We start from the raw sequence: 57,325 nt of genomic DNA, 5'->3' as shown, positions 1-57,325 counted from the left end.
TTAACGCTTTATATGTTCCTGAAATGGTCCCTTTTTCATCTCGTTTGATGATGAGCATGCCATCGAGTGATTCATCTTTGACTTGCTTTGTGACCTCATCCTCCGATTGCTTCGACAGCTTCACATCAAGATCGCCGTCAGTATCCACCGCTTTCAGCTGCTTTGAAAAAACCGGATATAATTCGTTTGTTTCATCAACAACGGCGATTTTTTCTTTCGCATCGTCACCTTGAAACAAAGAAATGATCGACTCCAGATTCGTTACAACTAAAACAAGCAGCACCGTGATGACAGTAGAAATAATAAAGGATTTTGCCATAATCTTATTTTTGTATGTATGAGAAAGCATGATCCAAAATTTATTCATAGACGGCCCCCACCTTTTCTATAAAAATATCATGCAGTGACGGCTCTTCAAGCTCAAACTTTCTGATAAACCCTTTTCCTTGGAGCATCGCAAAAATCTCTTGAGAAATGTCTTCATTGGCAATCTGCAGCTTGACGCCGTCGGCCGTTTCCTTCCATTGTAGAATGCCTTCATGAGACTGCAAAAAGCTTAGATCGTCATCGGAGTGAATGGTGACGTTCTTTTTGCCAAAGGAGCGCTTGATCTCCTTCAGTTTGCCTTGCACGACCGGTCTTCCTTTCTGCAATATGCAAAGGTTCTCACAAAGCTCCTCCACATGTTCCATCCGATGGCTTGAAAATAAAATAGAAACACCGCTGTTTTTCAGCGAGATCACAGCCTCTTTTAACAGCTCAACATTGACAGGGTCCAAGCCGCTGAATGGTTCATCAAGAATCAGGAGCTCCGGCTTATGCAAAACTGCCGAAATGAATTGGATTTTCTGCTGATTCCCCTTCGAAAGCTCTTCCACCTTCTTATTCTCATAATCTGTTATATTGAAGCGTTCAAGCCATGTACCGAGCTCTTTTACAGCCTCTCGCTTCTCCATCCCTTTTAATCTGGCGAGATAGACGAGCTGATCCTTTACCTTCATTTTCGGATAAAGGCCCCGCTCTTCCGGCAAATAACCGATTTTGTTGCTGATATGATAATTCACAGGACGGCCCTTCCAACTGATTGAGCCCTCCGTAATGCTTAATAATCCTAGGATCATGCGAAACGTCGTCGTTTTTCCCGCTCCATTTGCGCCTAACAGACCGAACATTTGCTGTTCCGGAATATCTAAGTCCAATCCGTCAACGGCTTTATAATCTCCAAATGTCTTCGTTACGTGATCAATTGTAAGCACTGAATCTCCTCCTTCCCTGACCCATTATATACTAATTTTGGATAAAGCATAATAAAGGATTTTGATTTCCTTTTTAGAATATAAATGAAGAAAGACTGATAAACCTTAAAATGGAGGAGAAACCTGATGGCTGATTATTTCCTTACCGTATTTGATCCTTCGGGGAACACGCTGGTAAACGAGCGATTCGAGGCAGAACATGAAGAAGCGGCAAAAACGCATGGTGAAGCCCTCTTAAAAGAAAAAGAGCTTCATAGTCATACTCATCGTTTAGTCAATGCAGCCGGAAAACTGATTTTGTTTCACAGATGATCAGCTTTCCGGCTGATCTGTTACGCTTGAAACTTCGGCTCCCGTTTTTCTAAAAAGGCACGGATTCCTTCTTGGTGATCCTTGGTCCTTCTCATTCTCTCTTGGGCGCTGCGCTCAAGGGATAGCACTTTTTTCAGTTCTTCAATCTGGAGGCTTTGAAAAATAGCTTTCGTTTCGATCATCGCCAAAAGAGGGGAGGCCAACAGGGTTTCGATAATGGATCTTGCGCCTTCGGCAGGGTCTCCGGCAAATGTCCCATCAAGAAGCCCCATATCGGCAGCTTCTGAGGCAGATAGTTTTTTTCCGCTCCAAATCAGTTTTTTCGCTTTTGCTTCACCGATTCTTTTCTTCAGCAAATAATGTCCTCCGCCGTCCGGAACAAGCCCAATGCCGATAAAATTCATCGCGAGGACGGCGTTTTTTTCAGCGAGCACAATGTCCGCACAAAGCGCCAAACTCAGGCCCAGTCCCGCAGCAGCGCCATGAATGGCTGCAATTGTCACTTTCTTCATCTGATATAAATTCAGGGTGACAGCCTCAATCGTATCCATCAGCCGTTTAAATTGGTCAGGGTCATGCTCTGACGTCATCATCCTGATATCACCGCCGGCCGAAAAGCCTTTCCCGCTTCCTCTCAGGAGAACGATGAGCGCCTCGCTTGCAACCGCCATTTCGACTGCCTCCTTCAATTCAGACAGCATCTGTTCATTCAGGGCGTGATGGGCATCAGGCCGATTCAGGATAATCTCTGCAACGGCCCCATTACATGCATATTGAACAAACTCCATTAAAAGCACCTCCATGTATGCGCTTACTTTTTTTCTTTCTCCTATACATTCCCCGCCATCCCCAAATAAACCTTTTTATTTTTCAAGGTCAATAGATACTGAAAAATGCATATTGTTTGAATGGAAACATAAAGTTTTATATAGTGAAAAAGAAGGGATATCTTGATGAGAAGGGAGGAAAGGAACATGGATAAATTGCTGATCAGTTTTCTGTTAAGTTTATTTATGGTGTACTTTCCCCCTTCGGACGTGGTTCTGCCTTCCCAGTTTGAAGCAAGCACTGACAGCTATGTGCCTATGTCCTCATATCCGCAGGAAACACAATCGGCAAAAACGCCGTCGCCGGGCAGCATTCACCCGGCTGAGCTGATCAAAGAGTACAGCCCGCTGGCACAGTCTGTCAGGCATCTCTCTGTCAAACCACTTGACGAACCGCTGATAAACAGGCTGGAAAAGGCTTGTGCCGTCCCTGTCAAATACCAGTCTAATTACCTCCGAATATAATTTGCTCAAGTTTTATTTGTAACTCACCCCATACTGCCAACACTACATTCGGAGGGATTTTCATTGAATATTAAAGAAAACGATCTGCCGGGCATCGGCAAAAAGTTTGAAATCGAAACAAGAAGCCACGAAAAAATGACGATTATCATTCATGATGACGGAAGAAGGGAAATTTACCGGTTTAATGACCGGGACCCGGATGAGCTTCTTTCAAATATTTCATTGGATGATTCTGAAGCAAGGCAAATTGCAGCTATTCTCGGGGGCATGGTCTATAAACCGCAAGCTCTGGAGTCCATCGAAATGGCCTTCAGCGATCTTATTATTGAATGGTTTAAGGTCGAAAAAGGCGCCAAATCGATCGGACGCACACTCGGTGAGCTTGATGTTCGCCAGAATTACGATGTCACTGTTATTGCGATTATCAAACACAACCAGGAAAAGCTCCTAAATCCCGGAGCGGATTCGATTATTGAAGAAAATGACACCCTTGTCCTCTCAGGTGAGAGAAAGCATCTGAAGAAACTGATTCACGATTTTCTTTCTGGAGAGGGCGTGTGAGCCCCGATGGACCATCTTGTATTTGAAGTCGGAACTGCACTTGTGCTTGTGGCAATCGCCAGTGTGATCGCCAATAAAATTAAATTTTCGATTATTCCGTTTCTGATTGTGCTGGGAATGCTTGTTGGACCGCACGCGCCGAAAATGGGGATTATTGATCTAACATTTATTCAAAGCAGTGAAATCATCGAGTTTTTCGGGCGAATGGGCGTACTGTTCCTCCTCTTCTATCTCGGACTCGAATTCTCTGTCGGGAAGTTAATCAAATCAGGAAAATCAATCGCGGTCGGCGGGACGATTTATATTTTGATTAACTTCAGCCTCGGACTGCTTTACGGGTTTATCACCGGATTTTCCTTTCTGGAAGTCCTCATCCTCGCAGGCGTCATCACAATCTCGTCAAGTGCGATTGTCGCAAAAGTGCTCGTTGATTTAAAAAGAACCGCCAACCCGGAAACCGAATTGATTCTCGGCATCATCATGTTTGAAGATATTTTCCTTGCCGTATATCTGTCCGTTGTTTCCGGGCTTGTGCTAGGTGATGCGACATCCGTAGGGAGTGCACTCTTGTCCATTTTGATCGCCTTCGGTTATATGCTGCTGTTTTTTATCGCAGCAAGAAAACTCCCGCCGCTGTTGAACAAACTGTTGGACATTCGCTCAAACGAAGTGTTTATTATCGTCATTTTCGCAGCACTCTTTTTTATCGCCGGGTTTTCAGAGACGATTCATGTAGCAGAAGCAATCGGCGCGCTGCTGCTCGGTTTGGTCTTTTCAGAAACAGAGCATTCCGATAGGATTGAACACCTCGTTGTTCCGTTTCGCGACTTCTTCGGTGCGATGTTCTTTTTCAGCTTCGGCCTCAGCATCGATCCGTTTTCGCTTGGTGAAGCGGTTTGGCTTGCGTTGGGTGCAGTGATTTTGACCATTCTGGGAAATTTTATCGCCGGAATGGTGGCAGGACGACGCGCAGGGCTTTCTCATAAGGCTTCATCGAATATCGGGCTGACGATCGTATCGCGGGGAGAATTTTCGATTATCGTTGCGAATCTCGGGATAGCCGGCGGACTGTCGGCCACATTAAAGCCGTTTGCCGCATTATATGTCCTCATTCTGGCGATTTTGGGACCGCTTGTCACAAAGGAATCAAAACGAATTTACCGCTTGCTGAACAAGGTATTTAAATGGAAGCCTGAGGTTCAGCCCGCAAAAAAACAGGGATAAAAAAAGCAGCACTGTAATCAGTGCTGCTTTGTCGTTTTTTCAAAAATCTGCTCTAAATATTTGATTTTTTCGTCCGTGTAGTGCTCGAAGCGCTCATTGTACGATTTCGGATCTTTCGGATTCGCAAAATGCGTAATTTTCCCTGTATCCCGATCAATAAATTTACTAGCAGCGCCGCAGCCGATGCCAATAATCGTCTGCACCTCTTCCATAATCATAATGTTGTAGATGCTTTCTTGTCCCGGCAAAGAGTATCCGACGTTTTCAAGGTTTCCAAGAATGTTTTTCTGGCGGTATAAATAATAAGGCACGTACCCATGCTCTTTCGTCCAGGCTACCGCGTCTTCCATCATTTGAGAAACCTCTTCCCTGCCGGCAACTTTGTACTTATGCTTGTTTCTCGTCATTTCTGACGCCCGTTTAAATGAAAGAGTATGAACGGTAAGGGATTCCGGCATCAGTTTTTCTGTTTCTGAAAGACTGTGCCTGAACTCCTTCACGCCTTCCCCAGGCAAACCAATAATCAAGTCCATGTTAATATTATTCATGCCGTGCTGGCGTGACAGATGATATTTCTCAATGGTCTCTTCAACCGTATGGTGCCGCCCGATCGCCTTTAGCGTTTCGTTTTCGTAGGATTGCGGATTGATGCTGATCCGATCAATGTCATATTTGTTTAAAACGGCGAGTTTTTCTTCTGTAATCGTGTCAGGACGACCGGCCTCCACCGTAATCTCACGAATGTTTTTCACATCCGGGAAGGAGCGGACCATTTCTTCATACAGCAGATCCATCTCCTCCGCTGTAATGCTTGTCGGCGTCCCGCCGCCAAAGTAAATGGTTGTAACCTTAACATCATGCTCCTTCAGCCATTCACCGATTTTCTGCATTTCGTAATGCAGTCCCCATAGGAATGAGCCGACTCTGCCCGCCTGTCCTTGGATAGCGTACGCAGGGAATGTGCAATACGCGCATTTTGTCGGGCAGAACGGAATGCCGATATAAATGCTGACTTCATCCTTTACTCGGTACAAATCCGGCACTGCCGCCAGCTGACGGTCAACAATTTCCTGCATTAGCATGATTTTTTCATCATGAATTAAATAGTCTTTTTTCAACTCAGCATGCGCTTGCTCCTTGGACATTCCGCTTTGCAGTTTTTTATGAAGCAGCTTTGTGGGCCGGATTCCTGTGAGGATTCCCCACTTCTGCGTAATGCCCGTATGCGCCTGAAGAAGATTGAGATACACATAAGAAATTGTGTTTTTCACTTGCTTAAAAGCTTCTTTTTCATTCATGCCGGGAGAAAAGAATTTTGTATGCTGTTCCTTTATGCCAGTTCCCTTCACTTCTCCCGAAACCGTCACATGCTCATCCGTTTGTGACAACGCTAAAGAAATGACAAAATCTGCGGGCTCCTCTCCGCCATACGCAAGCTCGCACTCTTCATAAAACAAATTTGCAATATTTTGCAGAGGCCGATGCAGGCGGTCATCATGTATGCCTTCTATTTTAATTTGCAACTTCATCACCTAATTTATCAGATTCAAAACTTTCTTTAGTGTACAGAAATAAACTGCTAAAATCAATCCGGCAAAAAAGCCGCCGCACCTGTCAGGGTGCGAGCGGCTTTTTTACACACGTTTCATGTGGAACTTATCAAGAAATCCTTTTCGCTGCTGCATTCGGAAATATTCCTTCATCATATAAGCGACACCTTGCTCGTCATTGGACCTTGTAACCCAATCTGCCTTTCTCTTAATTTCCGGAACGGCATTCCCCATCGCTACCCCAAGACCGGCAAGTTCGATCATCGGCAGATCGTCATACTGATGCCCAATGGCCACGACATCATCCATACTCAGGCCCAGCTCTGAAGCGACGAGGGCCAAACCCGCTTCCTTCGAGACACCTTTCGGGACGATATTCAGCTTCTCATCGTTTACGCGAATCACATCCACTGCAGGGAAGGCTTTTGTAATCGTTTCTGTAATGTCATGCTGAATGTCGTGCTCCGTGTACACCTCGATGACGGGTGCACTCACCGGCTCATCCATGAGGAGATCGCTTAATGATTCAACGAACTGGACTGGATAAAAGATCGGGTCAGACGGATGAATGAGTGCTTTACCCAATAAATTCGAATTCACCTTTTTCTTGTTTCCGATGGAATACTTTTCGTGAAGAAGCCGAATATTACATTGATAGCTCTCCAGCACTTGAACAATGTTAAAGGTATGATCATCAGAAATTCTTTTTTCAAAAAACGGGGCGTCAATTTTCTCAGCGATATATGCCCCGCTATGGGTGATCAGCTTGGCATCAAGCTTTAGCGATTTCGCTATTTTCTGTGCTGAGCGAAAATGACGGTTGGTCACAAGTGTGACGTAAATCCCTTTTTTCTTTACATATTCAATCGCGTCTTTCGTTGCCTGATGAATCTTCCCGTTCGACCGAAGCAGCGCTCCATCTATATTTAAGGCAAGCAATTGTTTTGACACAGAGATGTCCCCCTCCTTGATGACTGTACTTGTGTATAGGATATGACCCTGTCTCTGTGTTTAGAACAACCTTTTCTTAAAGCAAAAAAAGCCTGGCTCAGCAGACTTTATGTATGGCTTGTTGATAGGATACGATCGAAGCAGCCATTCTCCCTAATATCGTTATTTCGATTTACGAAAAATCATGTATCAGGAACCCCTTGTTTGACCAATGATGCGCTCCGAACACTTACTCTCTGTTGCTTATCCCCTCTATATAACGGCATGATATGCGACCGTATCCATTTGAAATAGGTAAGTGTAGGCGCTTTCAATGTTATTATCTCAGTTTTCTTTTCCGATGACAAGGGTTTTTTTAACTAAAAAAAGTAACCAACTTTTGTATATCCGTGGTAGGATCAGTTGTTAATTTTTAGGACTATACACTTGATCCAGAACGTACATTCCCATACAATATAAATAATAAACGAAAAAGCGGTGTTTATATGGCTGATTTAAAAGAAATATATAATGAAGAACTGATATCTCAGTTGATCCATCATGTAAGGTCATCCTATCCTGATTTTAACAAAGACAGATTCGAGGATACATTACGGCTGGAGGACTGGCCTGAACTCACTTTAAAAGAGCGGATGCGCCGCGTGACAGTTTCTTTATACGAAACTTTGCCAAAACAATACGTTGAAGCGCTCACAATTTTACGGGATACAGCCCCTCATTTTAAAGGACTCAGCGGAATTTTATTTCCAGATTATGTGGAACAGTACGGGTTAGCGCATTGGGAAGAATCAATAAAGGCATTGGAATACTTTACGCAATATTCGACCTCAGAATTTGCTGTAAGGCCTTTTTTGCTGTTAGATCAAGAAAAGATGGTTGCACAATTGCTTGCATGGTCTGAGCATAAAAATGAACACGTGAGAAGACTTGCGAGCGAAGGCAGCAGGCCCCGCCTGCCATGGGGAAAATCGATACCGGCTTTGAAATCGGACCCTTCCCCCGTATTGCCGATCCTTGAGAAGCTGATGCAGGACGAGTCCTTATATGTAAGAAAAAGCGTGGCCAACAACCTTAATGATATATCAAAAACGCATCCTCATTTACTGAGAAAAGTCGCAGATCAATGGTACGGAACACATCCCCATACAGACTGGATTATCAAACACGCCTATCGGACCTTATTAAAAAAGGGTGATAAACAGGCCTTAGCGCTTTTTGGTTATGAAAATGCTGATTCGATACAACTACATGATTTAACATGCCAGCCCAAACGTATAGTTATTGGCGAAAGCCTTGAATTTTCTTTCTATATTCATTCAGACAGGGATCAAAAAGTAAGAATTGAGTACGCAATTGATTTTGTAAAAGCAAGAGGCCAGCGTCATCAGAAAGTATTTAAAATAACAGAAACAAATATACGAAAAAACGAAACGAAATCATACACAAGAATCCAATCCTTTAAGGATTTAACCACCAGAAAGCATTACAAAGGAATTCATACATTATCAGTGATCATCAATGGAGAGGTAAAGGATTCATTGGATTTCCAAGTTTGCTGAATGAATAAAAAATCCCTTCTTATCCAAGAAGGGATTTTGCTTATTAGCCTTCAACACTGCCGTAAAGCTCTTCTAAAGGCTTCATAATGATTTTGTTCAATTCACCAATCAGCATGCTCATGCGCTGCTCCGCTTCCATCAGCTGAGAAATTTTTTCGTGCTGCTGTACAAGCGCAACTGTTTTTTGAGCCTGCGTCACTTCTTCTTGTGTAATCTCTTCTCCTGCCATTTGTTTTTGCTGGAGTCTAAGCTGTACATCACGGAAGTTTTCGAACATGCGCTTCGCTGATTCATCTGCGTTAACTTCGTCGTAAAGGTTTTTTAAACGGGTGAACTCTTCGCTCCCGCGTAATGCATTTTCCAGATCATACGCTACATCATAAAAATTAACAGCCATTGTAAATAGCTCCTTTCATCATTGCCGTTTGACATACCACTCCACTATAACAGACTATGGAGCTCCTTTCATTAATCAAAAACCATTTCTTCTTAAAAAAGGATGACAAACAATGCTTGAATCGCGCCTATAATTCCGCCGAGAAGGCCCCCCAAATAGGTAATCATTTTAAATTCTTTTTTTGAAATGGACAGCACCATTTCTTCAAGACGCTCCACTGGGAACTGATCCACCTGCTCCTTGACGATTTCCTCAAGACGCAACCGTTTTAAGACACTTTCAAGGTTGGACGAAATCCCTTCAAGCAATTTGTCTAACAGTGCCGGCAGCATTTGCTGGGTCAGCTCAGATTCATAGCGGACGGTAAGCGTGCCAATCGTATTGTCGAAGAAAGGGGCAGTCGAAAATGCTTGCAGCACTCTTCGTTTCAAACTGAAAATGAGCGCCTTTGCATTCCATTTTTCATCTGCTTCATTAAACGTATACTCCCTCAGCTTGCCCCATTCGTTTTTTAAGAGATCAGAAAGCAATTTATTTGTTTCCTCATTGCGCAAGAATTTCAGCAGCTCCGGCAGCACGCGATCCGCAAGGCTTGAATTGCCAAGAAACATTTGCACCATGCTTCCAAGCATGCCGCGCTCTTTTAAAAAGTCATCAATCATATTGCCAAGACGGATTTTTCCTTCATCACTTTCAAAATAACTGACACTCCGTGACAATATATATCCTGAAATCATCGGAATTTTTTCCTCAAGCTTTTCCTGCACCTCTATAGGCACCAGCTCTTTTAACGATTGGTCCCCGTATTGGCGGAAAAGCTCATTCAGCTTATCATCGGTCCAGCTGCTGATCCATGCATCAGCAGCTTTTTCTGGGCGCTTCATCCCGGCTTTTTCAAGCGCTTCTTTTACTGTCACTTCAGAAAGTGACAGCTTTTGAATCAGCTGTTCCCCCACTCGAAGAGCTTGCGTTTTGGCTGCATCAGAGACGAGCCGCTTTTTAATGCCTTCAGGGGTTAAGAGATGATTGACTACCATCAGTCCCATTTGTTTTGCAAGTTCATCTCGCCGTCTTGGAATCAGCCCGGGCGTAAAAGGAACTCGTTTCCCAAACAAATAGTACGCTTTATACGGCCTAAACAGCATTTGAATTGCTAAATGATTGGTCACCGCTCCAATGGCAGCGCCGATCACGATCATAAAAATAAAGGTTCCTGCAATACCCATTCCTATTCATCTTCCTCCATCTGTGCTTCAGCTTTTTCATATAGATTATGTACCTATACGTATTATAGAGGCTCATGCAATCACTTAGCAAACGAGGAGACAAATTCCTGTTCTTAGAAAATCAGCTTGTTCTTTTGGAATAGGGCAAGGTGGAGAATCGTATTCTGTAAAGTAGAATACCGTCAGCTGCGTTCGTCTTACATGTATTTAGTGTAAAGCTGCGGACACCCGCCGGCAGCTTTTGAATAAAAGGGGGAGTCTCACCATGATAACACTCGGTTTTATGTCCTTATCCCGCCAGCATGAAGCGGATTATTCCGCAGAACTGGCCAAAAGAGCACCCGAATTCGGCATACGTTTCATCCGGTTTACACCATTTGATATTTCACCTGACACTTTGCGTGTCAAAGCATCGGTCTATCATTCGGCCAGTAGCACATGGAACGAAACTGAAATGGCGATTCCAGATTATATTTATGATCGCTGTTTTTACGGCAAGGATTCACATTCCCAAAAAGCAAAACCAATCGTTGAGTGGCTCAAAAAATATCCGAAAACGGAATTTATCGGGCGGGGTCTTCCCGATAAGTGGACCGTCCTTCACGATTTGCAGCAGCACTCTGTAATCAATCCCTATATTCCCGAAACGATAAAGGTGAACCGCTACGAACAAATTCACTCCTTTTTATCCAAAGAAAAAGCCTGCATCCTTAAACCGGCATTCGGCGCGGGAGGCAGAGGCGTGATTCTTTTGAAGCTGGGCAAGAAAAACATCACTGCTACTTATCACATCGGAAAGGATAAGCAGACAAAAACGTTTTCCAACCAGACTTCTTTTAAAACCTGGTGCAAAAAAGTGCTTCAGCATCAATATTTGCTTCAGCCTTACTTAAACATTCAAGATAAGGAACAATACCCTTGTGATATTCGTCTGTTTATGGAAAAAAACGAAGCAGGTGAATGGAATACAGTCGGAAAGGCAGTAAGACGCGGATACAAACACGGGCTGCTGGCCAATTTGTCAGGCGGATCTGATGCGCTGACATTTGACTCCTGGTTTGAAGATATACCGAAAAAACAGCAAGTGGTTTTACTAGATGATGTGTTTTCGATTACCCAATCAGTTCCGTATTATCTTGACGAGCGCTACGGGCCGTTGTTTGAACTCGGTCTTGATATATGTCTTGCTAAGGACGGGAGAATTTGGATTTTAGATATCAATTCCAAACCAGGCAGAAAGTCAATCCTGCGTGTCTCTCCCGAGCAAAAAGAACAGCTGTACACTTGTCCCCTAAAGCGCTGCCAATATCTGTTTTCTGAGCAAAGCCAGAAAGGAGTTCTTCCGCGTGAATCCTAAACGGTTTTTGATCGGCATAGACAAAACCAGTGAAAACACCCTGTTTCTGCCCTCTTCGCTGAAGCAAGACGGACTTTTGCATGCCGCATTCGGAACGAAGGTTGTCAGATGCCACGTTGCTTACAGACGGCATCTGGAACAAACCGTGCTTCTCTCTGAAAATCTGTTTCATGAGCTTTTGCTTCCCCACCGAAGCAGGGCAGATATACTGATTCATGATCATACAGTGCATATCGGGCCGTTAGTCGGCATCTTTACGGCAGGGTTTACTGTATCTCTTGAACGCCCATTTAAGGATCGTTCCCTCTTTTTTTCTAAGCTTGTCACGTTACACGAGCAAGCCGGAGGCTACTGCTTCGTTTTTGGCGCGCACCAAATCAATTGGGAGGAAGGCACGATTGAAGGCCTCCTTTACAGGGAAAACGGCTGGGAGAAAAAAATCGTTCCATTGCCGAACGTCGTTTATGACCGTTTGCCGAACCGAAAAATTGAAGATTCACTTCTCTTGCAACATACAAAAAAGAGGCTGATCGATGAATATCAGATCCCATGGTTTAATAAAACGTTTTTCAATAAATGGAACGTTCATCAATTGCTCGAAAAAGATCCAAGAACGGCACCCTTTTTGCCTAGATCCGAGCTGACACCGTCTGTGGAGCTGATAGATGAGCTCTGTGGCGCATACAAAAAAGTCTATATCAAACCGGCAAATGGAGCACTCGGCACCGGCATTTATCAGCTGACAAGAACAGATGACGGCCTGACGGTAAAGCATACGAATGACGCCAAAACTTTTACTTCAATTGATTATTCCGATGCCGCCTCATTCCTTGCAGAATTTCAAAAACATCACAACCCGTCCGACTTTCTCATTCAGCAAGGTGTTGATCTCATCGAATTTCAAGGCAAACCAGCGGATTTCCGTGTCCATACCAATAAAAACAGAAAAGGAAAATGGACAGTGACAGCAATCGCCGTAAAAATTTCCGGAAAGAACAGCATTACAACACATCTTTCTAACGGCGGCACTGTAAAGACACTTGCGGAAGTATACGATGATCCCGCTGAAAGAGTTGAGGTCATTAAAAAGCTTTCTGCAGCGGCACTGACGGCAAGCCATGTCCTTCATGATCATATCGAGGGGTTTATCGGGGAGATTGGTTTCGATTTTGGCATTGATCAGAACGGTAAAGTATGGATGTTTGAAGCGAATTCGCGCCCGGGCCGAAGCATTTTTTCTCATCCAAATTTGCATCATGTTGATTCTCTTACAAAACGAAGAAGTTTTGAATACGCGTCATATTTATCTGAGAAGGCAATCACATCTCCTGAAGCATTGTGGCCTTCGTAACCTGTCCGCTTTTTTAATAAAGCGGGCTTATCTTTATCCAAATCTGGGACAAACTGCATATTCAGGCCTCTTCAATGATGTTCTGAAACAATGATACAATGAACATAAGCCGTTTTTATTTAGGTCAATTGATACCAAATGTAAGGAGCGTGGCCGTAATGATTTCTCATTTCAGCTGGAAACCTTTGTTCCCAAAAGAAAAGCTGCCCGGATGGAAAATTTCATTTTATTATAAAGGGACCCATTATGAAGGCATCTATCATAAGTGCGGTGAAATTGAATGGGGAGACTTGTTTCCCGCCCGCGCTGACGAGCCTGCTCTTACAAACGAGATACATGAACTGATGCTTTTTCATATTTATGACTAGCTTAGCCTAAACGGCTAAGCTTTTTTTATTTCTCAAGATTTACCACACAATTCTCCGCATGAGTTTCCGGCCATTTTAACATAATACTAGTAACAAGCCGGCAAAGCATTGGGTTACGCCGAGGCGGCAGTGACACCCGAGAAGGGTTCACAGATTGGTGCAACTCCAGTTAACCCAACCATACTAAATAAAAAGGAGATTTTACACATGGCTAACCAAAACTCATCAAATGACTTACTAGTTCCTGGCGCAGCTCAGGCTATCGATCAAATGAAACTTGAAATCGCTTCTGAATTCGGCGTTAACCTTGGAGCGGACACAACTTCTCGCGCTAACGGTTCTGTCGGAGGAGAAATCACAAAACGTTTAGTATCTTTCGCTCAGCAGCAAATGGGCGGCAGAGTTCAATAACAATTCAATATATGGCTATAGAGGGCGCGGTTTCCGCGCTCTCTTTATTTTGTCACCCTTTTTTCTTGCTCCACATATCCTAGAAAAAAAGGGAGGGAATCGGGGTGTCATTCATCACCATTGTGAATTGGGAGCTGGTTCAATTCGTAAGTGTATCCATGATTCATGAATATGTTTCCCATCGTTCTGTTTATTTGTAAAGGTATTCTTTCCCGCGCTGTTCAAACTGAGAACATCCTTTTATAATAAAAGGCGAGGAGGTTTTTTGATGAAAATCGCTTTATTAGGAGCCAGCGGCCGCGTCGGACAAGCCTTTTTAACACAAGCTGCAGCAGATGAAAGATTTGATATTTTCGCTCTGATCAGATCTCAACATGCTGATCTTCCCCTTTCAAAAGACAGAACCGTCATGGGGAACGCCCGCCGCTTAGATGATGTGAAAAAAATAATGGAGAATGCTGAAATCGTGATCAGCTGTCTAGGCACAGATGGTGATGATACCTTGTCAACTGCTATGGCACACATTCTCTCCACTATGGAGGAACAGCATATCAAACGGCTTATTACGATCGGCACCGCAGGGATCCTAGATTCCCGATATGAACCGGGAAAATACCGGTTTGAAACAAATGAATCGAAACGAAAGCAGACCCGCGCAGCCAAGGAGCATGCAAAAGTATACGAAATGCTTAAACAATCATCATTAGACTGGACAATCATCTGCCCCACTTACCTCCCGGACGGAACAGCAACCGGCGTTTATCGTACGGAGCGTAACGTTTTGCCTGAGGGCGGCACAAGCATTTCGGTCGGCGATACTGCGGACTTTTTATATCGTGAGCTTGTTACAGGTAAGTATGTCGGATACCGTGTCGGACTGGCTTATTGACTACATAAACCAAAAACCCAAAACACGATTGTTTTGGGTTTTTTGAGCGTTATGCAATGGAATGTTTCTGTCCCTTTTGCAGTTCATACATTTGATAATATTGGCCTTCTAATGCCATCAGTTCCTCGTGGTTCCCTCTCTCAACAATTTCTCCTTTATCAAGAACCAAAATCTGATCAGCATTTCTGATTGTTGAAAGCCGGTGAGCGATGACGAAGGTGGTGCGTCCTTGTTTGACGACATCAAGCGCCTTCTGGATTACGGACTCTGTCTCTGTATCAATATGCGCCGTTGCCTCATCTAAAATCAAGATCGCGGGATCAAACGCCAAAGCTCTAGCGAAAGAAATTAACTGCCGCTCTCCAGAGGATAGCGTGCTGCCTTTTTCAATCACGGGCTCATTAATGCCCTTCGGAAGCTTCTTAAGAAGAGGCTCAGCACCGACTTGCCGCAGTGCATTTTTTATTTCTTCTTCAGTCATTCTTTCGTCATCCAGACTTACGTTAGATCCGATTGTACCCGAGAATAAGTACGGGTCCTGAAGCACAATGCCCATATGGGATCTGAGTTCCTGTCTTGACATGTTGTAAATGCTTTTTCCATCAATTAAGACATCACCTTTTTGCGCATCATAAAAACGAAACAGAAGATTCAAAATCGAGCTTTTTCCTGATCCGGTATGGCCGACGAGCGCTACGGTTTCGCCTTTTTGCGCAGTAAAGGAAATATGCTTTAATACCTCTTCACCTTCTTGATACGCAAATGACACATCACGAAATTCAACCCGCCCCAGCGCGCGCTCCTTCGCCGGTTCACCCGCTTCTTCCGTATTCTTTTCTTCAAGCAGTTCAAAAACACGCCCGGCGGAGACCCTTGCAAGCTCCAGCTTTGAAAACTGATTGACGATGCCTGTGATCGGCTGAAATAACCGGTTCAAATAATCGACAAACGCGTACAGCACACCGATAGAAACAATCCCCGCCGCATTCAGGCTCGCACCGCCAAAATGCCAGATTAGACAGACGAACGCAAGATTGCGGATGACATTGACCAGATTATGGGACATTAAGGAGTTTAAATTCAGCATCCTGTTTTGGAAATAAAAATGTGATTCATTTAATTCCTCAAATTCTCTCATTGTTTCCTTTTGATGGCGGAAAGCCTGAATAATGGTCATGCCTTGAATTGACTCATTCATTTTTGCGTTAATGTCACTGTTGATCGAGCGGATTTTTTGGTTGTAATATGACGCATATCTCCGGTATATGACTGACCACAGCCAGATAATCGGCACAATTGCCAGACATACAAACGCAAGCTTCACATCAAGCAGAAACAAAGCCGTGAATATCCCGAACATATAGATTCCGCTTGTCACAAATGTTGAAAGCACTGTGACATATAAATCCCTGATAGCCTCCGTATCATTGGTAATCCGCGCAACGACTTTTCCGGCCGGAAGGTTGTCAAAATAGCGAATCGGCATTCTCTGTATGTGCGAAAACACGTCCTGCCTCATCTTTTGAATAATCCGATTGGCGCTCATCTGCAGCAGATAATGCTGTCCGTATTGAAAGAATACCGAAAACACAAGCAAGCCCCCATACAGGCAGATCAGTAACACCATTCCCTTTATTTCCGGCTGATAGAACTGGAAAAGTTCCTGCTTAGTCAGCTTTTCGGCAGCATATGTCCGGCTCTTGTCTCCGTTTGTGATCGTCAGCTTCCCGTCAGAAACTGTTCTATTCCCGTCGAAGCTGACAGCCTGATCAACAAAATAGAACGCCATTCCCACTTGATAAATATGTGCTTCTTTTGCTTTTGAAACAGGCTCCTGCAATCGGTCCTCTCTGACATATGAGACGCCGTGAAACTGAACGGCATTTTTATCTTTTTCCGCAGCTTCATACCATGTTTTCTCAATACCGAGGATATGGTCGTCTATCATTTTCTTGCCGATAAACGGCCCGGTCAGTTCTGCACCGACGGCGACAGCTAGCAATAGGACGGCCGTGATCAGCAATTTTCGATAAAGGAGTGCGTATCTCCATAACGTTTTTCCTATTTTCATGCCCCTGCTCCCCCTTCTTCGGCCGTGAACAGCTGCTGTCTTTCATATTGTTCCCGATACCACCCATTATTGGCCAGCAGTTCTTGATGCGTGCCTCTCTCAGCAATGACGCCGCCGTCCATCACAAGGATCAGGTCAGCGTGCTCTACCGCGGATAATCGGTGCGTCAAAATAAATGTCGTTTTTCCTTTGCGGTTTTCTCTGATGTTCTTGATAATTGCAGCCTCTGTTTTGGCATCTACAGCGGAAAGTGAATCATCCAGGATCAAGATTTCCGGATTCGCCATGAGTGCTCTCGCAATCGAAATTCTTTGTTTCTGCCCGCCTGACAGTGCCACGCCTTTTTCACCGACCATTGTCTCCAGACCGGACGGAAGCATGTGCAAATCTTTTTCAAAATGTGCTTCGACAATGGCTTGCTGAACCTCTTTATCAGTTGCATCCTGTTTTCCGTATAAAATATTTTCTTTTACAGTCCGTGAAAACAGTAAATGATCCTGAGGCACATATCCGATCCATCCGCGGAGACGGTCAAGAGGGATTTGCTGAATCGGTACACCTGAAAATGTAATGCTCCCTTCACCTGGAGGATACTGGCGCAAAAGCTGCTTAATAATTGTCGTTTTTCCGCTCCCGGTTTTACCTGCAATCCCGACAGTCTGCCCTTTTCGCACCGTAAATGAAATATCCTGAAGATTGTCACTTGTTGAGCTTGGATATGTAAAGCTGACATGACTGAAAACGATATCTCTAGGCTCTTTAAGATCAGCGGGCTGTTTTGGATCTGTCACATCCGTTTCATAAGAAAGAGTTTCATTTACCCGGTCTAATGACGCATTGCCGCGCTGCATCACGTTAATGAGTTCACCGATTGCAAACATCGGCCAAATCATCATGCCGAGATAAACGTTAAAGGACACTAACTCTCCAAGCGTCAGCTCGTTCCGGAATACAAGAAACGCTCCGTAGCCGAGCCCAATCAGATAGCTTGCGCCGACAAGCAGTTTCACCGTCGGCTCAAACAGTGAATCAATAAAAGCCACTTTCATATTTTTCTGATAAACATCAGCGGTCATTTCATTAAACCGGCGAACATCGTTTGTTTCCTGAACATACGCGCGAATCACCCGCACGCCTGAAACAGATTCCAGCACTCTGTCATTCAGCGCCCCGAACGCGTTTTGGGCCTCAGTAAACCGCTCATGAATTTTACTTCCATATAGACTGATTGCAATCGCCATGACTGGAAGCGGGATAATGGCGGCAAAGGTCAGCTTCCAGCTGATCAAAAACCCCATTGTCAAAAAGATCGTCATCATAAACATCGTAGAATCAACTAACGTCAAGATGCCAAACCCTGTGGTTAAACTGACGGCCTGAAGATCATTTGTCCCTCGTGCCATTAAATCGCCTGTTCGGTTTTTTTCATAAAACGGCGGCGACATAGTCAGCAAATGCCCCATCAGCTTCGTACGAAGAATTTTCTCCATCAGATTCGCTCCGCCAAACAGCTGATGCATCCAAAAATAAGACATGATATACACGGCCGCCGTCAGCACAAAAAAGATACCGATATAAAACAGCAGCCCTTCCGCAGTAAATGCCCCTGCTTTCATATCATCTATGGCGTTCCCCAAGAGCTTAGGCGGAAACATTTCAATGACATTGACTGCTAATAAAAGGACAATCGCAATCGTATAGCGCAGCCAGTACGCCTTAAAAAACCAGCCAAGCTTTTTCAAAACTGAAAACATCTATCCCCATCTCCTCATCAGCCGCCTTCTATTTTTTCCTTGCAGCTTTTTTCATCCAATTTGGCACGAACAGCCCTCGCCTCTGTATTGGTCTTCACATCCCATACACCTGTCTTTCCTTAGATTTTGTATATAAAAAAAGCATGAAGCGTCAGCTCCATGCCTTTTTTAACCGATATGTTACGCACAGCGCTTTTCAGCGCGCGGTCCGACCTAAAAAACCGTTCACGAAAACAGAACAAAAGGTTTGCCGCGCCAATATGAAACTGTTTGATAAACACGCAAATTCCTTGGCATAGCAAACCCTCCTTCCATTCTGATTTCATCTTTTTATCATCATATAAACAAAACCTTTTATTGTCAATCATTACTTGAATAGGAAAAGGTTAATTGTGCTCAAATTCGGGTAGTAGTGTTGTAAGACGCTTTGAAAGGGTGAGAAGGATGTTCCATGCTGACCGTATCATCGTTGCGTTTGACGGAAGTGAAAATAGTAAGAAAGCGCTTCTGACAGCCATTGATCTTGCTAAAACCGTAAATGCCGCTATTACCGTCGCCCATTCACATGATATGAAAGACAATCAGACCGTCATCGACCCGCCCAGACCCGCAGCTGAGGCAAGCTATATCAGCGGAGGCATGACAAGTGTTCCTGATCCGCTGATATCGGATGTAACATCACCTGAGCCAATGATCTATGAAGACCGTACGGAAGAAGTCATCGCCGAAGCCAGAATGATGCTGAATGAACAGCAGGCAGATGGAGATATCGATATATTAGAAGGCGATCCGGCTGAATCAATTATCGAGCATGCAAACCGCATTTCTGCCGATATGATCGTAACCGGAAGCAGAGACCAAAACAGGCTGAAAAAGCTAATATTCGGAAGTGTAAGTGAAAAGCTTTCAGCGAAATCGGATATACCCGTCCTGATTGTAAAGTGAGCACGCCCTGTGCTCACTTCTTTTATATTCATAATTGTGAAAAAACATAGATTTTCGTTTTTTTCTGTTATAATGCTTTCGTGCCCAAAAGCACAAAAGCATTAAAGATAAATATGGGGTGTTATTTTGGATTCTCAAAAAAAGCTGACGTTTCCGTTAGCCGTCGGTTTATTTATATTCATGTTATGCATTATTATTTCTTGCTTATTCTTGCTTCATGTAGAACCTCATATCCCGCTGTTTTTAAGTGTTGTCATGCTTTCAGCAGCAGCTTTATGGTTTGGATTTTCCTGGAAGAGCATTGAAAAAGGGATTGTAGACGGGATCAAAAACGGCGTACAGCCGATTATTGTTCTAGCGCTGATCGGCATCTTAATCGGCGCCTGGATGTACAGCGGCGCAATACCGACTGTGACAGTTTATGCCCTATCCTTTATTGAACCAAGCCACCTTCTGTTGACTGCTTTGTTTTCATGTATGATCATCAGCACACTTGTTGGCTCAAGCCTGACAACTGTAAGCACAATCGGGGTAGCGCTGATCGGCGTATCGAGCGCGGCTGGCGTTCCGCTTGAATGGACAGCAGGCGCAGTCATTTGCGGCGCTTGTTTTGGGGATAAAATGTCGCCGATGTCGGACACAACAAACTTTGCAGCCGGAATAGGCGAAATACCGATCTTTGAACACATTCGCCATATGATGGGCACAACCATTCCAGCTTTGCTCATCACTGTCGTTCTGTTTTACTTTCTCGGTTCATCAGTGTCAGCGGACGCTGCTTCAACCGATAATATTCAGCAGGTCATAACCGGAATAAAAGATGCCGCAAACGTGACACCGTGGGCCCTTCTTTCTCCGCTCTTAGTCGTTTTGCTGGCAATGAAACGGGTATCAGTAATCCCCGTTCTGACTGCCGGAATTATTTCCTCGGGAATTTTGACTGCTATTTTTGTACCCGACAGCAGCCTGCAGGCGTTTATGACAGCTTTGCAAAATGGCACAACTTTCGAAACTGACAATGAGGCAGCCGCTAAAATTATCAACAGAGGCGGGCTGCAATCCATGATGGGCTCTGTCTCTCTCATTATGATTGCTTTTGCACTCGGCGGATTGATGGAGAAAATCGGATTGATTTCTGCACTATTGGAAGGCGTCATGAAAGGCATCCGCTCAAAAGGCCGTCTTGTTGCAGCAACTGTCTGCTCAAGCATCGGCGTCAACTTGGCAACCGGCGAACAGTATTTATCGATATTAATACCAGGACAATCATTTAAATCCTTATATGACAAACAAAACATCCAGCGAAAATTTCTGACAAGGTCATTAGAGGACGGCGGAACATTAATTAACCCATTGATTCCTTGGGGCGTCAGCGGCGCATTTATGGCGAGCGCACTTGGTGTTCCAGTCATAGACTACATCCCGTTTACGTTCTTCCTCTATATATCGCCGATGATCTCCATTTTGATTGGATTTGTTAAAAAATAAAAAGAGCTCCGCTGTATAAAGCGGGCTCTTTTCTTCGTTCATTTATGAAATGCTAGCAGCCTGTTGAATGCTTTCTTGAAAAGCAGCCTGAAGCTGTTTGGTCACCGGTCCCGGTTTCCCGCTTCCGACCGATTGTCCATCGAGCGTCACAACCGGAATAATTTCTGCCGTCGTTGACGAAATAAAGATCTCTTCCGCCTGTTTCAACTCTTCTTCACTGACAGGAGTCTCATCCAGTTTGATCCCATTCTTCTCAATCAGTCCTAAAATATTCATCCGTGTAATTCCATTGAGAATGAGCCGGTTAGCCGGATGTGTTCGCACCGTGCCGTTGATAACGGCATAAACGTTAGAGGATGTACCCTCCGTAACAACGCCGTCCCTAAGTAAAATGGCTTCAAATGCTCCCGCTTCATAGGCCTTTTGCTTCGTCATGACATTATACAGTAAATTCAGACTTTTGATATCACATCTTAACCAGCGAAGATCCTCATCTGTAATGGCCGCCACTCCGTATGCCTGCTCTTGCTCCGGTTTTTTCACCGTAAACGTATAAGCAGTAGTCTGCGGCTCGAGGCCGGCTTCATACTGGTGTTTTCGCGGGGCCACACCTCTTGTTGTCTGAATGTATACCGCTCCCTCACTGACCGCATTTTCCTGTACAAGCTTTTGCAGGTCCCACTCGAGATCTTCTATACTGAATGGCAGTGAAATTCCGATTTCAGCAGCACTTCTGAAAAAACGCTCTGCATGCTCACGTAAGCCGAACAATACTCCTTTGTACACCCTGATCACTTCATAGATGCCGTCACCAAACTGATAACCGCGATCTTCCAAATCGATTGATGCTTCACTGCGCCCAATCAGCCGGCCATTGACTAAAACCTTCATAAAAGCCCTCCCTTTTCGAGATGTCCCTGATGTCATTCAAGCTGTCATTGTCACTAATTCTACCATATTGGACAAGCTGAAAAACAGAAAGATCAAGAGATCTATAGCGGAAAGGAGTTTATTTTTTCCTTAAAATCTGACATTTCGACAAATTTTCTATGTGCTTTCCAGTTTTATTCCTGTATACTTGACTGGTAATACATAGGTTGTAAACATAAGGCATCTTCATAAGCTGCCTGCTGTACAGCATTATGTAGAGATTTTATGCCAATGGAGAGATTGTTATGCGACAAACGAGAGGAGAGGCTTCTCCTTCTGCAGTTTCGCTTGCTTTTAAATTTGCAAGTTTAGCAGTTTTATGTGTGCTGCTTTTGCTTATGGTGATTTTGGGTTATTCCAACAGTTCAACGAAAGCAAAGGAAGTCACTGTCACAACAAACGGCCAGCTTCGAGATGAGAAGGAAAGCCTTAAGCTGAAAAACGACTCCCCCGATCTCCTGATAAAACATCTGCAGACAAAGCAGAACATGGGAGATAAAACGGTTTACTTAACCTTCGACGACGGCCCTTCAGCCGTTACAACCCGCTTGCTCGACGTACTGAAAAGCGCTGATGTAAAAGCGACGTTTTTTATGCTGTCACCGCGGATGAACGAATTCAAACAAGCTGGGAAAAGAGCAGAAAAGGAAGGCCACGCACTCGGTTTACATGGCGTTACCCACAATAACAGATTGTTCTATCAAACACCGACATCTCCGCTAAAAGAAATGCAGGAGGCGCGTGACACGCTGCAGGACATTACAGGATATAAAACCGATCTAGTCAGAACGCCCTACGGAAGCAAACCGTCACTAACCCCCTCACAAATCCGCAATCTTGAGAAAGACGGTTTTGTGTACTGGGATTGGACGATTGACAGCATGGACTGGAAATACCGAAATTCAAAGTATGTGACGGCCGTGTTAGAGCAGCTTGAAAATATGGAACACAGCTCTTCAGGCCGCCCGAATGTGATTCTCATGCATGATCTTCCCGCTACCGTAAATGCGCTGCCGGTACTAATCAATAAATTAAAAGAAAAAGGATATTCCTTCGGAGTGTTAGAGGACACAATGGTTCCTGTTCATGAATAAAAAAGTGAGGCGCATAAAGCGGCTCACTTTTTCATGCCCAAACTTCGGGCAAACTCGCCGATTTTTTGATGGATGACCATGTCAAACAAGCTGTCGCAATACGTTGGTTCAAGGTTTATGATGACTTTCTTCATGCCGGGAATCAGGCTTGCATCCTCAGGCACAAATCTAGCCGGAGCCACTTCGAGAGACGTGCCGATAACCAATAAAAGATCTGCTTGATCCAGCTTTTCATAAAGGGTGTCAAAGTGCATGACGGCGTCGCCAAAGAGAACAACATCGGTTTTTAATACCGTTCCGCAAATGTCCCCATTATTTCCGGCCGCCGTGCACTCCGGCACCTCCCGCTCCAGCAAATGGGGAAGATCATATCGGGCGCCGCATGCCGGACAAGCTGCTGTCTGGATAGAACCATGCAGTTCGTACACATGCTTGCTCCCCGCTTTTTTATGAAGACCGTCAATGTTTTGCGTGAAAATATCGACCTGCTTCCCTTGCTTCTCCAGCTCAGCTAAAAGCAAATGGCCTTCATTCGGTTCAAAGCTGCCGCTCATTTTCATCTGGAACAATTCTTTGAATTTGGGCCAAAACAGACGCGGATAACTTAAAAAATAATCAAGGCTCATCGCTTCCATTCTTGAGGCATCCTCCGTCCAAATGCCCCCTGCTGAACGAAAGTCGGGGATCCCTGATTCTGTGCTCATTCCCGCTCCGGTCAGCACAACAATTCTCTGTGCTTCATGTAGAATACTTTTGAATGTTTCCAACTCAACACCGCCTTTTTCTCTTATTTTACCATGAAAAAGACTCCGCCTCTGTCAGACGAAGTCTCTCTTTTAAGCCCGTTCCTTTTCCTCTTTATTTAGATTCACCTGGAATGGGTCGCTTTCGTGCTTTTGCTTGACAACAACCATTTGGCCGGGATATGCAAACTGAACGCCTTCTGCACCTAAAATCTCAATAATTTTATAGTTGATATCCTCTCTAATATTAAGGTTTTCAGCCCAAACCGTCGTTTTTGTATAGAAGTTAAAAAATAAATTGTAGTAGCTGTCGGCAAACGTATCAAAGTTGACCATGATTGTTTCATTATCAACGCCCTCATGCTCTAAGAGCATTGTTCTGAGAGAATGAATGGAGCGTTCAAGGTTCTCAATCGGCGTAGCGTAGGACACATGGATGGAAAACGTAATCTGGCGTTTGGTCATTCTTGTCCAGTTCGTGATCGCTTCCATCGACAGCGTAGAGTTCGGCACCGTTACAAGCGCCCCCTGTGCTGTTCTGAATCTCGTGCTCCTAAAGGTAATATCCTCGACTGATCCTGTTACTGTCGACGTCTCCACCCAGTCACCAATTGTAAACGGCTTTTCAGTAATAATAATAATACCGCCGAAGAAGTTGCTGATGGTATCCTTCGCGGCAAGCGCAAAAGCCAGCCCGCCAAGACCTAGGCCCGCTACAAATCCGTTGACATCATAATTGAATTCCTGAGCGATCACACTGACACTGAGCGCAATGATCACAAAACGGAGCAATTTGGATAAAAACGGGGCCAAAATGTCATCCATGTCAAGCTCGAAGCGCTGATTCACCTTATGGAAGATAAACGACGATGTTGCGGTCAAATTACAAAGACCCCAGCACAAGAGCGCCACAATCAGTGAGCGGTATATTTTGCTGATGACCGGCATTTGCTCATCTAAAAACGGTGAATACCGGATCGCTAAAAACAGCCCAAGGGCAACAAAAAACCATCTGGCCGGCTTATCAAACGCCAGAACCACCTGTTTAAAAATTTCTGTTTTCGGCCGGTTTGTCAAATTAAAAAGCAGGTTAAAGAAATATCTTGTGAATAATTTTCTAAGTATAAGAAACACCAGCAAAATCGCCAAGCTGATGCCGATTTGAATGATGATATCAAGCGTAAAATACTGCTGCAGATAATCCGGCATGACTGTCTCCCCTCTATCCCAATCAATTGTTATTATACTAAAATATTCGTAAGGATGTTCATTTAAATGTCTTTTGCAGCACAAAACCCCGGCGAAACGCCGGGGTCATTTCTCAATTCATCTATCAGCCAGATTCAATAGGGACAGTCACTTACCTTTTTTCGTTTGTGTCTGATCAAGGAGAGTTGCTTTTTGCATTTCAGCATCCGTTTCGGCTTTAATTCTTTCCTCCACTCTGATTCTCCCTTTTCCCATGATCTCGCCTCCTTTTTTGCTATTATAAAGGATCATATTTTGTTGTGAACATGTCGAAAGACCTAATTTTCTGACGAAATGTGTTCTGATACGCTGAGTGTCTTTTTTTAGTTATACGCATTCCTCAGCCCGGACCATTCCGATATGGCAGAAAAAATTCACCAGTTTGTATCGCGGTGCATATATGGATTTGATACAATAACAGAAATGCCCATACGAGGAGCTGACTTAGCTTGTACATCATTGCCCATCGCGGAGCATCCGGCTACGCTCCGGAAAATACGATTGCCGCATTTGACCTTGCGGTGAAAATGAATGCAGATATGATCGAACTGGATGTCCAGCTTACAAAAGACAGGCAGATTGTTGTGATACACGATGACAGGGTTGACCGAACAACAAACGGATCGGGCTTTGTTAAGGATTTTACCTTGGAGGAATTGCAAAAACTCGATGCAGGAAGCTGGTACGGTCCAGCTTTTCAAGGAGAGCGTATTCCGACCCTGGAAGCGGTGCTCAAGCGCTACCACAAAAAAATCGGCCTTTTAATTGAACTAAAAGGCCATCCGTCTCAAGTCGGAATTGAAGAAGAGGTGGGACAGCTATTAGGGCAATTTTCTTTTTCTATCAATAATATTGTTCAATCCTTTCAGTTCCGCTCCGTCCAAAGGTTCCGCGAGCTTTATCCTTCGATTCCGACAGCGGTCATTACAAGGCCCAACTTTGGCATGCTGTCCAGAAATCAGATGAAGGCCTTCCGCTCTTTTGCAAACTATGTCAATATAAAATACACACGGCTCAACCGTCTGATGATCGGCTCCGTCCATAAAAATGGCTTAAACATATTTGCATGGACTGTCAACAATCAAAAGACAGCGGCAAAATTACAAGCCATGGGCGTGGACGGCATCGTTACAGATTACCCGGATTTCATCATAAAGGATGGCAAACATGAAAATATATAGCGCGGTTTTTATCGGAGGCGCGCTTGGCGCCTGCCTCCGATACGGATTAAACTTATGGATACACACCGGTCAGTTCCCGGCGGCAACCTGGCTGGAAAATGCGGCAGGCAGCCTTCTATTAGGCATTTTGACCGGATTTTTTATGATCGGTGCAAAACGGCCTCTGCTGTCGGCTTTTTTAGGCACCGGCTTTTGCGGAGGCTTCACAACAATGTCCACGTTTTCTAAGGAAACAGTGATGCTTTTGCAAGGACAACCCTCATTGGCTCTTTTATATGTGGCAGCCTCATTGATATCAGGGATCATATTTGCACTGATTGGTGTTTTTGCGGGACGGCGCATAGCAGGCATTCAGCAAAGAAAGGGGCTGCAGGAAAAATGACACTAGCGGGTATTTTCATAGGGGGCGGACTTGGCGCAATGCTTCGCTTCTGGCTTGGCAATGTCATAACCGCCAAAACCAAAGGTCTCAGCCTGCCCATTGGCATACTGACAGTCAATATTCTCGGAGCTCTCGGGCTCGGAATATTTACAGGACTTCACGTTGCAAATGCTTCGGTCTCGCTTATCATTGGCACGGGGTTTTTTGGCGCCTTTACGACCTTTTCCACATTCAGCGTTGAAACTATTCAACTCCTTATGGCCAAACGTGTAAAAGAAAGCATCTTGTACATCGTCCTGACACTTTGCGGGTCGCTTTTTGCATTTTGGTGCGGCTGGACAATCACAATATAAAAAAACCTTGAGCTTATTTCTCGCTCAAGGTTGCACTGTTCAGCATCACAGGCTCAGGCAGCGGCAGCTTGTGGTGCGCCGTAATTCCGGTTGTGTTGCCGGTTTCTTCTTTTATATCGATTTGCTTGATTAATCGGCCGTCCATCTTCAGCACCTTTATCGTATATGAACCGATGCGAATGGATTCACCAGCCTCAATATCGATGTTTTCTTTTAATATCAGCCCGCCGATCGTATCGACGTCTTCTTGAATCGATGCGCCAAGAAGGCTGTTCACCTGATCGATCCGAACCTTTCCATCCATCACATAATGGCCGTCGCCAAGCTTTTGGATCAGCGGCTGTTCATCTTCATCAAATTCATCTCGGATCTCTCCGACAATTTCCTCAAGAATATCCTCTGTCGTCACAAGTCCCGAGGTTCCTCCGTATTCATCCGACAATATAGCCATATGAATGCGCTCGCGCTGCATTTTAATCAGCAAGTCATGAACCGGGATCGTTTCAATCACTTCGATGACCGGCCTCACATACGGATGGATCGTCATCTTCATTCGTTCTTCTTCTGTCATAAACAGCAAATCAGAAAACAAATGCTTCGTATTGACCAAACCGAGCACACTGTCTTTGTCTCCATCTGTGACTGGCCAGCGCGTGTATTTTTCCTTCAGCATGACTTCAAGCATCTCGGCCATCGTCATCTCAGTTGACACAGCAGCCATTTCCTTCCGCGGTATCATAATTTCTTTGGCGATCCGATTATCAAATTCAAAAATCTTATTCACATATTTATATTCAGACGGATTAATCTCTCCGTTTTTTAAACTCTCAGATAACAGCATCCTGAGTTCTTCCTCAGAATGGGAACCATCATGTTCTGACGCAGGCTTCAAACCGAACATCCCGCATAAAAGCCGCGCCGATCCATTGAGGATCCAAATAAACGGAAACAGGAGCAAATAGAATAAACGCAAAGGGCCCGCTATCAGTAAAGTCAGCTGTTCTGCCTTTTGAATCGCGACCGTTTTCGGGGCCAGTTCACCTACAACAACGTGCAGGAACGTGATCAAGCCGTACGCGACTGCAAAAGAGACTGCATGTGAAACCGAGTCCGGCAAGCCGAGCGGTTCAAACAGTGGATGCAGCAGCCGTTCAAAGGCCGGCTCACCCAGTACGCCAAGCCCGATTGATGTCAATGTAATGCCCAGCTGGGATGCGGATAAATATTCATCCAAATCTGTAATGACACGCCTTGCGAGTATCGCCCGTTTGTTTCCTTCTGTGATAAGCTGATCTATTCTGGATCTCCTTACTCTAACAATCGCAAACTCGCTTGCAACGAAAAACGCGGTTAAAGCAATGAGCACGCCAATTAAAATCAGACTGTCAATATCGTCCATTTAACCCTATCCTCTCAACAAAGGATAAGGAGTCACCTCCTGATATAATCATTTTTCCTTAACATTGAGGTACGCGGTGTATTGTTGCCTAAGCAGAGGGCCCCATCATACCACCTCCAAAAGTCAAAGTTTGATTATAAATTGTATATTTTATTGTAACACAACTCATTCCAAAAATGATTTTTAATTTTTAGACTTTTATCATGAAGAAAGCCTTAACTGTATGCCTGCTTGTCAATTCTGCGCCTGTCTGGATTGAAAGAGGAGGGTTTTTGCGGATATAAAAAGAAAACAGCCTTAAAAACTGTTTTCTTTTCTTTGCCTTCTTAAGCAAAATCTTTATATAAAGAAATGAAAATGTCCCGTGAGTTTTTAATCTGCTCGATCGGCACACTGAAGGATAATCGGAAATGCCCGCTCATTCCAAAACCGCTGCTCGGCACAATTAATAATTTGTATTTTTGGGCGGCATGCACGCAAAATGCAACTTCATCTTCAATCGGCGATTTTGGAAAAACAAAGAAACCTCCCTTTGGCATTTCAAATTCAAAACCGGCTTCTTTTAAAATGTCTACCATTAAATCCCGGCGCTCTTTATAAGCGCTCGCGTCTACTCTTAAATCATCCATTCGTGCCACAGCCCGCTGCATCATGACAGGGGCATTCACAAATCCAAGCGTTCGATTACAATACACAAAAGCGTTGATCAAAAGGTCCGCATCCGGCATTCGGCTGTCCAATCCGATATACCCGAGTCGCTCCCCGGCTATGCCGAGATCTTTACTGAATGAGCTGGCCAATATCACACGATGGTACGATTGAAACGGATTTGCCAGCTCTTCATCATAGATTAATTGACTGTACGGTTCATCAAACAGCACATAAATCGTCTGGCCGCTCTTCTCTTCTATTTCTTTTAATAAAGCGCCTAAATCGTCTATATTTTTCTGGCTGAGAACCGTGCCTGTGGGGTTATGCGGTGTATTGAGGATCAGCCCTTTCGTCTGTGGAGTGATCGATTGCCTTACCGCTTCAATGTCGATCTCAAACCGGCTTGTCAACGGGCAGCTGACGGCTTTTCCCCCGTAGTTCTCAATATACAACTTATATTCGGCAAAATAAGGTGCAAGAATAATGACCTCTTCCCCAGGGTTTACGATGCTTTTTAACGCAACATTCAAAGCGCCTCCCGCGCCCACCGTCATGACGATACGCTCCGCTGAGAAATCAGCTTCAAAACGCGACCCCAAAAATTGCGCGACTTTTTCTCTCGCTGCAGGAAGCCCTTGGTTTTGTATGTATCCGTGGCTGCCTTTTTCAGCTTCCTCTATTAACGCTCTCTTAAAAGCTTCAGACGGTTCAACAATCGGGTTGCCGAGTGAAAAATCAAATACCTGGTCTTCCCCGAACTCCTTCTTCAGCCTTGTACCTTCATCAAACAGCTTGCGAATCCATGATCCTTTATTTAAGTTTTCTTCAACTTCCCGGGATAACCCAGCCAATTTCATCTGTCCCTTCCGTATATAAAAGTTTGAAAATTCTATCTTCCTATGTTACTTCAATCAGATGATGAATTCCACAACTTCCAATTCCGGTCTAAAAAAAACAATAAACTTGTGCAAGACACCATTCATATATTAAACTATTCTCATAACTATAACGTGATGGTTGGGAGGGATATAGATGGGGCTGAGACTTATCGCATCAGTGAACTAGCGGCACTCGCCGGAGTAACGAAACGGACAGTTGATTATTATACGAATCTCGGTCTGCTTACGCCGGCCAGATCCTGTTCAAATTACCGTTACTACGACGAAAATGCACTCAAACGACTTATATTTATTGTAGATTGCAAGAAGCAGCGATTGGCCCTGTCCGATATTAAAGATCGACTGGAGAACCAGTTTCCCTCTTCAGCTAAACTTGATGATGAAATTGGAAATCTGGCATTAGAAATTGATCATATGAATCAAAACATCTCCGGAATCTTGCATCGGTTTGAACGGCTGAAGCCCGAGGATCGTGACAAGCTGAAAAGCAAACTCCCGCCTGAAAAGCTCGCCGTGTTCCAATCATTTATGCTGCTGTTAAGTTAAAACCATTTTATCTAACAGGAGGTGTTACCTTCATTCTCATTGCTAGAGTGAAGGTTCTAATTGGACATAGTGAATTTGATTTTAGTTGCTGTTTTAATCGCCCTGACGGCATTTTTCGTGGCATCTGAGTTTGCCATTATCAGAATCAGAGGCTCACGGATCGATCAGCTGATCGCGGAAGGAAATAAAGCAGCAATAGCCGTAAAAAAAGTGACCACGCATCTTGATGAATATTTATCTGCGTGTCAGCTCGGAATTACATTGACTTCCATCGGATTAGGGGTTTTAGGTGAATCAACGATCGAAAGGCTGCTTCACCCGCTTTTCGTCCAAATGAATGTTCCAGGTTCCCTTTCACATGTCATATCGTTTATTTTTGCGTATGCCATTATCACGTTCTTACACGTTGTTGTCGGAGAACTTGCACCTAAAACAGTCGCTATCCAAAAGGCGGAAGCAGTGTCTATGCTGTTTGCGAAACCGCTGATTTGGTTTTACCGCATCGCGTTCCCATTCATTTGGCTTTTGAACAATTCCGCACGGTTATTGACCAAAGCATTTGGCCTGGAGACCGTTTCAGAAAACGAACTGGCACACTCAGAAGAAGAGCTGCGAATCATTTTGTCTGAAAGCTATAAAAGCGGTGAAATCAACCAATCAGAGTTTAAATATGTGAATAAAATCTTTGAATTTGACGACAGGCTCGCGAAAGAAATTATGATTCCGCGGACTGAAATTGTCAGCCTTCCGCATGATATCAAGATTTCTGAAATGATGGACATCATTCAGATTGAAAAATATACCCGCTACCCTGTGGAAGAGGGCGATAAAGATAACATTATCGGGGTTATTAACATTAAAGAAGTGCTGACCGCCTGCATCAGCGGTGAGGTATCTGTTGATTCCACCATTTCTCAATTCGTCAACCCGATCATTCATGTCATTGAATCTGCGCCAATCCAAGACCTGCTTGTCAAAATGCAAAAAGAGAGGGTCCACATGGCCATATTGTCTGATGAATACGGCGGTACTGCCGGGCTTGTGACGGTTGAGGACATCATTGAGGAAATTGTCGGTGAAATCCGCGACGAATTTGATATTGATGAAATTAGCGAAATCCGCAAAATCGGCGAAGGCCATTATATTCTTGACGGAAAAGTGTTAATTGACCAAGTAAACGACCTGCTGGGCATTCATTTAGAGAACGAAGAAGTCGACACAATCGGCGGCTGGTTCCTTACTCAAAAATACGATGTTGAAAAAGATGATTCCATCATCGAAGAGGGCTGCGAATTCATCATTAATGAAATTGACGGCCACCACGTCGCATATATTGAAGTGAAAAAGCTTCAAGAAGAAGAACTTCTGGAGACAGCTAACCAGCAGGAAGCATAATAAGAAAAGCACCTTGTATAAGGTGCTTTTCTTATTTTCACAGTTCAGGGCAATCTCTCAGAACGCCTTATAGCTGATCAAGTTTATTCTCTAGTTCTTTAATCCGCTGATTCAAAGCCTCTGTCATTGCTGCAAGTCTTTCCTTTGAAGGCAGGTGGGCAAAATCAGCCTGGTGAAGAGGCTCACCGATAATCAGCTTCATTTTTCCTTTTTTGAATAATTCTTTTCCGCTTGAAGGGCCCTGATATGCAGCGGGGACAAGCGGCGCTTTCCCCATTTGCGCAATTGTCACCGCACCTCTTTTCAAAGGCACATCCTCAGAGGTTCTTGTTCCGCTTGGGAAGATACCGACGATCTCTCCTTCTTTCAGCAACTTAATCGGCGTTTTAATACTGCTTGGCCCGGGATTTTCCCGATCTACCGGAAAGGCATGAATTTTCTTCAGAAACGAACCGATCCATTTATTTTGAAAAAGCTCTTTTTTCGCCATGTAGTGTATTTGATAAGGAAGAATCCCGACTCCGAGTGTAATCACATCAACCCAGCCGGAATGTGTACACGCGATGACAAAACCTGAATCGGCCGGAAGGTTTTCTTTGTTATACACCTTCACTCCTCCGCGAAGAGAAAGAATAACTTTTAAAGCATTTGCACAAAACTTATACATATCGCACTTCCTTTGTCGTAATCAATGATTCTTTCTGTCATCTATTATAACAATATTTTTTATTACCTGGTACTAATTTTTAAGATTTCTCCCGTTTAAACGCCAAAAAGCTGAGAATTCATCCTCAGCTTTTAGATTGTTGATAAAATCATAAAATGGTTTTCATTTTATGATTTTGTCATCTATTCAGCGTGATTGAAAACCCTTGAGTCTAGGAAAGGCGAGCATGGAGCAGACTTTCACAGGATGTGATGACAGCGGTGTTTGGGCAGGACGCCTAAGCATTTAGCCGCTGTCCCTTCATTATTCGTGAGCACCGACGCGCATGCCTGACAACGAATGCGAGGGTTTGTCGACACGCTGAAAGCTGAGGATTCGCCCTCAGCTTTTGTTATATTTCCTCTCTGGTCGGCGGGGCCATAAACTCCGGTCCGACAGGGTCTGATATCGTATTTTCCAATATAGTATTGATATCTTTCTGATCTTCACTGTTCAGCGTCCAGCCTGTAATCTCAGATAGGGCCTCAAGCTGCCCAGGCTTTCTTGCTCCCCAAAGAGCGATATCCGCTCCCGGCTGATCTAAGATCCATCTGACAGCCAAGTGAATCACTGATTTTCCATAACGTGTCTTCGCCAGCTTATCCAATTGATTGACAGCAGAAAGATACTCTTTAAAGCGGGGCTTCTGGAATTTCGGATCGTGATTACGCAGATCATCGCCCTCAAATGTATATTCTTCGGTCATTTTGCCTGTTAACAGCCCTCTGCATAAACTGCCGTATAATAATGTTGTTATCTTGTTATCTTTCGCATAAGGAAGAACACTCTCTTCCATCTCTCTTTCAAACAGATTATATGGAGGCTGAATCGTATGGAGAGGTGCGACGGCGCGAAATGTATCCATTTGCTCAATTGAAAAATTGCTGACGCCAATCGCCCGGATTTTTCCCGCATCATATAATTCCTTCATGACTTCAGCCGTTTCTTCAATTGGCACAAGCGGATCGGGCCAATGCACCTGATAAAGATCAATATAGTCTGTTTGAAGCCGCTTCAAAGAATTCTCAACTTCCTCTACAATTCTCGCTCTGTTCGCATGGCGGAACAGCTGGTTGTTCTTCCAGTCCAGAGCCGTTTTCGTTGCGAGAATCACCTGGTCTCTTTTGCCGTACTCTTTGATTGCCTTTCCGACGATTTCCTCGGACTGCCCGAAGCCGTAAGCCGGCGCGGTGTCAATCAGTGTAATCCCCTGATCAAGAGCGGCGCGGATTGTTTCAATTGATGTTTTTTCATCAGTGCCTCCCCACATCGTTCCGCCAATGGCCCATGTGCCGAGGCCGATTCTGGAGGCTTCTATTCCTGTATCTGCTATACTGGTATATTCCATTGTGCCACTCCTTCACTTTTTCACTATCTTTTCCCCTCTGGAAAAAATGTTAAACATTTCTCCGCACTATCTTTTGCGGCCATTTTTGGGTACTATATAGTAATGGTGTTTGATTAGGTATAAAAAAGCCGTTTGCATGTAATGTGCAACTTTAAACCTTTCTTATGCGTGTATAACATAGAGGGGAGAAAAGGCAGTGACGATCGATGAAATTTACCAAATGTACATGAATGATGTTTACAGGTTCCTGCTCTCCATGACAAAAGACAAGCATCTTGCTGAAGACTTGCTGCAGGAAACCTTTATGCGGGCATACATACACATTCACTCCTATGATCACAGCAAAGTAAAGCCCTGGCTTTTTCAAGTGGCGCGAAACGCCTTCATTGATTACGTCAGAAAGCATAAGAAAGAAGTAACCATTTCTGATGACTTAATCGGAAGCCTCTTTCAAAATGCTGTTCAAAGTCCTGCCCATCAGGTAGAGATAAAGGAAGTGCTGACTGGTTATATGTCCGAGCTCCCCGATAATTATCGGGAGGCCTTAACGCTATATTATTTAAAAGAGTTAAACTACAAAGAAGCATCCCATATTATGAATATTTCAGAGGCGAATTTTAAAAGTGTTTTATTTCGTGCCAGACAGCGGCTGAAAGCACTTTATAATAGAGGTGTTAATGATGAATGAAGAATTTAAAAAGCGTTTTGATCAATATAAAAATGGGGAAATGAGCGACCAGGAAATGACTGCATTTGAGGAAGAACTCGAGAAGCTCGAAGTATATCAGGAACTGATTGACAGCGAACTAGAGGACGATAACGATTGGGATCTCAGCATCAGTCCTGAAAAACAAAAAGCGATTTTAGCCTACGGCAAACGCAAGTCTTATTTGCGAATTTCTGTGCTTGCCGTCATTTCGACATTGATGATTTTGCCGCTTTGTACGCTGGGAAGCTACCTCTATTACGGAATGGGTGGAAAACACAGCACCGGCAATGAGTTTATGGAAACTGCCGCAGTCACTGTAGCCCTGACCATGCCGAATGTTCTTGTTGATACTTCCGGACTGAAAAGCCAAGTGAAGCTATTTGGAATGAATACGGAATTCCCGCTGCAAAAGCAGATTGGCACGAAGACGGCTGCCGTAGGGAATGAACGGGTTGAAATGTTTTATAACAAAGTAAAAGCGCCGGCAGTAAACTACTATGACTTAGAAGTGAATAAAACCGGACATTACTTTACACATCCTTCAAACAAGTCTGAACAAACGACCGCAAAAGCAGAAAAAACGTTAAGCACATTGCCTGAAGGAACGGTATCAGAGGTCTACCTTTCATATGACCGTGCATATCCGACAAAAGACGTGTATAACAAATTCAAAGGCTATGATGTGAGCTTTTTGTGGAACGCAATCGAAACAGAGAAAAACACAAATAAGACAGCTTCCACAGAACCTCTTGGCTATCCTGGAAAGGATTCAAAGTTCTTGGCCGCCCTTAATACAAAAGGCAAGTCGAATGGCGATCAGTTTATCAACGCCCTAAAATTCATGTCCAAACACGAAAAATGGGCTCAGGTCATTTCAAAACGGAAAGACCTGAATGTAGATAACCGATTAGATTATGTAGAGAAAAACGGTGTCAATGTATACGGTTCGGTCGTTACAGGGCCAACCAAGGAAATCCAGCGCATGCTGAAAAATAAATCTGTAAAATCAGCGAATGTCGGCGAGGTGGAATTATGGAACTGGTAAGAATTTTTAAAGAACACAATGTATTCGGCTGGATCTCTGTCGGGACAGCGGTTCTGTCCCTGCTGTTGCTGAATTTGGCCATTATCAGCAATGTCACGTTTTATTCCTATCAAATGCTTCCATTCGCCATGGCTGCCGTTCCGTTCGGCGTTGTTGAACTCTTCATCAAGAGAGGGCGCACAGGCCCCGGCCTGCTCGGCGTCATCCTTAATCTCTTTGTGATTATTTGTGTGTATACCATTGTATCTGTAGATACGAATTTACAGTTTGGCTTTTAAAAAAGACGCCTTTTCAGGCGTCTTTTTTCGTTATACCGGTTATCGGAACAAATAACTTTCTATAGTAAAACCCATTTTATCTGTATAAAATCGATGTGCGTCTTTACGCTGCAGGCCAGATGAAAGACTGACAAAACCGAGTCCGGCTTTTCTCGCCCAGTCTGAGGCATAATCCAAAAGCATTTTGCCGTATCCCTTTGATCGGCAAGGTGCCGTTGTAACAAGATCCGCAATCCATAAGTGCTCTCCTTTATGAATGGAAACTCTCGGCAGAGCCCCGCACAGCGCTCTGATTGCTGTATTTTCATATAAGGCAAACAGCATATACGATTCTTTCTGCACACAGGCTTCAAGCCTTTGTAAATACGTCTCTATATCCAGTTCTGTTCTCAATTCACTCATAATCGGATACGACTCAGCCCATTCTTCTTTCGAGGTTAATTGTTTCATATGGATCATCTTCTCAATCCCCTTTCCTTTCGTTACAATGATCATAGCTAATAAATGGCATTTGCCAAATAGCCAATATCAGAAAAAATGACCATGCCAGCTACAAAGGAGACATGAGATGGATATTACGCCGTTTCTTGATAAAAAGAGCAAAACACCGCTGTATGAACAGCTTTATACCTTTTTTAAACAAGAAATTTCACATGCGCGAATCACAAAGGGAACAAGACTTCCGTCAAAACGCAGGCTCTCCAGCTTGCTCGATGTCAGCACGGCAACTATAGAACGAGCTTATGAGCAATTAACTGCTGAGGGCTATGTCAAAAGCAAGCCGAAAATCGGCTGGTTCGCGGCGGAAGTAGAACCAGGATTCCCGACAGCTCCTGACCATTTTCAGCAGTCTGTACAGCCGGGATTACATCAAAAAAACGCACCTGCTATTGACTTCCATCAGGGCAGCGTTGATCCGACCCTCTTTCCCTTTAACGCATGGAGAAAAAGCATAGTAAAAAGTCTTGATCGCTATTCCGGATCGTTTCACACCTCTGGCGACCCTCAAGGAGAATACGAACTCAGGCACATGATTGCCCGATTCGTCAGGCTGTCTCGAGGAGTAAATTGTGAACCCGGCCAGATTATCATCGGCGCAGGAACCACCGTGCTTCTGCAAAATCTTTGCCTTTCGCTAAAGCCAGGTACAAAAATCGGCTTTGAAGAACCGGGCTTTCACCGTTCAAGAAGGATGTTTGAAGCAAATCACATGGATGTCACTCCGATTTGTTCTGATGCAGAAGGCGTCCTGCCGGATGAGCTCTACCGTCAGAATCCTTATCTCATGTATACGACTCCTTCGCATCAGTTTCCGATTGGGACCATTATGACGATTACCCGCAGACAGGAGCTGCTGGCATGGGCGGCAGAAACAAATTCATTCATTATAGAAGATGATTACGATGGAGAATTTCGCTACAGCGGCCATCCCATTCCGTCTTTACAGGGCCTTGATCCGAATGGCAGAGTCATATATCTGGGCACTTTTTCAAAGTCACTTCTGCCTTCCTTGCGGCTCAGCTTCATGATTGTGCCCTCTGAACTCATGGAACCGATCAAAAACAACGCTCAGTTAATGAAGCAGACCGTCTCTGTTCACTCGCAATTGGCACTGGCAGACTTCATCGAAACCGGAGAGTGGCAAAAACACATAAATAGAATGAGAAGCTTATACCGAAAAAAACACGCTGTCCTGTTAGAAGCCATCCGCTCTGAACTAGGAAACACCGTTGAGATTCTCGGTAAGAACTCGGGGCTTCACATCCTGCTGCGCCTTTTGTTTCCAGCAAGTGAGGAAGAAGCAATACAAGCAGCCGCAGACCACGGTGTAACCATCTATCCCGTGTCTCCCTCATATATAGAACAGACGCCTTTTACTTCTGTCTTAATCGGTTATGGCGGTTTGTCAGAAGAGGACATCAGGCTCGGCATCCAAAATCTGAAAACGGCATGGGCACCGTTGATATCATCTTATTAAATAAAAAACAGGCCCCTGAAACGGAGCCTGTTTTTTAAAATGATAAAATTCCGATTAAATTTAAGAACACGATAATAATGGCAAGCGGCACGATAAAACGAAGCAAATAAAACCATGTGTAAAAGAATGCTTTACCTGCATTTGATCCATTTCGCATTTCAGCCAAGAGTTCGCTTTTCGAAATTTTCAGCGGGATAAATAGAGAAATTAACAGAGCGCCTGAAGGCATCAAAACATTGCTGACGGTAAAATCGGCAATATCAAAAAACGTTTTGCCAAATAGGTGCACATCACTCAAAACGCCATAAGACAAGCAGCATGGGATTCCGACCAAAAAGATCAAAAGCCCGCTCGTCCATGACAGTTTTTTTCTCTTCTTTTCGTCCCCTTTTCCGATTGTGGCAACGATAATTTCAACCATAGAAAATGCTGAGGTTAAGGCTGCAAATAAAAATGCAACGAGAAAACCGATAAAAAACAACGTGCCGAACGGAAGCTGTTCAAAAACGGCCGGAAGCACTGTAAACAGCAGTGTCGGTCCTTCATTTGGCTGAAAACCGAATGAGAAAACCGCCGGAAAAATAGCCAAACCTGCCAAGAGTGTCACAATGATATTCATCAAGACAATGGAGGCTGCCGAACGAGGGATATTTTGTGTTTTCGGCAAATAGGAGCTGTAGGTCACCATCACCGAAACCCCCAGTGTTAACGTAAAGAAGGCCTGTCCCAGCGCGAATAATATGGATTCCGGAGTCAGATCGCCGAAATGAGGCACAAGCAGAAACTTTACGCCTTCCATTGCACCATTAAGCGTAAGAGACCGAAGAACGAGCAGAATAAACAATAAAAACAAAATCGGCATCATCACCGCGCTTACCCGTTCAATCCCTTTTTGAACCCCTCTTGCGACAACGATGACAGTAAGTACCATAAAGACAAGCTGAGCCGCGAGCGTCTGCACCGGATTTTGGATAATAGAAGCAAAAAGAGCGCCATACTGTGCTTGAGAAAGCCCGGACAGTGAGCCTGACGCCGTTTTTACGATATACAGCAAAATCCATCCCCCAATTACACTGTAAAACGACAGCACTAAGAAACACGCAGCTACGCCGATCCACCCTGTAAGAAACCAAGCTGATCGCGGCGCTTCTTTTTTATATGCATCAATGGCATTCGTCTGGTTCCGTCTTCCAAAAATAAATTCCCCCACCAAAAGCGGATAGCCTAAGAGGATGGTAAATAACACGAAGATAAGAAAAAAGGCTCCTCCCCCATTGGTCCCCGCTACGTAAGGGAATTTCCAAATCGCGCCCAAGCCGATAGCCGAGCCGGCCGCTGCCATGACGAAACCAATTTTCGAAGCCCATTGGACTGGTTTTTGCTCAGACAATAAACGTCACTTCCTTTCCAGCCTATATTATCTCTTATTTTTGTCTTCATTTCTATAGATTCATTTGCCAAGAACAGAAAAGAGGCGGCCTGTATGGCCGCTCTCTTTATCAAAAGGTTATTGATTTAATTTTGAATGCTTTCTTGAATACAGGAAATAGATTACTAAGCCGATTAACAGCCACACTAGGAAGCGGACAATCGTCACCCATCCCAGATTTAAAATCAAGAACAGGCAGAACAGAATCGCCAGGCCTGGGATCACGGGAACTCCCGGGCATTTAAAAGCTCTCGGAAGATCAGGCTGTTTCTTTCTCAAAACGATAACTGCCACAGAAATCAGGACAAATGCCGACAACGTCCCGATGTTCACCAGCTTTGCAAGTTCATCCAGCGGAACAAGTGAGCCGAGAAGCGCCGACATCGTTCCGAAAAACCAAGTGGCTACATAAGGTGTTTTGTGCTTTGGATGCACTTTAGAAAGTGAACCCGGCACAAGTCCGTCACGCGACATGGCAAACATGACGCGGGTCTGCCCGTAAAGCATCACGAGCATAACTGTTGTCATTCCCAGCACGGCGCCAATATCAATGATGCCTGCCACCCAATTTTGCCCTGCGCTTTGAAGAACAAGAGAAACCGGATGATCCACACCCGCAAATTGAGCAAACGGGATAACCCCAGTCATGATGGCTGATACGGTGACATATAAAATCGTGCAGACCAGTAAAGAGAAAATAATGCCTTTAGGCAGATCTTTCGCGGGATTTTTCGTCTCTTCCGCAGCAGAGGATACAGCGTCAAATCCGATAAAAGCAAAGAATACGAGCGCCGCTGCACTGAATACGCCGCCAAAGCCCATTGGCATAAACGGCTGCCAGTTGTGCGGCTTCACGTAAACGGCTGCCACCGCGATAAACAGCAGAACAACCAGTATCTTCAAGATAACCATGATATTGTTGACTCTTTTTGATTCTTTGATGCCTAAATAAAGCAAATATGTGATCGCCATTACAATGACGAATGCAGGAAGATTAAACAGGGTAAAGGTGCCTTTCACTGCGCCCGGTGCCGCTGTTAAAGCAACCGGAAGATGAATGCCAAGCCCTGATAAAAACGATTGGAAATAACCAGACCAGCCGACCGACACTGCACTTACCGCCAGCATGTATTCTAAAATTAAATCCCACCCGATAATAAAGGCCATAAGCTCTCCCAATGTCGCATAAGTGAATGTATACACCGAACCTGAAACAGGCACACTTGACGCAAATTCCGCGTAAGACAGGGCGGCGAATAAACAAGCCAACGCCGCCACAACAAATGAAATCGTCAGCCCGGGACCGGCCGTGACTGCGCCTGTTCCCGTCAGAACAAAAATCCCTGTGCCAATAATGGCGCCGATTCCAAGCAACGTTAAATCAAATGCCCCTAATTCTCTTTTTAAAGACTTTTCCCCGCTCGTCGCAGCGATTAAATCCTGAATGCTTTTCTTCCTAAAAACGCTCCCTTTCATTCCCCTTCAACTCCCGATCATCTATTTTTATATATATATTTTATTTGAATTTTCTGAATTCATGAGCAACAATGGTCATTTTTCTTTTTTTCTACTATATTTGTACTGGTCGCGAATCATTCCTTTCTCCTACTCAATATTATATATAAAATTGCAAAAATGAAAACAAAATTGTTAGAAAAATCGACAAATTTTTTATTTTGAAATTTTTCACCACACAAAAAACCAGCTCTTGAGCTGGTTTTTCGTTGATTACGTTGAAATAAAACGGCCGCCATTCACATGAATGGTCTGCCCTGTCATATAGGAAGATTCGTCAGACGCCAGCAGAACATAGGCGCCTGCATGCTCAACCGGCTGTCCCGGTCTTCCCATTGGGGTATCCAAGCCGTGCTGTTTCACTTTTTCCTCAGGGAATGTCGCCGGAATAAGCGGTGTCCAAATCGGACCGGGCGCCACCGCATTCACTCTGATGCCTTTATCTGCAAGCGACTTCGCCATGGAACGCGTAAAGGAAACAATCGCACCCTTTGTGCTGGAATAATCAATTAACGCCGTATCCCCTTCATAAGCGGTAATCGATGTCGTATTAATAATGGCACACCCCTCTTGCAGGTGAGGCAAAGCTTTCTTCGTCATATGAAACATGGAAAAAATATTTGTGCGAAAGGTTTTTTCCAGCTGTTCTGTTGAAATATTGAGAATGCTGTCCTGGGGATGCTGTTCAGCGGCGTTGTTCACTAAGATATCGAGTTTACCAAAATGGTCGACTGTTTGCTGCACAGCTTGTTCACAATGGTTCTCGTCCCCAACATCTCCCGGGATAAGCAGGCAGCGGACATTCTCCTTTTCGATCCGTTTGCGTGTTTCCTCTGCGTCCGAATGCTCGTCTAAGTATAGAATGGAGATATCAGCCCCCTCTTTAGCAAAGGCAATAGCTGCTGCTCTCCCTATTCCGCTGTCGCCTCCAGTAATGATCGCAACTTTTCCTTTCAGTTTTCCGCTTCCTCGATAATCCTCGTCCTCTGACAGCGGCAGCGGATTCATTTTTGACTCAATGCCCGGCTGTCTGTCCTGATGCTGCGGTTCTTGTCCTTCTGTTTGTCTGTCCATTGGGTTCACATTCATCACTCCTAGACATGTGGTTGATACTGAACGTTACCACACGACAGAAATGAATAAACGCCAAAATATGTTATGAAAGAACTTCCTCGGGAATGGCACCGGTATATTGCGCTGACGGGCGGAAAATCATGTTGTTTTCTGCCTGTTCCAGTACATGGGCGCACCACCCTACCATTCGGCTTGCTGAAAAGGTCGGAGTAAACAATTCATCGTCAAAATCGATGGCCTTCATCACTGCAGCTGCGTAAAATTCAACATTTGTGTACAGCTTTCGTCCCGGTTTGTAGATTTCTAGCAAACGAATCGCTTCTGCTTCTACATGCAGCGCAAGATCAAGATCACGGTCATTGCCGGCCACCTCTTCTGCTTTCTGTCTCAAAGCTTCTGCCCGCGGGTCTTTTGTTTTGTACACCCTGTGGCCGAATCCCATCAAGCGCTCTCCTTTTTCGAGTTTTTCTTTCAGATATGCTTCAGCATGTTCTTTTTCTCCAATGTCTTCAAGCATTTTTGTCACCGCAGAAGGAGCGCCTCCGTGCAGCGGACCTTTCATCGTGCCGAGAGCAGCCGTGACGGCTGACACTAAATCACTCTCTGTTGATAACGTGACTCGTGCCGAAAAAGTGGATGCGTTCATGCCGTGCTCCATGGCCAGAATCATATAGGTTTCAAGCGCTTTCTTTTTTGCCTCTGAAGGCTGTTCGCCTGTGAGCATATAATAGTAGTTTTCGACATGTCCGTACTGGGAAGAAGGTGCAATTGCTTGTTCACCGCGCGTCCATCTTTTTCTGTATGCAATGATGGAAGGCGTGATTGCAATCAGCCGGATTGCTTCTTCTGTTTTCGGATGGAATGTGTACGTATTTTCCCCCAATGCTGAAACAACCGTTCTCAGCACCGACATATCGTCCATGTTGTTTGGCAGTGATTGAATCAAGCGCTCAATATGTTCCGGAAGATTCCGTTCCGCAGCCAGCTTATCTTTAAATACCTGCAATTCTTCAGTTGAAGGCAGTTTTCCAAATAAAATCAAATAAGCCGCTTCTTCAAAGCTGTGATTCAGTGCGATGTCTTTTGCATGATGTCCTCTGTAAATCAGACGCCCTTTTTCACCATCAATATGGCTGATTGATGTTTCCACACATGTAATTCCCTTTAATCCGTAATGTACCATTTGTATTCCCCCTATCCTTTTCTGTTATTATAGTAAATATAATATTTAAAAAATAATGAATATTTTAAAGGGAATTAATTAAAAATATTAATCAGAGGGAGAATAGAAATGGATTTCAAATGGCTTCACACCTTTGTGACCGCTACAAAATATGAGAACTTCCGAAAAACGGCGGAAACGCTTTTCTTATCTCAGCCCACTGTGACCGTACATATCAAGCAATTAGAAAAAGAAATCAGCTGCAAGCTGTTCGAGCGTAAAGGCAGGCAAATCCAGCTGACTGATGAAGGCAGGGCGTATTTGCCGTATGCGCTCAGGCTTCTTGATGATTATGAAAACAGCATGGCAGAGCTTCACAGAGTGAGACAAGGCTACTCTCAAACCTTACAGCTCGCGGTTTCTCCGCTTATTGCAGATACTGTGCTTCCTTCTGTCATGAAACGGTACACAGCAATGAATACGGAAACAGAAATGGCGGTTACGATTTTCGAATCAGCGGAAATCGCGTCACTGATTAAAGCCGGGGAAGCAGATATCGGACTAAGCTGTTTAAAGGTACAGTCTTCTTCTTTAAGCTGCCACTGCTTATACAAAGACCCTGTCGTCCTTGTTGCCCCGCCCGATAAGCGTTTCATAGAAGACAACGAAATTGATGCCAAAGAGGTGCTCGAACAATACCTGCTTTTGACCCACAATCATCCTGATTACTGGGACGACTTGCTCCGTCAAGTCAGAATGACTTTTCCATTTGTGAGAACAATGAAGGTCACTCAAACACATATAACGAAACGGTTTATCAAGGAAGGACTCGGAGTTTCATTTCTGCCTTTATCTACAGTAAAGCGTGAATTAGCAGAGAAACAGATGATCAGAATTCCTTATCAGTCTGTACAGCTGCCCTATGCCGGCGCTTACGCGATTGCCCTTTATGAAAATAAGAAAGAAAAAAAATTCTTGGATTTTTTATCACATTTTCATTTTTAGGAGCAACCAAAACGCCTGTGCTCCGTCTAATGAAAAAAACCCGTTCCAATGAACGGGTTTTCTCTAAAAATTAGAATCTTTTCGCACCGAGGTAACGAGGCTTCCAGTAGCTGTTGTTCAGGCTGCTGATTTGTACGCCGTCTGATCCTGCATGAATGAAACTGTTGTTTCCAATGTAAATCCCCATGTGAGAAGGGCCGGATTTATATGTTGTGAAGAAGACGAAATCACCAACAGACGGGCTGGCAATGCTCTTCATAGAACTCCAGTATCCTGCAGTGCTTGTTCTGCCCACACTTGTTTGTTTATTCAGTACGTACCAAATGAATCCGCTGCAGTCAAAGCCGGAAGTTGTCGTTCCGCCCCATTTATATGGCGTTCCGACTAACGCTTTTGCATCAGAAACCAGTTTGCTCACATTAAGTGATGTAGATGACGTTTTGCTGCTTGAAGATGATGAAGATGAAGCAGGTTTTGAGCTGCTTGTGCTTGTTCCTTTCACCTTCAATACTTGGTTGACATAGATTACATCTGATTTTAAGCCGTTTAAGCTTTTTAATTTGCTAACCGTAGTACCATATTTGCTCGCAATTTTAGAAAGGCTGTCTCCGCTCTTCACTTTATAAGTAGAAGTGGAAGACGATGACACTTTTGATGAGCTGGAGCTGCTTGAACTAGTTGAACCTTTCAGTTTCAGGACTTGTCCAACACGAAGCAAATCTGATTTTAAGCCATTCAGCTTCTTCAGTTCATTGATTGTCATGCCGTATTTTTTTGAAATTTTCCAAAGGCTGTCCCCGCTCTTTACTTTGTATGTAGAAGAAGAGGTAGAAGAACTGCTGCTTTTTGAACTTGTAGATTTGCCGTTAATCGATAAAGTTTGTCCCACATAAATAATGTCTGAACGAAGGTGGTTCTCTGATTTAATTTTACTGATCGTTGTGTCGTATTTTCTTGAAAGATCCCATAACGTGTCGCCTTTTTTCACCTTAATGCTTTGTGCAGATGCCGCTCCTGCAAATAACGTCGATCCTAAAACAACTGCTGTCGTAGCTGTAATGATTTGCTTTTTCATATTTTCCTCCCCAAATGTTAACTCTCTATATATGTATCTCTTTTTTTAAATTAATCTTATTGATTTCTATTATAAGGATAGATTCCCATCAGAAATAGTCTTGACTTCATGTGACAAATTTCTTAATTATTCGTTCTAAAAAAAAGTTTTTAAGGGTATTAAATATTTCATTTTCGTTGCAAAGGTGACAAAAAACGAGTGCTTTTGTCATGTTTTATGGGATGTTTTTCAACATAAAGGAAATAAATGAAAAACTTTCGGGGTCGGCTCATATATCGGAAAAATGAGTGATAAAGAATATTCGAGGAGAGCTGTGGTTATCCGCAGTTTTTTTATTTAAACAAACATATCATGCAAAGACAGAGAGGTAAAGATTTTTCTGAAAAATGAATGCTTTACATCAAATAAGGCAAGATAACGAAAAGCGTTTTTTCATTTCCTTACAAGGCTTTACTTATTGTTTACATGATCAGCAGCCGCATTTAACAAAATTTCCCTAACATGATAAACGGAATACATTAAAGGAGGCATGAAAAAAATGAGTTTGTTTCAAAATATGAAATCAAAACTTCTGTCAATCGCCGCTGTTTCTGTCCTTACAGCTGGAATCTTTGCCGGAGCTGAGCTTCAGCAAACAGAAAAGGCCAGCGCCAAAAAACAAGACAAAGCTGAGATCAGAAATGTCATTGTGATGATAGGCGACGGCATGGGGACGCCTTACATAAGAGCCTACCGTTCCATGAAAAATAACGGTGACACACCGAATAACCCGAAGTTAACAGAATTTGACCGGAACCTGACAGGCATGATGATGACGCATCCGGATGACCCTGACTATAATATTACAGATTCAGCAGCAGCCGGAACAGCATTAGCGACAGGCGTTAAGACATATAACAATGCAATTGGCGTCGATAAAAACGGAAAAAAAGTGAAATCTGTACTTGAAGAGGCCAAACAGCAAGGCAAGTCAACAGGGCTTGTCGCCACGTCTGAAATTAACCACGCCACTCCAGCCGCATATGGCGCCCACAATGAATTACGGAAAAACATGGACCAAATCGCCAACAGCTATATGGATGACAAAATAAAAGGCAAACATAAAATAGACGTGCTGCTCGGCGGCGGAAAATCTTATTTTAACCGCAAGGACAGAAACTTGACAAAGGAATTCAAACAAGCCGGCTACAGCTATGTGACAACTAAACAAGCATTGAAAAAAAATAAAGATCAGCAGGTGCTCGGGCTTTTCGCAGATGGAGGGCTTGCTAAAGCGCTCGACCGTGACAGTAAAACACCGTCTCTCAAAGACATGACGGTTTCAGCAATTGATCGCCTGAACCAAAATAAAAAAGGATTTTTCTTGATGGTCGAAGGGAGCCAGATTGACTGGGCGGCCCATGACAATGATACAGTAGGAGCCATGAGCGAGGTTAAAGATTTTGAACAGGCCTATAAAGCCGCGATTGAATTTGCGAAAAAAGACAAACATACACTTGTGATTGCAACTGCTGACCATACAACCGGCGGCTTTACCATTGGCGCAAACGGGGAAAAGAATTGGCACGCAGAACCGATTCTCTCCGCTAAGAAAACACCTGAATTCATGGCCAAAAAAATCAGTGAAGGCAAGCCGGTTAAAGATGTGCTCGCCCGCTATGGCAATCTGAAAGTCACATCTGAAGAAATCAAAAGCGTTGAAGCAGCTGCACAGGCTGACAAAAGCAAAGGGGCCTACAAAGCCATCATCAAGATTTTTAATACTCGCTCCAACAGCGGATGGACGAGTACCGATCATACCGGCGAAGAAGTACCGGTATACGCGTACGGCCCCGGAAAAGAAAAATTCCGCGGATTGATTAACAATACGGACCAGGCAAACATCATATTTAAGATTTTAAAAACTGGAAAATAAAAAGGATGCAGAACGCTGCATCCTCTTTTTTATAAATATCTGCGGTGAACACCTTTTCCGTCGTACGAAAACATGACTTCCTTATCCTCAAGCACAGACTCAATGTGCACGCTTCTTCCCCAAAGCTGGAATAAATAAGGGAGCACTTTCTCCAAATATTTCAAATCTAACTCTATTCCTTCATACCAATGCTTAATATAGAGCTCGTTATTTTTCATATAATCGCCGTCGTTTACTGTCAAATATGGAAAACCGCCATTTACCCGCATGCTTACGAGCTGGTCGCGCACCGACTTCCACTGTTTATCGATGATTTTATAATCTCGGCCCTGTTTTTGAAACAAATAAAGATCCTCGCGCATGACTAATTCTTTGGTTAAATAATTGCGGATGAAAGAGATATCGGATTCAATCTCCCTGACCTCAAACATTTTCTCCCGGCCGGAGTCAGGCTGCACGCCCATTTTCTTCATTTCCTCCGTCGGGTTGTTGTACCTCTTTTCAATGTCTTCAAATATTTTCAGCCCTAAATAATAAGGATTAATGCCTGTTTTGGACGGCTGAACGACACCTGCATTCAGCTTGGCGAACTCGATCGCTTCATCAGAGGTTAAATCAAGCTCACGTATAATTCGCTGGTGCCAATAGGAAGCCCAGCCCTCATTCATAATCTTGGTTTCCAGCTGAGGCCAGAAATAAAGCATTTCCTCTCTCATCATCGTTAATATATCACGCTGCCATGGCTCCAGCTCCCGGGAATGCTCCTCGATAAAAAGCAGGATATCTTTTTCAGGCCGCGGCGGGAACGGTTTTTTCGATTTTTTCACTTGTTTTTTCGGTTTCTTTTCATCCAAAGACCATAGATCATCGTAAGGCGTGGCTGCCTCTTCAATCTCCTCTTCCTCATCATCCACACTCCATTGGAGCTTTGGTCGGACCAACGACGGATCGATATGCTCCTGAATCGAAAGGATTGCATCTAAAAAAGATTCGACTTCTTTTATCCCGTGAACCTGTTCATAGTGTTTTATCCGTTCAGCTGTTGCCGCCATGCTTTCCACCATATCGCGCTTCGTGTTTTGGAAACGGCAGTTGTTTTTGAAGAAATCGCAATGAGCAAGAACGTGTGCGACAATCAATTTATTTTGGATCAGTGAGTTGCTGTCCAGCAAAAAAGCGTAGCATGGATCTGAGTTAATGACCAGTTCATAGATCTTACTTAACCCTAGATCATAGTGCAGCTTCATCTTGTGAAACTGCTTGCCGAAGCTCCAGTGGCTGAATCTTGTCGGCATCCCGTACGCGCCAAATGTATAAATAATTTCAGCCGGGCAGATTTCATATCTCATCGGGTAGAAATCAAGGCCGAATCCTTTTGCAATTTCGGTAATTTCCTCAATTGCCCGCTGTAATCCCTTCTTCTCCTCCGCGTTCAACCGAATCCCCCCTACTTGGACTTATCTATAATGTATGAGCCCGCCAGACAAAAGATGATAGTCTCACTCGGGCAAGAAAAAATTCCCCCGGCACATTCATCTGTTTGCTTATTGGATAAGTGGGTAAACACACACCATACTACGAAAAAGGAGCGATACCAATTGAATGTAGCAGACGTGTTTTCTTCTTATCTCAGTAAGCTGCCAAACGTAATCATTGCTTTACTCGTCTTATTAATCGGCTGGGCTATTGCTAAAATCATTGAAAAAGCGGTATACAAAGGACTCAGCAAAACAAAAATCGACGACAAGCTCTTTGCTGGGAAAAAGCCTTCACGCTATTCCTCGGAAAAAGTCATAAGCAAGGTCGTTTATTTTATCGCACTGATCATCGTCTTTATTTTATTCTTTAACATTTTGCACCTGACAACAGTGGCATCGCCGTTTGTCAGTATGCTTTCGGCGATTGCAGCTGCGATCCCAAGCGTGCTGAAAGCCGGACTCATTCTGCTGTTAGGATGGGCTGCAGCTTCTGTTTTGAGCTTCCTTGTCAAAAAAATCGGGATGAAGCTGAACACGAGTGACAAACTGCGCAAGTGGAATTTGGTGTCTGAAGGAAAAGATATTCACCAGGCTGTCAATACCGCTTCACAAATTGTCTTTTATCTCGTGCTGCTTGTTTTTCTGCCAGGGGTCTTATCTTCTTTGAAAATCAGCGGCATTTCAGGTCCTTTTACAAATATGATGGAAAGCGTGCTCGCTTTTCTGCCGAAATTATTTGCAGCGGCGCTTATCGTATTAATCGGATGGCTTGTTGCCCGCCTTGTCCGTGATATCATTACGAATTTCCTTGCAAGCATCGGCACCGAAAGATTCGCGGCACGTATGGGTTTATCAATTTACTTAAAAGACACAAGCCTTTCAGCAGTCATCGGAACAATCGCTTATGTGCTCATTATGATTCCGGTGGTCATTTCAGCGCTTGATCAGCTGGATGTCGCCGGCATTTCAAAACCGGCTGTCTCTATGCTGAATACGATTTTAAACATGCTTCCGAACATCATAATTGCCATCGTGCTTGTATTAGCGGGTATCTGGGCAGGAAAATGGGTGAAATCCATGGTGTCCGGACTGCTCCATCGCGCAGGCTTTGATTCTGTCTTAGGGAAAATGGGCATGGAAGCCGGAACGCCTGCAAAGCTGTCCTTGTCTCAAGTTGTCGGTATGATTGCGCAAATCATTGTCATTCTGCTCTTTACAGCTGAGGCGCTTCAAATTGTTCGGCTGCACTTCCTCGTAGAAATTGCCACTGGTATCATCGCGTATCTGCCGAATGTCCTTGTCGCAGTATTCATTCTCGGACTCGGCCTTTACGCAGGAGAATTGGTGAGAAAAGTGCTCTCAAGCATGATAAAAGGCCAGGAATTCAAGTCTTTAGCGCCTATTGCTAAATATACGATTATCGCACTTGCTTTCTTTATGGCCCTGGATCAGCTTGGTGTCGCTGCGACAATCGTCAATTCCGCGTTTATCATCGTTCTTAGCGGCTTCGCACTCGCTTTCGGTTTATCCTTCGGCCTTGGCGGTAAGGATTTTGCATCACGTTATCTGTCTACATTTGAACGCAAAATGCAAAACACAGAAATCGAAAAAAACCGTAAAAACCAAAATCCGTCGAATGACATGTAAGCAAAAAACATGCACCCAGCTGGGTGCATGTTTTTTTAATTCCTTTTTTTTCATTTTTCAATCGATTATGATAAGATATAGAAAATGTCTTATTCTGAGGTCTTATTATGAAGTTAACCAATTATACAGATTATTCATTAAGAGTGTTGATTTTTCTGGCTGCAGAGCGTCCCGGAGAACTTTCAAATATAAAACAGATTGCCGAAACGTATTCTATTTCAAAAAATCATCTCATGAAAGTCATATACAGGCTCGGCCAGCTCGGCTACGTAGAAACGATACGCGGACGGGGCGGCGGCATACGATTAGGCATGGAACCTGAAGACATCAACATCGGTGAGGTTGTCAGAAAAACGGAGGACGATTTTAATATTGTTGAATGTTTTGATGCGAACAAGAATCTCTGTGTTATTTCCCCGGTTTGCGGCTTAAAACATGTGCTGAATGAAGCGCTTTTAGCCTACCTCGCAGTTTTAGACAAATACACACTGCGCGACCTCGTCAAAAACAAAGAAGATATCATGAAGCTTTTAAAAATGAAGGAATAGATTAAGATTCCTTCTTTTTTTATGCCCTTTTTCCCCCTTATTGTTAAGATAATTTGGCTATTTTTATAAAAAGGCAAAACGATGAGACAAATGTGCCGATATAAAAAAGAAACAGCAAATGCAAAATCATTGGGGGAAAAAGGAGAGCTAAGATGAAAAAGAAATTAGCAGCAGGGCTGACAGCATCTGCGATTGTCGGCACAACTTTAGTAGTGACACCAGCTGAAGCAGCAACGATTAAGGTCAAAAGCGGAGATTCTTTATGGAAACTGGCCCAAACCTATAACACAAGTGTGGCGGCCCTCACATCCGCCAATCATCTTTCGACTACTGTTCTGTCGATCGGCCAGACGCTTACTATTCCAGGCAGCAAATCCAGCACTTCTTCATCTACTTCAAGCTCAACAACCAAGAAGAGCGGAAGTTCTGTTTACACAGTGAAAAGCGGAGATTCACTTTGGCTGATCGCAAATGAGTTTAAAATGACCGTGCAAGAACTGAAAAAATTAAACGGACTAAGCAGCGATTTAATTCGTGCTGGGCAGAAATTAAAGGTGTCCGGTACTGTTTCTTCAAGCCCTAGTTCCAGTAAAAAAAGCAACTCTAATAAGAGTTCAAGCTCCAGTTCAAAAAGCAGTTCTAATAAGAGTTCAAGTTCTTCATCTTCTACGGGAACATATAAGGTGCAGCTTGGAGATTCACTTTGGAAAATTGCAAACAAAGTCAATATGTCCATCGCTGAATTGAAGGTCTTGAACAACTTAAAATCAGACACCATTTACGTGAATCAGGTGTTGAAAACAAAATCAAGCGGCTCTGTTACGTCTTCTAAAGACAATTCATCCAAATCGAACCAAACTTCAGCAACAACTAAATATACCGTTAAAAGCGGTGATTCCCTTTGGAAAATCGCAAACAACTATAACCTGACTGTACAGCAAATCCGAAATATCAACAATCTGAAATCAGATGTGCTGTACGTTGGACAAGTATTGAAGCTGACAGGTAAAGCATCTTCAGGCTCTTCATCATCGTCGTCTTCTTCGTCAAATGCAAGCTCCGGCACGACGACTACATACACGGTGAAAAGCGGTGATTCCTTATGGGTGATTGCTCAAAAATTTAATGTAACAGCTCAGCAGATTCGTGAGAAAAACAATTTAAAAACGGATGTCTTGCAGGTTGGCCAAAAGCTGGTCATTTCCGGAAAAGCTTCATCATCGTCTTCATCCGGTTCTTCAAACACCACCAGCTCAACGAGTGCGAAGATTAACACAATGATTTCGGCCGCTAAAGCGCAGCTTGGGGTTCCGTATCGCTGGGGAGGCACGACACCGTCCGGGTTTGACTGCAGCGGATTCATTTACTATGTACTGAACAAAGTCACATCCGTATCTAGATTAACGGCAGCGGGATATTGGAACACAATGAAATCAGTTAGCCAGCCTGCTGTCGGAGATTTTGTTTTCTTTACAACATATAAAGCCGGCCCTTCCCACGTCGGAATTTACCTAGGCAACGGGGAATTCATAAATGCCAACGATTCCGGAGTTGTCATTTCCAATATGAATAACTCTTACTGGAAACAGCGCTATCTCGGTGCAAAACGATATTTCTAAAAACAGAAACTGTGCGGCCTTAACGGCTGTACAGTTTTTTATTAGAGCCTAAAGACGTTGATGCTGATCATATGATTTGTCACCGGATGAAAATAGACTTCGGCCCGAACAGAAAAAGTGTCATCTTTTTGTCTGACTGTCACCCGAAAGACATCTTTCGTCTGCTGATCATTCACCTCTGTACGCCCCATATAAGCATAATCAGAAAATGAAGCGCCCTTATATTCATCCTGAATTTTGCTCCAGGCAAGCTGTTCCCACTTTTGAACGGACTCGTTTGTGTCCATTGAATGACCTTTTGCAGCCATTGACACGATAATCAATCCGCAAAAAAGAAGCGCAATGGTATACGGCAGAGATTTCATTTTTTCAGTCTCCTGTACCCAGAATATGTTCCCTCATAGGTTTACCAAAAGCGATATCTTCATTCAGGCATTTTGATTTTATGTCTCCCTCATATTGCTACCCCTTTACTGACGCAGACGGCAAGTTTTGCCCCGTCAATAACAGAGGATGCGGCATAAACTAATCATGAACTTCTCACCCAAGAAAGGAGAAGCGATTCATGGATTATGCCGATTACGATAAAGCGCTTTATTACACCCATCGTTCTCAATGGGATAATTTATTAATTTTAATGGTGCGTACAGAGGACGATTTGTTATCAAAACGAATTGAGCATTTTCTGCATGCGTATCATTTTGAACAGGATTACGCCGTTTTAGAAAAGATGCTGTATTCCCTTCTCCGTTATATTGATCATGCCACAGAGCTGACTTATGAAGATCAAATAGCCCTTCTCACATAAACAAATCCCGGCGTTTAGACGCCGGGATTTCCTGTTTTTGCGAACATGCTGAGTTCTTCGACAAGCTCTTTTATGCTTTCCTTAATGTTTTCAGCCACTGTAGCATTTTCAACATCAATATGCACCGGATCAAGCACCAGCTGCTTCGGAATGACATTGGCGTAGACACCCCGCATCACAGTTCTCATATTGTTCAGCGCATTGATGCCGCCTTTTCCGCCTCCCGCTACTGCCAATAATGCAACGGGCTTATATTTGAATTGTTCGCTGCTTAGAAAATCCAAGGCATTTTTTAAAGCGCCGCTCATGCCGCTGTGATATTCAGGCGATAATAATACAATCGCATCCGCTTTCGTAACGCGTTGCTTAAGCTCCTGTACCTTCAACAGTTCAGATTGATCCGCTTCACCGTTAAAAACCGGCAATACAAACTCGCTTAGATCAATCAAATCCGTGTGATACAGAGCTGCAATATAGGAAGCTGCAATTCTTGTTCTGCCATGTTTTCTAGGCGTGCCATTTATGACTAACATGTTCATTTTAAGATCTCTCCATTCAGGTTATATTTCACTGCGAAAAGCGCTGCTTGCGTGCGATCGGCCACTTCAAGTTTTGCTAAAAGATTCGATACATGGGTTTTTACTGTTTTTTCTGAAATAAACAAGGATGCTGCGATTTCTTTATTGCTTTTCCCGTTCGCTATTTCAGTCAGAACGTCTTTTTCCCTTCTTGTTAATTGATAGTATTTTTCTTTTTCCGGGTCGTGCTGATTTTTCATATGTGTCAGCACATGGGGCATAATAGCTGTAGAAAGCTTGTATTCGCCAGCATGCACTTGTCTTAGTGTTTTCACCAATTCCTCGGGCTCCGTATCCTTTAATTGATACGCCTTCGCGCCTGCCTGAAGCGCGGGGATGACGTGCTCCTGATCAGAGTAGCTCGTCAGCACAATGATATTCGTCTCCGGAAATTGCTGTATTGCTTTTTTAATGGCTTGAATGCCGTCCATCTCGGGCATAGACAGATCCATTAGCACAAGATCCGGCTTTGTCTCTTCGATGACACGGAGAGCTTCTATTCCAGTTGCAGCTTCTCCGACAACTTCAATATCATCCTGGGTGGCAAAGAAAAAACGCAGACCCTTTCTGACAACATGATGATCATCAGCAATGACAATTTTCATACCGCCCCTCCTTTTCGGCTTGTTAGCGGAAGCCTGATGGACAGCTTTGTTCCAGTTCCAAGCGCTGACTCAATCCAAAACTTAGCTCCGGCTTTTTCCGCTCGTTCTTTCATACCCTTGATGCCAAGTGAAGGCAGACCGGTATGCGCTTCATAGCGAAATCCTGCCCCATGATCGATGATATCCAGCTTCGCATGGCACAAAGAAGCAGTCAGACTAACATACGCCGTATCCGTTCCGGCATGCTTTTTGCAGTTATTTAAAGCTTCCTGTACGACACGCCATAGCATATGCTCCTGCTCATCAGTCAGAACAGGACAGCCTTTTTGTGTAAAAATGATCTTCAATCCAATGAGCGCACCATAGCTTTTAATGGCTTCAGCCAGCCCTTTTTCCAATCCTCCGGGGCGAAGCTGCCAAATTAACGCTTTCATTTCTGCGAGCGCGTCCTGTGATAGGTTTTGGATGAAATCAATCATCTGCTGTAAATTTTCATCTTTTGTTAGTGTCTTCGCAGCTTTGGCAGTTAAACTGACGGAAAACAGCATTTGATTGACTGAATCGTGAAGCTCCTGAGCGAGGCGGTTACGCTCCATTAAAAGAGCATTTTTTTGTTGATATTCAGAAAGCCTCATACGCTGGATTGCCGTTCCGATCTGAAAGGCGACAGACTCGAGTAAATGCAGCTCTTCCTCATCAAACATGGTTTTTCCGGCCGCCGCTACATTTAACAATCCGAATCTTCTGTCCCCGTCTTCTAAAGGCACAGTTGCATGATGCGTAATCCCTTCTGTGTCAAAACAATGCAGGTTTTCTGCTGATTCGATGCGTTTGCAGTTCATGATATTTGCAGCCTTTCTAAGCCCTCCGTTATTGAATTTCGTCAGGCAGTAACACTCCCCTTCGCACATCAGCACTTTTTCCTTGCGGCTTAAAGCCGGGGGCAGATAAGCGTCGGCCGCTAACGTATAAGACCCATCTTCTTCGATCAGAAAAATCCATCCGGATTGAAGGTTTGTCAGACTCAGCAACTCTTTTAAAACCTCATCCAGTGTTGCTTTGATATCGTGCCCTTGATTTAAGGTTTCCGCAATCGTTTTCAGCGTTTTTAATTTTTCCATCCTCGTTTTGCTCACGTTTCTCACTCCGGCATTGATCTTGTATTTAAGATTATACCAGTTTTTTGTATTTCATTACTTCACTGATGGGATGATTTTCTTTCAGACTTTTGGATGAGAAAAAGAAAAAGCTGGATCATTAACAATGACCCAGCTCATACTTGAATTATTTTGCCGTCGACTCAACAATTTCATCAACCGTCTTCATTACATCTTCAGAAAGGACGGCAAGTCGCTTTTCACTGTCTTCCAAAGATGACCCTTTTACGGCGAAATAAAATTTCACCTTCGGCTCAGTTCCAGAAGGACGAAGACAGAACCAAGACCCGTCTTCCAGGAAGTATTTCAGGACATTTGATTTTGGCAAATCGATGGCTTCTTCTTTGTTTTCAGTCAGAAGCGTCCGTTTGCTTACAGCGTAATCTTCTGCTGTGACAACCTGTTTGCCCGCCATTTTCTGCGGCGGATTTTGTCTGAAGGAAGCAAGAATCGCTTCAATTTGCTCTGCTCCTTGTTTGCCTTTCAGCGTCAGGGATTTCAGCCCTTCACGATAAAAACCATACTCGTTAAAGAGATTGATGAGCGCCTCATACAAAGACATTCCCTGTTTTTTATAGAACGCGCAAACTTCAACTGCCAAAAGCGCAGCCTGAATGGCGTCCTTATCGCGGGCAAAATCCCCGATTAAATAACCGTAGCTCTCTTCATAACCAAATTGGAAGGTATACTGGCCTGATGCTTCGTATTCCTTAATCTTTTCACCGATAAACTTAAAGCCTGTCAGCGTATCAATCGTATCAAGGCCGAATGAAGAAGCTACAGCACGGCCGATTTCGCTTGTGACGATCGTTTTGAGAACAACACCGTTATCAGGCAGGATGCCTTGTTTTTTCTTTTCAGAAAGCAGGTAATGAAGCAGCAGCGCTCCGGTTTGGTTTCCTGTCAGCACTGTATATTTGCCTTGATCGTTTTTCACCGCGATGCCGAGGCGGTCAGCATCAGGATCTGTCGCGATGAGAATATCTGCATTCTGCTCCTCCCCAAGCTTAATGGCATATTCGAATGCCGCATGCTCTTCCGGGTTCGGCGATGTAACAGTGGAGAAGTTTGAATCCGGCAGTTCCTGTTCTTTGACAACCGTTACATTTTTGTAGCCGAGTGCTTCAAGACCGCGTCTGACCGGTTTATTTGCAGTTCCATGCAGCGGTGTGAAAACAACCTTTACATCTACTTCTTTCGATAATTCAGGATGTACAGAAATGGACGTCAGTTTTTCTGTATAAACTTTATCAATATCTTCACCGATGATTTTGATTAAGCCTTTTTCTTTTAACTTATTTTCTTCGTCCACTGTGATCGTCAGCTCATTTTCAATCGCGTTTACCTGCTCAATGACGATGTCCGCTTCCTTTGGAGGCAGCTGGCCGCCATCATCCCCGTATACTTTGTAGCCGTTATATTCAGGCGGGTTATGGCTTGCCGTTACCACAATTCCCCCATAAGCGTTCAGCTGTCTGACAGCGAATGACAGCTCTGGCGTCGGGCGAAGCTCATCAAACACGTATGTTTGGATGCCTTGTGTCGCAAGTGTTTTTGCCGCTTCCATCGCGAACTCCGGAGATTTATGGCGGGAATCATAAGCAATGACAACGCCCCGTTTTTTCGCTTCCTCACCTTGCTTCGAGATGTATGCCGCAAACCCGGCCGATGCTTTGCGCACAGTGTAAATATTCATCCGATTTGTCCCGGCGCCGATTTCCCCGCGCATTCCGCCGGTACCGAATTCAAGGTCTTTATAGAAACAGTCCTCAAGGGCCTGTTCATCTCCCTCTAATTCAATAAGGCGCTCTTTTAATTCCGGATCTAAATGTTCTGTCTGTTTCCAGCGTTCATAGCTCTTTC

General features: G+C 44.0%; 59 protein-coding genes (2 of these 59 running past the window's edge). 29 read left to right on the top strand and 30 right to left on the bottom strand.

Annotated elements, in window-relative coordinates:
- Both NSU05_RS05255 and NSU05_RS05250 read right to left on the bottom strand, forming a co-directional pair.
- Window positions 1-367 carry the start of an ABC transporter permease gene (locus NSU05_RS05255; protein ID WP_003244912.1) on the bottom strand. 893 nt of this gene lie to the left of the window's left edge, so only the first 367 of its 1,260 coding nucleotides appear in the window; it begins with the start codon at window positions 365-367; its stop codon lies off the left edge, out of view.
- Window positions 360-1,256 carry an ABC transporter ATP-binding protein gene (locus NSU05_RS05250; protein WP_032725309.1) on the bottom strand — a complete coding sequence of 299 codons (897 nt, stop codon included), beginning with the start codon at window positions 1,254-1,256 and terminating at the stop codon, window positions 360-362. The genes NSU05_RS05255 and NSU05_RS05250 overlap by 8 nt, the downstream gene beginning before the upstream one ends.
- 126 nt (window positions 1,257-1,382) lie before the next feature.
- On the opposite strand from NSU05_RS05250, the gene NSU05_RS05245 reads away from it, so the two are divergent.
- Window positions 1,383-1,568 carry a YhzD family protein gene (locus NSU05_RS05245; protein WP_015715596.1) on the top strand — a complete coding sequence of 62 codons (186 nt, stop codon included), beginning with the start codon at window positions 1,383-1,385 and terminating at the stop codon, window positions 1,566-1,568.
- Between the two features lie 20 nt (window positions 1,569-1,588).
- Here the strand turns inward: NSU05_RS05245 and NSU05_RS05240 are convergent, their stop codons facing one another.
- Window positions 1,589-2,356: an enoyl-CoA hydratase gene (locus NSU05_RS05240; RefSeq protein ID WP_038428704.1), complete on the bottom strand. Its 768-nt coding sequence runs from the start codon at window positions 2,354-2,356 to the stop codon at window positions 1,589-1,591.
- 165 nt (window positions 2,357-2,521) lie between these two features.
- Here NSU05_RS05240 and khtS point away from each other — a divergent pair, with 165 nt between their 5' ends.
- The 3 genes from khtS (at window position 2,522) to khtU (ending at window position 4,645) form a co-directional block, all read left to right on the top strand.
- Entirely contained in the window at window positions 2,522-2,860 is a 339-nt protein-coding gene (gene khtS, locus NSU05_RS05235; RefSeq protein ID WP_080475155.1) for a K(+)/H(+) antiporter modulator KhtS, read from the top strand.
- 63 nt (window positions 2,861-2,923) lie between these two features.
- A complete protein-coding gene (gene khtT, locus NSU05_RS05230; protein ID WP_003233269.1) occupies window positions 2,924-3,421 on the top strand; it encodes a K(+)/H(+) antiporter subunit KhtT in 498 nt (165 codons plus the stop codon).
- A gap of 6 nt (window positions 3,422-3,427) precedes the next feature.
- Window positions 3,428-4,645: a K(+)/H(+) antiporter subunit KhtU gene (gene khtU, locus NSU05_RS05225; protein ID WP_038428703.1), complete on the top strand. Its 1,218-nt coding sequence runs from the start codon at window positions 3,428-3,430 to the stop codon at window positions 4,643-4,645.
- 17 nt (window positions 4,646-4,662) lie between these two features.
- Here the strand turns inward: khtU and NSU05_RS05220 are convergent, their stop codons facing one another.
- Both NSU05_RS05220 and NSU05_RS05215 read right to left on the bottom strand, forming a co-directional pair.
- Window positions 4,663-6,168 carry a coproporphyrinogen III oxidase gene (locus tag NSU05_RS05220; RefSeq protein WP_014479327.1) on the bottom strand — a complete coding sequence of 502 codons (1,506 nt, stop codon included), beginning with the start codon at window positions 6,166-6,168 and terminating at the stop codon, window positions 4,663-4,665.
- 111 nt (window positions 6,169-6,279) lie between these two features.
- Entirely contained in the window at window positions 6,280-7,146 is an 867-nt protein-coding gene (locus tag NSU05_RS05215) for a Cof-type HAD-IIB family hydrolase (RefSeq protein WP_003233277.1), read from the bottom strand.
- 485 nt (window positions 7,147-7,631) lie between these two features.
- Here NSU05_RS05215 and NSU05_RS05210 point away from each other — a divergent pair, with 485 nt between their 5' ends.
- Complete coding sequence (locus tag NSU05_RS05210; protein ID WP_038428702.1) at window positions 7,632-8,705, top strand: DNA alkylation repair protein; 1,074 nt, start codon at window positions 7,632-7,634, stop codon at window positions 8,703-8,705.
- A 43-nt stretch (window positions 8,706-8,748) separates the two neighbouring features.
- On the opposite strand, the gene NSU05_RS05205 is transcribed toward NSU05_RS05210, so the two are convergent.
- Both NSU05_RS05205 and NSU05_RS05200 read right to left on the bottom strand, forming a co-directional pair.
- Window positions 8,749-9,102: a YlbF family regulator gene (locus NSU05_RS05205; RefSeq protein ID WP_003224239.1), complete on the bottom strand. Its 354-nt coding sequence runs from the start codon at window positions 9,100-9,102 to the stop codon at window positions 8,749-8,751.
- Between the two features lie 92 nt (window positions 9,103-9,194).
- Entirely contained in the window at window positions 9,195-10,328 is a 1,134-nt protein-coding gene (locus tag NSU05_RS05200) for a DUF445 domain-containing protein (protein WP_003233281.1), read from the bottom strand.
- Window positions 10,329-10,593: 265 nt separating this feature from the next.
- Here NSU05_RS05200 and spaC point away from each other — a divergent pair, with 265 nt between their 5' ends.
- From spaC to NSU05_RS05170, 6 genes are all read left to right on the top strand, one after another.
- On the top strand, window positions 10,594-11,685 hold the full coding sequence (gene spaC / locus NSU05_RS05195) for a spore coat associated protein SpaC (RefSeq protein WP_003233283.1): 1,092 nt from the start codon (window positions 10,594-10,596) through the stop codon (window positions 11,683-11,685).
- Window positions 11,675-13,036: a spore coat associated protein YheD gene (gene yheD, locus NSU05_RS05190; RefSeq protein ID WP_003233284.1), complete on the top strand. Its 1,362-nt coding sequence runs from the start codon at window positions 11,675-11,677 to the stop codon at window positions 13,034-13,036. Before spaC ends, yheD begins: the two co-directional genes overlap by 11 nt.
- A 149-nt stretch (window positions 13,037-13,185) precedes the next feature.
- A complete protein-coding gene (locus NSU05_RS05185) occupies window positions 13,186-13,404 on the top strand; it encodes a YheE family protein (protein ID WP_082200936.1) in 219 nt (72 codons plus the stop codon).
- Window positions 13,405-13,611: 207 nt separating this feature from the next.
- Window positions 13,612-13,815 (top strand): beta type acid-soluble spore protein SspB, encoded by a 204-nt coding sequence (gene sspB / locus NSU05_RS05180; RefSeq protein WP_003233287.1) that lies wholly within the window; start codon window positions 13,612-13,614, stop codon window positions 13,813-13,815.
- A 104-nt stretch (window positions 13,816-13,919) separates the two neighbouring features.
- Window positions 13,920-14,015, top strand: coding sequence for a hypothetical protein (locus NSU05_RS05175; protein ID WP_082200935.1), 96 nt, complete (start codon window positions 13,920-13,922; stop codon window positions 14,013-14,015).
- Between the two features lie 68 nt (window positions 14,016-14,083).
- Entirely contained in the window at window positions 14,084-14,704 is a 621-nt protein-coding gene (locus tag NSU05_RS05170; protein WP_038428699.1) for an SDR family oxidoreductase, read from the top strand.
- Between the two features lie 49 nt (window positions 14,705-14,753).
- On the opposite strand, the gene bmrD is transcribed toward NSU05_RS05170, so the two are convergent.
- From bmrD to NSU05_RS05155, 3 genes are all read right to left on the bottom strand, one after another.
- The gene (gene bmrD / locus NSU05_RS05165; protein WP_038428698.1) at window positions 14,754-16,775 is read right to left on the bottom strand and encodes a multidrug resistance ABC transporter ATP-binding protein/permease BmrD; all 2,022 of its coding nucleotides are present in this window, start codon (window positions 16,773-16,775) and stop codon (window positions 14,754-14,756) included.
- On the bottom strand, window positions 16,772-18,529 hold the full coding sequence (gene bmrC / locus NSU05_RS05160) for a multidrug ABC transporter ATP-binding protein BmrC (protein WP_038428697.1): 1,758 nt from the start codon (window positions 18,527-18,529) through the stop codon (window positions 16,772-16,774). Before bmrC ends, bmrD begins: the two co-directional genes overlap by 4 nt.
- A gap of 119 nt (window positions 18,530-18,648) precedes the next feature.
- On the bottom strand, window positions 18,649-18,810 hold the full coding sequence (locus NSU05_RS05155) for a hypothetical protein (protein WP_010886461.1): 162 nt from the start codon (window positions 18,808-18,810) through the stop codon (window positions 18,649-18,651).
- Window positions 18,811-18,973: 163 nt separating this feature from the next.
- On the opposite strand from NSU05_RS05155, the gene NSU05_RS05150 reads away from it, so the two are divergent.
- Window positions 18,974-19,474 carry a universal stress protein gene (locus NSU05_RS05150; RefSeq protein ID WP_003233299.1) on the top strand — a complete coding sequence of 167 codons (501 nt, stop codon included), beginning with the start codon at window positions 18,974-18,976 and terminating at the stop codon, window positions 19,472-19,474.
- A gap of 126 nt (window positions 19,475-19,600) precedes the next feature.
- On the top strand, window positions 19,601-20,962 hold the full coding sequence (nhaC, locus tag NSU05_RS05145) for a Na+/H+ antiporter NhaC (protein ID WP_038428696.1): 1,362 nt from the start codon (window positions 19,601-19,603) through the stop codon (window positions 20,960-20,962).
- Between the two features lie 42 nt (window positions 20,963-21,004).
- On the opposite strand, the gene dat is transcribed toward nhaC, so the two are convergent.
- The gene (gene dat, locus NSU05_RS05140; protein WP_015483020.1) at window positions 21,005-21,853 is read right to left on the bottom strand and encodes a D-amino-acid transaminase; all 849 of its coding nucleotides are present in this window, start codon (window positions 21,851-21,853) and stop codon (window positions 21,005-21,007) included.
- A gap of 284 nt (window positions 21,854-22,137) precedes the next feature.
- On the opposite strand from dat, the gene NSU05_RS05135 reads away from it, so the two are divergent.
- Window positions 22,138-22,986 (top strand): polysaccharide deacetylase family protein, encoded by an 849-nt coding sequence (locus NSU05_RS05135; RefSeq protein ID WP_038428694.1) that lies wholly within the window; start codon window positions 22,138-22,140, stop codon window positions 22,984-22,986.
- Between the two features lie 23 nt (window positions 22,987-23,009).
- Here the strand turns inward: NSU05_RS05135 and srtN are convergent, their stop codons facing one another.
- The 3 genes from srtN to NSU05_RS05120 form a co-directional block, all read right to left on the bottom strand.
- A complete protein-coding gene (gene srtN, locus NSU05_RS05130) occupies window positions 23,010-23,753 on the bottom strand; it encodes a sirtuin NAD-dependent deacetylase (RefSeq protein WP_038428692.1) in 744 nt (247 codons plus the stop codon).
- 69 nt (window positions 23,754-23,822) lie between these two features.
- Window positions 23,823-24,938 carry a small-conductance mechanosensitive channel protein MscY gene (gene mscY / locus NSU05_RS05125; protein WP_015383218.1) on the bottom strand — a complete coding sequence of 372 codons (1,116 nt, stop codon included), beginning with the start codon at window positions 24,936-24,938 and terminating at the stop codon, window positions 23,823-23,825.
- A 147-nt stretch (window positions 24,939-25,085) separates the two neighbouring features.
- Window positions 25,086-25,193: a YhdX family protein gene (locus tag NSU05_RS05120; RefSeq protein ID WP_009966908.1), complete on the bottom strand. Its 108-nt coding sequence runs from the start codon at window positions 25,191-25,193 to the stop codon at window positions 25,086-25,088.
- A gap of 233 nt (window positions 25,194-25,426) precedes the next feature.
- Here NSU05_RS05120 and NSU05_RS05115 point away from each other — a divergent pair, with 233 nt between their 5' ends.
- The 3 genes from NSU05_RS05115 to crcB are packed head-to-tail and all read left to right on the top strand — an operon-like array spanning window position 25,427 to window position 26,893.
- A complete protein-coding gene (locus tag NSU05_RS05115; RefSeq protein WP_014479309.1) occupies window positions 25,427-26,158 on the top strand; it encodes a glycerophosphodiester phosphodiesterase family protein in 732 nt (243 codons plus the stop codon).
- A complete protein-coding gene (locus tag NSU05_RS05110) occupies window positions 26,145-26,540 on the top strand; it encodes a CrcB family protein (RefSeq protein ID WP_038428691.1) in 396 nt (131 codons plus the stop codon). The genes NSU05_RS05115 and NSU05_RS05110 overlap by 14 nt, the downstream gene beginning before the upstream one ends.
- Window positions 26,537-26,893: a fluoride efflux transporter CrcB gene (gene crcB / locus NSU05_RS05105; protein WP_003245812.1), complete on the top strand. Its 357-nt coding sequence runs from the start codon at window positions 26,537-26,539 to the stop codon at window positions 26,891-26,893. Before NSU05_RS05110 ends, crcB begins: the two co-directional genes overlap by 4 nt.
- Window positions 26,894-26,906: 13 nt before the next feature.
- Here the strand turns inward: crcB and NSU05_RS05100 are convergent, their stop codons facing one another.
- Both NSU05_RS05100 and NSU05_RS05095 read right to left on the bottom strand, forming a co-directional pair.
- Complete coding sequence (locus NSU05_RS05100; RefSeq protein ID WP_038428689.1) at window positions 26,907-28,292, bottom strand: hemolysin family protein; 1,386 nt, start codon at window positions 28,290-28,292, stop codon at window positions 26,907-26,909.
- Between the two features lie 326 nt (window positions 28,293-28,618).
- On the bottom strand, window positions 28,619-29,800 hold the full coding sequence (locus NSU05_RS05095) for a pyridoxal phosphate-dependent aminotransferase (RefSeq protein WP_038428687.1): 1,182 nt from the start codon (window positions 29,798-29,800) through the stop codon (window positions 28,619-28,621).
- A gap of 156 nt (window positions 29,801-29,956) precedes the next feature.
- Here NSU05_RS05095 and cueR point away from each other — a divergent pair, with 156 nt between their 5' ends.
- Together cueR and NSU05_RS05085 are read left to right on the top strand one after the other, a co-directional pair.
- On the top strand, window positions 29,957-30,388 hold the full coding sequence (gene cueR / locus NSU05_RS05090) for a Cu(I)-responsive transcriptional regulator (RefSeq protein WP_010886460.1): 432 nt from the start codon (window positions 29,957-29,959) through the stop codon (window positions 30,386-30,388).
- A gap of 60 nt (window positions 30,389-30,448) precedes the next feature.
- Window positions 30,449-31,783, top strand: coding sequence for a hemolysin family protein (locus NSU05_RS05085; RefSeq protein ID WP_009966903.1), 1,335 nt, complete (start codon window positions 30,449-30,451; stop codon window positions 31,781-31,783).
- 67 nt (window positions 31,784-31,850) lie between these two features.
- Here the strand turns inward: NSU05_RS05085 and NSU05_RS05080 are convergent, their stop codons facing one another.
- Both NSU05_RS05080 and akrN read right to left on the bottom strand, forming a co-directional pair.
- Window positions 31,851-32,450, bottom strand: a complete 600-nt coding sequence (locus NSU05_RS05080) for a 1-acylglycerol-3-phosphate O-acyltransferase (protein WP_003233335.1) — start codon at window positions 32,448-32,450, stop codon at window positions 31,851-31,853.
- Between the two features lie 391 nt (window positions 32,451-32,841).
- Complete coding sequence (gene akrN, locus NSU05_RS05075) at window positions 32,842-33,837, bottom strand: aldo/keto reductase AkrN (RefSeq protein ID WP_003245422.1); 996 nt, start codon at window positions 33,835-33,837, stop codon at window positions 32,842-32,844.
- 196 nt (window positions 33,838-34,033) lie between these two features.
- On the opposite strand from akrN, the gene sigM reads away from it, so the two are divergent.
- The 3 genes from sigM to NSU05_RS05060 are packed head-to-tail and all read left to right on the top strand — an operon-like array spanning window position 34,034 to window position 35,869.
- Window positions 34,034-34,525, top strand: coding sequence for an RNA polymerase sigma factor SigM (gene sigM / locus NSU05_RS05070; RefSeq protein WP_003224177.1), 492 nt, complete (start codon window positions 34,034-34,036; stop codon window positions 34,523-34,525).
- Window positions 34,515-35,591: an anti-sigma factor gene (locus NSU05_RS05065; RefSeq protein ID WP_010886459.1), complete on the top strand. Its 1,077-nt coding sequence runs from the start codon at window positions 34,515-34,517 to the stop codon at window positions 35,589-35,591. Before sigM ends, NSU05_RS05065 begins: the two co-directional genes overlap by 11 nt.
- On the top strand, window positions 35,579-35,869 hold the full coding sequence (locus tag NSU05_RS05060; protein ID WP_003233341.1) for an anti-sigma-M factor: 291 nt from the start codon (window positions 35,579-35,581) through the stop codon (window positions 35,867-35,869). The genes NSU05_RS05065 and NSU05_RS05060 overlap by 13 nt, the downstream gene beginning before the upstream one ends.
- A gap of 39 nt (window positions 35,870-35,908) precedes the next feature.
- On the opposite strand, the gene NSU05_RS05055 is transcribed toward NSU05_RS05060, so the two are convergent.
- Window positions 35,909-36,328 (bottom strand): GNAT family N-acetyltransferase, encoded by a 420-nt coding sequence (locus NSU05_RS05055; protein ID WP_038428686.1) that lies wholly within the window; start codon window positions 36,326-36,328, stop codon window positions 35,909-35,911.
- 109 nt (window positions 36,329-36,437) lie between these two features.
- Between NSU05_RS05055 and NSU05_RS05050 the strand changes: the two genes are divergently transcribed.
- A complete protein-coding gene (locus tag NSU05_RS05050) occupies window positions 36,438-37,847 on the top strand; it encodes a PLP-dependent aminotransferase family protein (RefSeq protein WP_038428684.1) in 1,410 nt (469 codons plus the stop codon).
- A 34-nt stretch (window positions 37,848-37,881) separates the two neighbouring features.
- On the opposite strand, the gene NSU05_RS05045 is transcribed toward NSU05_RS05050, so the two are convergent.
- From NSU05_RS05045 to citA, 4 genes are all read right to left on the bottom strand, one after another.
- Entirely contained in the window at window positions 37,882-39,237 is a 1,356-nt protein-coding gene (locus tag NSU05_RS05045; RefSeq protein ID WP_003233348.1) for a sodium-dependent transporter, read from the bottom strand.
- Between the two features lie 117 nt (window positions 39,238-39,354).
- Window positions 39,355-40,752: a branched-chain amino acid transporter BcaP gene (gene bcaP / locus NSU05_RS05040; protein WP_003245791.1), complete on the bottom strand. Its 1,398-nt coding sequence runs from the start codon at window positions 40,750-40,752 to the stop codon at window positions 39,355-39,357.
- A gap of 252 nt (window positions 40,753-41,004) precedes the next feature.
- Window positions 41,005-41,874 carry an SDR family oxidoreductase gene (locus NSU05_RS05035; protein WP_003244867.1) on the bottom strand — a complete coding sequence of 290 codons (870 nt, stop codon included), beginning with the start codon at window positions 41,872-41,874 and terminating at the stop codon, window positions 41,005-41,007.
- Between the two features lie 73 nt (window positions 41,875-41,947).
- Window positions 41,948-43,048 (bottom strand): citrate synthase CitA, encoded by a 1,101-nt coding sequence (gene citA, locus NSU05_RS05030; protein WP_024573277.1) that lies wholly within the window; start codon window positions 43,046-43,048, stop codon window positions 41,948-41,950.
- Window positions 43,049-43,156: 108 nt separating this feature from the next.
- Here citA and citR point away from each other — a divergent pair, with 108 nt between their 5' ends.
- A complete protein-coding gene (citR, locus tag NSU05_RS05025; protein WP_038428683.1) occupies window positions 43,157-44,032 on the top strand; it encodes a transcriptional regulator CitR in 876 nt (291 codons plus the stop codon).
- Between the two features lie 70 nt (window positions 44,033-44,102).
- On the opposite strand, the gene lytE is transcribed toward citR, so the two are convergent.
- Window positions 44,103-45,107 carry a peptidoglycan endopeptidase LytE gene (lytE, locus tag NSU05_RS05020; protein WP_021479670.1) on the bottom strand — a complete coding sequence of 335 codons (1,005 nt, stop codon included), beginning with the start codon at window positions 45,105-45,107 and terminating at the stop codon, window positions 44,103-44,105.
- A 529-nt stretch (window positions 45,108-45,636) separates the two neighbouring features.
- Between lytE and phoA the strand changes: the two genes are divergently transcribed.
- Complete coding sequence (phoA, locus tag NSU05_RS05015; protein WP_082200934.1) at window positions 45,637-47,022, top strand: alkaline phosphatase PhoA; 1,386 nt, start codon at window positions 45,637-45,639, stop codon at window positions 47,020-47,022.
- A 29-nt stretch (window positions 47,023-47,051) separates the two neighbouring features.
- Here the strand turns inward: phoA and spoVR are convergent, their stop codons facing one another.
- Window positions 47,052-48,458 carry a stage V sporulation protein SpoVR gene (gene spoVR / locus NSU05_RS05010; protein ID WP_003233364.1) on the bottom strand — a complete coding sequence of 469 codons (1,407 nt, stop codon included), beginning with the start codon at window positions 48,456-48,458 and terminating at the stop codon, window positions 47,052-47,054.
- A 30-nt stretch (window positions 48,459-48,488) separates the two neighbouring features.
- Here spoVR and NSU05_RS05005 point away from each other — a divergent pair, with 30 nt between their 5' ends.
- From NSU05_RS05005 to lytF, 3 genes are all read left to right on the top strand, one after another.
- A complete protein-coding gene (locus tag NSU05_RS05005) occupies window positions 48,489-50,147 on the top strand; it encodes a mechanosensitive ion channel (protein ID WP_080348077.1) in 1,659 nt (552 codons plus the stop codon).
- 107 nt (window positions 50,148-50,254) lie between these two features.
- Window positions 50,255-50,695 (top strand): nitric oxide-sensing transcriptional repressor NsrR, encoded by a 441-nt coding sequence (gene nsrR / locus NSU05_RS05000; RefSeq protein ID WP_014479293.1) that lies wholly within the window; start codon window positions 50,255-50,257, stop codon window positions 50,693-50,695.
- Between the two features lie 152 nt (window positions 50,696-50,847).
- Window positions 50,848-52,314 (top strand): peptidoglycan endopeptidase LytF, encoded by a 1,467-nt coding sequence (lytF, locus tag NSU05_RS04995; protein WP_038428676.1) that lies wholly within the window; start codon window positions 50,848-50,850, stop codon window positions 52,312-52,314.
- 41 nt (window positions 52,315-52,355) lie between these two features.
- On the opposite strand, the gene NSU05_RS04990 is transcribed toward lytF, so the two are convergent.
- Window positions 52,356-52,679, bottom strand: a complete 324-nt coding sequence (locus NSU05_RS04990; RefSeq protein WP_038428675.1) for a YqzG/YhdC family protein — start codon at window positions 52,677-52,679, stop codon at window positions 52,356-52,358.
- Window positions 52,680-52,879: 200 nt separating this feature from the next.
- Here NSU05_RS04990 and NSU05_RS04985 point away from each other — a divergent pair, with 200 nt between their 5' ends.
- The gene (locus NSU05_RS04985; protein WP_003233373.1) at window positions 52,880-53,122 is read left to right on the top strand and encodes a YhdB family protein; all 243 of its coding nucleotides are present in this window, start codon (window positions 52,880-52,882) and stop codon (window positions 53,120-53,122) included.
- Between the two features lie 14 nt (window positions 53,123-53,136).
- Here the strand turns inward: NSU05_RS04985 and yhdA are convergent, their stop codons facing one another.
- From yhdA to pgcA, 4 genes are all read right to left on the bottom strand, one after another.
- Window positions 53,137-53,661 carry an FMN-dependent NADPH-azoreductase gene (gene yhdA / locus NSU05_RS04980; RefSeq protein WP_021479674.1) on the bottom strand — a complete coding sequence of 175 codons (525 nt, stop codon included), beginning with the start codon at window positions 53,659-53,661 and terminating at the stop codon, window positions 53,137-53,139.
- Complete coding sequence (gene yhcZ, locus NSU05_RS04975; RefSeq protein WP_038428674.1) at window positions 53,658-54,305, bottom strand: two-component system response regulator YhcZ; 648 nt, start codon at window positions 54,303-54,305, stop codon at window positions 53,658-53,660. The genes yhdA and yhcZ overlap by 4 nt, the downstream gene beginning before the upstream one ends.
- Window positions 54,302-55,441 carry a two-component system sensor histidine kinase YhcY gene (gene yhcY, locus NSU05_RS04970; RefSeq protein ID WP_038428673.1) on the bottom strand — a complete coding sequence of 380 codons (1,140 nt, stop codon included), beginning with the start codon at window positions 55,439-55,441 and terminating at the stop codon, window positions 54,302-54,304. Before yhcY ends, yhcZ begins: the two co-directional genes overlap by 4 nt.
- A gap of 148 nt (window positions 55,442-55,589) precedes the next feature.
- Window positions 55,590-57,325 carry the 3' portion of a phosphoglucomutase gene (pgcA, locus tag NSU05_RS04965; RefSeq protein ID WP_038428672.1) on the bottom strand. It continues 10 nt past the right edge of the window, so 1,736 of the gene's 1,746 nt are visible here — the last part of the coding sequence; its start codon lies beyond the right edge, outside the window; it ends in the stop codon at window positions 55,590-55,592.

This window comes from Bacillus sp. EU52, assembly GCF_037964975.1.
Lineage (GTDB): Bacteria > Bacillota > Bacilli > Bacillales > Bacillaceae > Bacillus > Bacillus subtilis.
This window is presented reverse-complemented; position numbering and strand designations above follow the sequence as displayed.

Excerpts from the sequence above, each read along its gene's own strand:
- khtU (WP_038428703.1), top strand. The coding sequence starts at position 3,428 with ATGGACCATCTTGTATTTGAAGTCGGAACTGCACTTGTGCTTGTGGCA.
- mscY (WP_015383218.1), bottom strand. The coding sequence starts at position 24,938 with ATGCCGGATTATCTGCAGCAGTATTTTACGCTTGATATCATCATTCAA.
- bmrC (WP_038428697.1), bottom strand. The coding sequence starts at position 18,529 with ATGTTTTCAGTTTTGAAAAAGCTTGGCTGGTTTTTTAAGGCGTACTGG.
- NSU05_RS05005 (WP_080348077.1), top strand. The coding sequence starts at position 48,489 with ATGTATGAGCCCGCCAGACAAAAGATGATAGTCTCACTCGGGCAAGAA.
- NSU05_RS05065 (WP_010886459.1), top strand. The coding sequence starts at position 34,515 with ATGATGAATGAAGAATTTAAAAAGCGTTTTGATCAATATAAAAATGGG.
- NSU05_RS05170 (WP_038428699.1), top strand. The coding sequence starts at position 14,084 with ATGAAAATCGCTTTATTAGGAGCCAGCGGCCGCGTCGGACAAGCCTTT.
- yhcZ (WP_038428674.1), bottom strand. The coding sequence starts at position 54,305 with ATGAAAATTGTCATTGCTGATGATCATCATGTTGTCAGAAAGGGTCTG.
- spaC (WP_003233283.1), top strand. The coding sequence starts at position 10,594 with ATGATAACACTCGGTTTTATGTCCTTATCCCGCCAGCATGAAGCGGAT.
- NSU05_RS05210 (WP_038428702.1), top strand. The coding sequence starts at position 7,632 with ATGGCTGATTTAAAAGAAATATATAATGAAGAACTGATATCTCAGTTG.
- sspB (WP_003233287.1), top strand. The coding sequence starts at position 13,612 with ATGGCTAACCAAAACTCATCAAATGACTTACTAGTTCCTGGCGCAGCT.
- NSU05_RS05245 (WP_015715596.1), top strand. The coding sequence starts at position 1,383 with ATGGCTGATTATTTCCTTACCGTATTTGATCCTTCGGGGAACACGCTG.
- NSU05_RS05150 (WP_003233299.1), top strand. The coding sequence starts at position 18,974 with ATGTTCCATGCTGACCGTATCATCGTTGCGTTTGACGGAAGTGAAAAT.
- NSU05_RS05055 (WP_038428686.1), bottom strand. The coding sequence starts at position 36,328 with ATGATCCATATGAAACAATTAACCTCGAAAGAAGAATGGGCTGAGTCG.
- NSU05_RS04985 (WP_003233373.1), top strand. The coding sequence starts at position 52,880 with ATGGATTATGCCGATTACGATAAAGCGCTTTATTACACCCATCGTTCT.
- NSU05_RS05110 (WP_038428691.1), top strand. The coding sequence starts at position 26,145 with ATGAAAATATATAGCGCGGTTTTTATCGGAGGCGCGCTTGGCGCCTGC.
- NSU05_RS05120 (WP_009966908.1), bottom strand. The coding sequence starts at position 25,193 with ATGGGAAAAGGGAGAATCAGAGTGGAGGAAAGAATTAAAGCCGAAACG.
- dat (WP_015483020.1), bottom strand. The coding sequence starts at position 21,853 with ATGAAGGTTTTAGTCAATGGCCGGCTGATTGGGCGCAGTGAAGCATCA.
- NSU05_RS05240 (WP_038428704.1), bottom strand. The coding sequence starts at position 2,356 with ATGGAGTTTGTTCAATATGCATGTAATGGGGCCGTTGCAGAGATTATC.
- lytF (WP_038428676.1), top strand. The coding sequence starts at position 50,848 with ATGAAAAAGAAATTAGCAGCAGGGCTGACAGCATCTGCGATTGTCGGC.
- NSU05_RS05205 (WP_003224239.1), bottom strand. The coding sequence starts at position 9,102 with ATGGCTGTTAATTTTTATGATGTAGCGTATGATCTGGAAAATGCATTA.
- phoA (WP_082200934.1), top strand. The coding sequence starts at position 45,637 with ATGAAAAAAATGAGTTTGTTTCAAAATATGAAATCAAAACTTCTGTCA.
- NSU05_RS05060 (WP_003233341.1), top strand. The coding sequence starts at position 35,579 with ATGGAACTGGTAAGAATTTTTAAAGAACACAATGTATTCGGCTGGATC.
- crcB (WP_003245812.1), top strand. The coding sequence starts at position 26,537 with ATGACACTAGCGGGTATTTTCATAGGGGGCGGACTTGGCGCAATGCTT.
- NSU05_RS05135 (WP_038428694.1), top strand. The coding sequence starts at position 22,138 with ATGCGACAAACGAGAGGAGAGGCTTCTCCTTCTGCAGTTTCGCTTGCT.
- lytE (WP_021479670.1), bottom strand. The coding sequence starts at position 45,107 with ATGAAAAAGCAAATCATTACAGCTACGACAGCAGTTGTTTTAGGATCG.
- bmrD (WP_038428698.1), bottom strand. The coding sequence starts at position 16,775 with ATGAAAATAGGAAAAACGTTATGGAGATACGCACTCCTTTATCGAAAA.
- yhdA (WP_021479674.1), bottom strand. The coding sequence starts at position 53,661 with ATGAACATGTTAGTCATAAATGGCACGCCTAGAAAACATGGCAGAACA.
- akrN (WP_003245422.1), bottom strand. The coding sequence starts at position 33,837 with ATGGAATATACCAGTATAGCAGATACAGGAATAGAAGCCTCCAGAATC.
- bcaP (WP_003245791.1), bottom strand. The coding sequence starts at position 40,752 with ATGAAAGGGAGCGTTTTTAGGAAGAAAAGCATTCAGGATTTAATCGCT.
- NSU05_RS05080 (WP_003233335.1), bottom strand. The coding sequence starts at position 32,450 with ATGTATAAGTTTTGTGCAAATGCTTTAAAAGTTATTCTTTCTCTTCGC.
- NSU05_RS05200 (WP_003233281.1), bottom strand. The coding sequence starts at position 10,328 with ATGGGTATTGCAGGAACCTTTATTTTTATGATCGTGATCGGCGCTGCC.
- NSU05_RS05050 (WP_038428684.1), top strand. The coding sequence starts at position 36,438 with ATGGATATTACGCCGTTTCTTGATAAAAAGAGCAAAACACCGCTGTAT.
- khtS (WP_080475155.1), top strand. The coding sequence starts at position 2,522 with ATGAGAAGGGAGGAAAGGAACATGGATAAATTGCTGATCAGTTTTCTG.
- citA (WP_024573277.1), bottom strand. The coding sequence starts at position 43,048 with ATGGTACATTACGGATTAAAGGGAATTACATGTGTGGAAACATCAATC.
- NSU05_RS05100 (WP_038428689.1), bottom strand. The coding sequence starts at position 28,292 with ATGGACGATATTGACAGTCTGATTTTAATTGGCGTGCTCATTGCTTTA.
- NSU05_RS05095 (WP_038428687.1), bottom strand. The coding sequence starts at position 29,800 with ATGAAATTGGCTGGGTTATCCCGGGAAGTTGAAGAAAACTTAAATAAA.
- nsrR (WP_014479293.1), top strand. The coding sequence starts at position 50,255 with ATGAAGTTAACCAATTATACAGATTATTCATTAAGAGTGTTGATTTTT.
- NSU05_RS04990 (WP_038428675.1), bottom strand. The coding sequence starts at position 52,679 with ATGAAATCTCTGCCGTATACCATTGCGCTTCTTTTTTGCGGATTGATT.
- cueR (WP_010886460.1), top strand. The coding sequence starts at position 29,957 with ATGGTTGGGAGGGATATAGATGGGGCTGAGACTTATCGCATCAGTGAA.
- citR (WP_038428683.1), top strand. The coding sequence starts at position 43,157 with ATGGATTTCAAATGGCTTCACACCTTTGTGACCGCTACAAAATATGAG.